Genomic DNA, 57,671 nt, shown 5'->3' on the forward strand with positions numbered 1-57,671 from the left:
TCAGAGGACAGCAAATGAGGGTCGACTTCGGAAAGATCGCGTTGCGTTTTTTGGGTATGGCATCGTTGGCAGCGGCAGCCGCTATCCCGGTTGCGGGCTCGGCAAGTGCTGGCGAGCAGATATTTGATGAATTGCGCTTCGGCGTCTCGACCTCGGTACAATCGGGCCATTCCAGGGAAGACGGCGTCTTTCCCGAAATTACCGCTCTCTTCGATCCTTTCGGCTACGACACGGCGGTCGGCTGGCAGCAACAGCTGCTGCACCCTCGTGTGCATCTCGGAACCTCGATCGGGACGTCGGGCGAAGCCACCCAGTTCTTCACCGGTTTCACCTGGACGGTCGATTTCAACGAGAAGCTCTTTGCCGAAGCCGGCTTCGGCGGCGTCATCCATACCGGCGATCTCGAAGGCGATGACGACGGCCCAGAACTCGGCTGTCGCGTCCTCTTCCACGAATATCTGGGTGCCGGCTATCGTTTCACCGCCCACTGGAACGTCATGGCTCAGATCGCTCACTCCTTGCATGCCAATCTCTGCGATGGGCCGAACGACGGCATGACACGCGCCGGTCTGCAGATCGGCTACAAATTCTAGCAGCGACCACTTTTCATCATCAGGAAGAAGTTGCCGGCCCGCTGTTGACGGCGGGCATTTTCCTGTCGCGCGTCGCCGCTACATAAGCTAAAGACAGCGCAAAACGCGCCAGGGATTTTCCGCTCATGACCATTCCAAACACCATCCCGATCACGCCCGAACTCATTGCGAGGCATGGCCTGAAGCCGGACGAGTACCAGCGTATTCTGGATCTGATCGGCCGCGAACCGACGTTTACCGAGCTCGGCATCTTTTCTGCCATGTGGAACGAGCACTGCTCCTACAAATCCTCGAAGAAGTGGCTGCGCACGCTGCCGACCAAAGGGCCGCGCGTCATCCAGGGCCCGGGCGAAAATGCTGGCGTGGTCGATATCGATGACGGCGATTGCGTCGTCTTCAAGATGGAGAGCCACAACCACCCCTCTTATATCGAGCCTTATCAGGGCGCCGCGACCGGCGTCGGTGGCATCCTGCGCGACGTTTTCACCATGGGCGCGCGCCCGATCGCCGCGATGAACGCGCTGCGCTTCGGCGAGCCGGATCACCCCAAGACCCGCCACCTCGTCTCCGGCGTCGTTTCCGGCGTCGGCGGCTACGGCAATTCCTTCGGCGTGCCGACGGTCGGCGGTGAGGTCGAGTTCGACGCCCGCTACAACGGCAACATCCTGGTTAACGCCTTTGCCGCCGGTATTGCGAAGTCGAACGCCATCTTCCTGTCCGAAGCCAAGGGCGTCGGTCTTCCGGTCGTCTATCTCGGCGCCAAGACCGGCCGTGACGGCGTCGGCGGCGCGACGATGGCATCGGCCGAATTCGACGAATCGATCGAAGAGAAGCGTCCGACCGTTCAGGTCGGCGACCCCTTCACCGAAAAGTGCCTGCTGGAAGCCTGCCTCGAGCTGATGCAGACCGGCGCAGTCATCGCCATCCAGGACATGGGTGCGGCCGGCCTCACCTGCTCTGCCGTCGAGATGGGCGCCAAGGGCGATCTCGGCATCCTGCTCGAACTCGACAAGGTGCCGGTGCGCGAAGAGAGAATGACGGCCTACGAAATGATGCTGTCGGAAAGCCAGGAGCGCATGCTCATGGTGCTGCAGCCGGAGAAGGAAGAGGAAGCCAAGGCGATCTTCGTCAAGTGGGGCCTCGACTTTGCCATCGTCGGCTGGACAACCGACGATCTGCGCTTCCGCGTCATGCACCAGGGTGAGGAAGTCGCCAACCTGCCGATCAAGGATCTGGGCGACCAGGCGCCGGAATATGATCGCCCATGGCGCGAGCCCGGCAAGCATGCCCCCCTGCCCGCCAATCTCGTCGCCGCTCCTCAGGATTACGGCCAGGCGCTGCTGCAGCTCGTCGGCTCCGCCAACCAATCGAGCCGCCGCTGGGTCTATGAGCAGTATGACACGCTGATCCAGGGCAATTCGCTGCAGCTTCCAGGCGGCGATGCCGGCGTCGTACGCGTCGACGGCCATCCCTCCAAGGCGCTCGCCTTCTCCTCCGACGTCACCCCGCGTTATGTCGAGGCGGATCCCTTCGAAGGCGGCAAGCAGGCGGTCGCCGAATGCTGGCGCAACATCACCGCGACAGGCGCCGAACCGCTCGCCGCCACCGACAATCTGAACTTCGGCAATCCCGAAAAGCCAGAAATCATGGGCCAGTTCGTTCAGGCGGTGAAAGGTATTGGCGAGGCCTGCCGGGCGCTGGATTTCCCGATCGTGTCAGGCAACGTTTCGCTCTACAACGAGACCAACGGCGTCGCCATCCTGCCGACCCCGACAATCGCAGGCGTCGGCCTGCTGCCGGACTGGCGCAAGATGGCTCGCATCGGCAGCGCCAACGACGGCGACAAGGTGATCATGATCGGCGTCGACGGCAGCCATCTCGGCCAGTCCGTCTATCTCCGCGACGTGCTTTCCAGCCGCGAAGGTCCGGCTCCTGAAGTGGATCTGTTCGCCGAAAGACGCAATGGCGATTTCGTCCGCTCCGTCATCCGCAACGGCCAGGCGACCGCCTGCCACGACATCTCCTCGGGCGGCCTTGCCGTGGCGCTCGCCGAAATGGCCATGGCCTCGGGCAAAGGCCTGACGATCGATCTGAGCGAAGGCAAGGGTGAAACGCATGCGCTGCTCTTCGGTGAGGATCAGGCCCGCTACGTCCTGACCTTGCCTGCCGATGTCGCCGATTTCGTCTGCGTCAATGCAGAAGGTGGCGGTGTTCCCTTCCGCCGTCTCGGCACGGTCGGAGGAACGGCGCTCGTCGTCGGCGATCTCATCTCGCTGCCGATTCAGCAATTGCGCGATGCCCATGAATCATGGTTCCCTGATTTCATGGAAGGCCGCGGCGAACTTGCCGCTGCGGAATGATGCGCAAGGAGTAACGATCATGGCCATGAAACCCGGCGATATCGAAGACATGATCAAGGCTGGGATTCCCGGTGCCAAGGTGACGATCCGCGATCTGGCGGGCGACGGCGATCATTACGCCGCCGAAGTCGTCGCCGAAGCCTTTCGCGGCAAGAGCCGCGTGCAACAGCACCAGATGGTCTACGAGGCGCTGAAGGGCAATATGGGCGGCGTGTTGCACGCTCTTGCCCTGCAGACCTCGGCGCCGGAATAGAGCCCGACGCAATCCGGCTGACGATGCCCGGCCCTCAGCCGGGCATTCTCTTTTCGTCGGGATCGGCAAAGACCGAGGCCGGCATCGGCCCGGATGTCAAAAGCGTAAAGTCGAAGGGCGCCTGCAGATCAGGCCCAAGCACATATTGCCGGTGAACGCGCAGCTGGTCCTTGCGGATCTTGCGATAGTGCTCGCGCGTCAGCATCTGCTTGACGCGGATCAGGATCATCTTCGCTTGAGGCGCATCCGCATGGCTGGAGACGGCAACGACCGGCACCTTGTAGAAATTGATCGAATCCGTCAGGCACTGCACATCGAGCCAGGAAATCTCGGGACAGCGGGCGATCAGCCCGACGCGGGCGCGCAGCAGCGTCGCCGATGACAGCAGCGCGCATTGCAGGATGGCGCTGCCGAGTGTGGCAAACACCACGCGCTTGCCCTTGAAGAGCTCCGGCTCCCTTTCCAGCAATATGCCGATGACATGGGCGGCGACGTTCGATCCCATGCTGTGCGAGGAGATCACATACTCGTCCGCCTCTTCGTCGAGCGCCTTGCGCACGGCAGTGGCTCGGTCTTCCAGCCAGTCGTTGAAATCCGCCCGGTCCATGCGGCCGAGCGCCACCGCCATCTCCCAATCGGCGAAGAGATGCAGCGTATGGAAGCGTTCGGAAAATGGCAGGAAGGCGAAGATGAAAAAACAGAGCGCCAGCGGCCCACTCCAGAGCATGTGCCACGGCGAAAAGCCGACAGCATAGGGTAGGATGGCGATTTGCGCGGTCAGCACGATCGCCAGCGCCGTCAGCAGGAACGGAAAGAGGAAGAACAGGCCGAAGCGCCAGGCGTGGCGGAAATATCCCCGCATCCCGCCATCCAGCATGATCTCGGCGCAGCTTCGGAAGCCCGCAATGATCTGGCTCAGCGTGTTGCCGGCACGCAGCTTGCGCACCAGTATATCGTGATCGACCATATGGATGCGGCTCTTCGTCTGCCAGCCGGGGGAACCGGTCCCTGCCTCGGGCGCCGCTACCCTCTCAGCCGTCGTGACCTCGAAACTGACCGGATCGCTCCCCGCATCCACTGGCCCCGTCTCAATCGAATAACTCCAGACGGCGGCACTCTGCCTGGCCGAACGCTCGTAGCGCGCCCTGTGGGCAACGCCGTCAAGCGGCTCGAAGCCCGGGAAATGCAGGACGACCCGCTTCTCGATCAGTTTCATTCCACTCTTCCGGCCGGGCGAATGGCCGGCATGTTGCTGCGATCCGGATGCTGCGCCGCTGATATGGGCAAAAAGCACCTATGGTCTCGAAGCCGTCTTGCTAACCGAACTCTTCCGGAATTCAATAGCAGCCATGTCGTTTCCATCACGAACGGAGGGGTTTTGTGGCCGACCTAGTCAAAGAATTGATATCAGGCGTCGTCGACAGCGTGCTGAAGGAGATCCTGAAGAAGACCACCGGCCGCATCACGACGAAGCGCAGGAGGCGTAAGACACGCCCCGCCACGACGACGAAGGTTGCGCGCAAGGCGACCTCGGCCAAGCCCAAGCCCGCCCGCAAACAGGTCAGCAAGCGCCGCACCGCCGCCGGCCGCAGCCGTCAGCGACGCAGCTAAGACACGATGAAAATATGAGCGGCTTTCGGATGAATTCCGCTCCGCTGCAGCGCCGCGCGTCTTTTAAGACGTGCAAAGGACGCTGTCGCACTTTGATGTGCAGTAGCGCGACGGCAACAGCCCCGGCAACGGCCTGCCCGAATTGGTATTTTTTTGGTTCGGGCAGCTGGAATTCCTGCTGTCGCATGCTATCTAAAGGCAACGATTGAAACGGTGGGCCTTTAACCCGCCTGTTGAAAGGATTAGGTCCATGAGCGGCATTCACGAATTCATCGGCAACGAAATCAAGAGCAACGACGTCGTCCTTTTCATGAAGGGCACGCCTCAGTTTCCGCAGTGCGGTTTCTCCGGCCAGGTCGTGCAGATTCTCGATTACATCGGCGTCGATTACAAGAGCGTCAACGTGCTCGCCGATTCGGAAATCCGCCAGGGCATCAAGGAATATTCCAACTGGCCGACGATCCCGCAGCTCTACGTAAAGGGCGAGTTCGTCGGCGGCTGCGACATCGTCCGGGAAATGTTCCAGGCTGGTGAACTGCAGCAGCATCTCCAGGAAAATGGCATCGCGGTGCGCGCCGCCTCCTGACCGGTCACCGGACGTCCGCCCGGTTTCCAAATCTGTTTCTTGAGTTCGAGGCGCTGCGGCTAGCAGCGCCTTGACCTGTTTATGGGAATTTCATTGTGACAGATTCTTCACAAGCCGTGTCCGCGGGCCGCCTGCCCATGGGCAAGCGAGAATTCATCGCGCTCGCAGCCTTCCTGATGGCCATCAACTCGCTGGCGATCGACATCATGCTCCCGGCCTTGCAGCAGATCGGCGCGAGCCTCGGCGTCGAGAGCGAGAACCACCGGCAATTCGTCGTCTCCTCCTATCTGCTCGGCTTCGGCTGCGCCCAGCTGTTCTACGGACCGCTTTCCGATCGCTTCGGCCGCCGTACGCCGCTGTTGTTCGGCCTCGTCGTCTATATCGTTTCGGCCATCGGCATCGTCTTCGTTCCCTCCTTCGCCGGCCTGCTGGTGCTGCGCTTCGTCCAGGGCATCGGCTCGGCGGCCACCCGCGTCATCACCATCTCCATCGTCCGCGATATCTATGGCGGACGACAGATGGCCGAAGTCATGTCGCTGATCATGATGGTCTTCATGATCGTGCCGGTGATTGCGCCCGGCGCGGGTCAGATCGTCATGTTCTTCGGCAATTGGCACCTGATCTTCTTGTTTATCGCCGCCATGGCGACTGGCATCGCCGTCTGGGCCTATCTACGCCTGCCGGAGACCCTGCATCCCGCCAATGTCAGACCCTTCACCGCCCGCTCGATCTTCGGCGCCTTCAAGCTGGTGCTGACCAATCGCGTCGCGCTCTGCTACACCATCGCCAGCACCTTCATCTTCGGCGCGCTGTTCGGCTTCATCAATTCGGCCCAGCAGGTCTATGTCGGCATCTACGATCTCGGCGCCTATTTCCCCGTCGCCTTTGCCGGCGTGGCGATCTTCATGTCGCTGTCGTCCTTCTTCAATTCGCGCTTCGTCGGCAAGCTCGGCATGCGCCGCCTGTCGCACGGCTCGCTCATCGGCTTCATCGCCATCAACACCGTCTGGCTGATCGTCCAGATGGCCAGCACCGAGCCGATGCCCTTCGCGCTGTTCATCTCCTTCTTCGGCCTTTCCATGTTCCAGTTCGGCTGGATCGGCTCGAACTTCAATTCGCTCGCCATGGAGCCGCTCGGCCACGTCGCCGGCACCGCCTCCTCCGTCCTCGGCTTCATGAGCACGGTCGGCGGCGCCATCATCGGCGCCGGCATCGGCCAGGCCTTCGACGGCACTGCGCTGCCGATGGTCGCCGGTTATTTCTTTGTGTCGATCATCGGGCTCGTCTTCGTGCTGATCGCCGAGAAGGGCCGCCTCTTCCAATCGCAAAACCCAGCCGTCTGAACGGCCGACCTCATTCGCATCCGGGATTTCACCACATGACGCCGCCACATAAACCGCACCAGGAAAACCAGGGCTCCCGCCGTATCGGCATGGGCTTTGGCGAATTCGTCGTTACCATCGCCATCATGACCGCCAGCGTTGCCATGGCGATCGACAGCATGCTGCCGGCATTACCCAATATCGGCCATTCCCTCGGCGTCACCAATACCAACGACGCGCAGTTGATCATCGGCGTGTTCTTCTTAGGATTCGGCGTCTCGCAGATCTTCTTCGGCAGCCTTTCGGATACGTTCGGCCGCCGCAACATCCTGCTCGGCGGCTTGGCCTGCTATATTGTCGGAATGTTTGCCGCCGCAGCGACCGGCAGCTTCGAAATGCTGCTCGTTATGCGTTTTGTCCAGGGTATTGGCGGTGCGGCCGTGCGCATTACCACCATGGCCATGGTGCGCGACTGCTTCGGTGGCCGCGAAATGGCCTGTGTTATGTCCTATGTGATGATCGTCTTTATGATCGTGCCGATCGTTGCCCCATCCGTCGGCCAGCTCATCATCCTTTATGCCAACTGGCACTGGATCTTCATCCTGCTCGGCATCATCGCCACCGTCCTGTTCGTCTGGGCTCTCCTGCGGCTGAAGGAATCGCTGCCGCCGGAAGAGCGGCTGCCGCTGTCGGTCGCCTCTGTCGTGGATGGCTTCAAGACCGTGCTCACCAACCGCATCACCTGCGGCTACATGATCGGCCTCACCATGTTCACCGGCGTCATCAGCGCCTATGTGATCTCGGTGCAGCAGGTCTTCGGCGAGGTCTATGGCCTTGGCGACTGGCTGCCGATCGCCTTTGCGGCGACCGCCGGCGGCATCGCCGTCGCCAATTTCGCCAACGGCTTCTTCGTGCGCAAGTTCGGCATGCGCCGTATCTCGCACGCCGCCCTGCTGATCTTCACGGCGCTATCGGCTGTCGGCTTTTTCTATTCGCTGACCGGCAAGCCGGATTTCGCCATCGCCTATGGCATCTTCACCATCGTGCTGATGATGTTTGCTCTGATCGCCACCAATTTCACCGCCATCAGCCTCGAGCCAATGGGTAATCTCGCAGGCACCGCGACCGCCATCACCGGCTTCGTCTCGACGACGGCCGGCGCCATCCTCGGCGGCCTGGTCGGCCAGATGTTCAACGGCACGGTGCAGCCGCTCTTCGGCGGCTTCGCCCTCTTCGGCGCGGTGACAATCGCGGCCACGCTCTGGGCGGAAAACGGCAAACTCTTCACCCACCCCGGCGACAGCCCGCAGCTCGATCCGGGTGCGGCCCACTTTTGAGATAAGACAGGACTGATTTTGCGGGTTGTGATGGAGGTTTCGATCTCCCGTTACATTAGGCCAGCTGGCTTTTTCATTCCAACTTCGCGCTCAAGATGCCTCCAAGTGGCATCCTCAAACCGTTGCGGCCATTCAATCTCCCACCTCTCAGCCATCCTGCGGGCGCGTGGCAGAAAGGCACTTGCGCAGGCAAGGTGAGCGTCGATGATTGACTGACGTGTTGGTGCTGCGGGAGGAATGGTTGCGAGGAGGTCAAGTTGCTCCTCGGACAGCCGACGGCTCCAGGCCAGCATGCCGCCTTTGTCTGCGCGTTCAACTTCTTCGCTCAGAAGTTTGAAGAGCATCATCCGAAGCAAGTCTACGCCTGCGACACTGAGGAGATATTCTCCCCGGCCGTTGGCGACGGCAAGGAGACCGAACACACGAATAAACTCGTTGATGAGATAGGTGAGATATTCCTTATTAGGACCGGACCACGGGATAGTCGCTGGCAAAGTGTCGTACAAGCCATGTCTGTCGATCAGCGGTTTAAGCGAATCTTGGCTTCTTTTCTTCAGGGCTCCCTCGTCGACTACTCCCAGATCTATTCGTTGCCATTGATCAGTTATGGCATTGAAGACGCGCTCCTCTTTGCCAAGCTCGTTCCAAAAGACAATGGGGGCAATTTTTTCGAGCTGTTGCCGCCATGCTCCACTGAACTCGGCCTGATCATCGCGCGCGACGACGGCGAGCAGATCAATGTCACTATACGTGTCAGCCTGCCCTTTTCCAAAGCTGCCAGCAAGAAACAGCCCGACAACCCTTGGGTCGCCGCTAACGACTTGACGGATTTTCTCGATGAATTGCTCTTGCCACACGGGATGATCTCCAACCGCATCGGCGCAATACTACCCTGCCGATGTTCAAACACGGAAGGTGGTCGAAGGCGGCTTTTTCACCTTCAGACCGTGAAAACCTCACGCCGCAACACATCCCACGAGGCTTTGTCCGGCGCAATCAGCAGCCCGCCGTCGAGATGATGCGGCAGGTAGGGTGAGCCGTCGAAACGCGCCGCATAGGCGCCCGCCTCCTGCGAGATCAGCGTGCCGGCAAGGTGATCCCAGGGCATCAGCTTGTTGTACATGAGGTAATGCACATGCCCGCCGGCAAAAGTGCGGTATTCGTGGGCGGCGCAGCGGTAATTGGTGAGGAAGCGCACCTTTGCGAGATTGGCGAGCACTTCGGCGCGCTTCTCCTTCGGCAGGTAGCCTGTCGAGGCCATGCCGACCATGTGTTCCAGTTCGACGGGAGCTGCGACCGAGAGACGCTCGGCGCCGCCATCCGGCCGCCGCAGCCAGGCGCCACCGCCCTTTTCGGCCATCACCCAATCGTCGCCCATCGGATCGTAGATGATGCCGGCAACCGTCTCGCCGCCGGAGATCACGGATGCCATGACCCCAAAGGCCGGAATGCCGGAGGCGAAATTGAAGGTGCCGTCGACCGGATCGACGACGATCGCGAGATCGGCATGTTCGAGCCTGCCGAGCAAATCAGGATCGGCCGCGACCGATTCCTCTCCAAGGAACAGTGCGCCCGGCCAGAGTTGCTGAGCTTCCGCTTTGATCATCCGTTCCGCCTGCTCATCGGCCTCGGTGACGAGATCGGTCGCCTCGCTCTTGGCGCGCACGTCGTGCTGACCAAGCCGGCGAAAGCGCGGCAGGATCTCCGCCTTCGCAGCGCGGCGCAGCAAATCAGCAAGAACGGTCACGTCGACAATCGAAGTCATCTCAAATCCTCACGCTTAGGTCTCTTAGGAAAACCTTGAATCAGATGCCGACGATCTCGCGCCGAATGAGCTGCCAGCTCTCCTTGTCGGGCGCGGAGATGATGCCGCCCACGGTCTCGCCGGGGCGATAGGGCGTGCCGTCGAATTTCGCCGTATGGCCGCCGGCCTCCTGATGCGCGAGCACGCCGGCCAGGTGATCCCAGGGCATCAGCTTCGCATGGCCGATGAAATGCATCTTGCCGGAGGCGACCATCCAATATTCGTAGGCCGAGCAGTTGAAGGCGAAAGTCATCCGGGCCTTCGCCATGTTGGCGCAGATGCGCGAGCGGTCGGGCTCATCCATATGCCCCCAGGACAGGCCGCCGACCATCTGGTTCAGGCTAGCAGGCTCAGCGACCTTCAGCTTTGTCGACTGCCCATCCCGCCGTGTCAGAAAGGCACCTGCCCCCCTGATCGCGGTCACCGTGTCACCGAGAACGGGATCATGAATGATGCCGGCGACCGTCTCGCCCCTGACTGTGACCGCCAACATGGTCCCGAAGACAGGAATCCCGGCGGCGAAATTGAACGTCCCATCGACAGGGTCGATGACGAAGGCGAGCTCGGCATCGGCAAGTGCCGGCACGACGGACCGGTCGGCGTCATAAGCCTCCTCGCCGACGACGAGTGCTGCGGGAAAGCGCTCTCTCAGCGCCGCGGTGATGCGGTGTTCGGCAAGCACGTCCGCCTGCGTCACCAGATCGATTGCCGAAGTCTTTTCCGAAACATCGGCAGCGCCGAGATTACGGAAACGCGGCATGATCTCGGCTTGCGCCGCCTCTCGGACGCAATCGCCGAGAAAGAGAATATCCTGATCTGAAATAGTCATGCGAAATCCTGTACTTGATGCAATGCCAGCCTGCATAGCCGGCCCTTCATGAAGGATCGGTGACACCAAGGGTGGAAAAGTCGAAGAGTTTCGGGTCGAGCAGATGCGACGGGTTCACATGCGAAAGCGCCCGCAGCATCGTATCCTTGCGTCCCGGCATGCGCCGCTCGATATCGGCGAGCATGTCCTTCATCGCATTGCGCTGCAGCCCGTCCTGCGAGCCGCAGAGATCGCAGGGGATGATCGGAAACTGCATGGCGGCCGCAAACTTCGCGAGGTCGTCCTCGGCAGCATAGGCGAGCGGCCGCAGCACCATCAGGTCGCCCTCGTCGTTCAGAAGCTTCGCCGGCATCGAGGCGAGCCGGCCGCCATGGAAGAAATTCATGAAGAAGGTTTCGAGAATGTCCTCGCGGTGGTGGCCGAGCACCAGCGCATCGCAACCCTCTTCCCGCGCGACGCGGTAGAGATTGCCGCGCCGCAGCCGCGAACAGAGTGAACAATAGGTGGCGCCTTCAGGCACCTTCTCCTTCACGATCGAATAGGTATTCCGATACTCGATCCGGTGCTGAACGCCCATCTTGGTGAGATAATCCGGCAGCACATGCTTCGGAAAATTCGGCTGGCCCTGATCGAGATTGCAGGCGATGAGTTCGACCGGCAGCAGGCCGCGCCATTTGAGATCGAGCAGCAGCGCCAGCAGCCCGTAGGAATCCTTGCCGCCGGAAAGGCCGACCAGCCAGCGCTTCTGGCCCTTCAGCATGTCGAAATCGTCGAAGGCCTGGCGCACTTGCCGCAGCAGGCGCTTGCGCAGCTTGTTGAAGGAGACCGAACGCGGCGCATCGGCAAACAGCGCATGGCCGCTGGTGTCGGCTTCGCCGGTTTCCAAATCATCGGCAATCTTGGCTGCGATATTCATTGCTTCGTCCTATCGAAGGTCCAGACCTGCCTTAGCAGAAAGCGTCCTGCCAACACAGCGTTCAATCGCCGAAAACCGACCAGCCGGTGCGTGCTGCGAGCATCTCCAGCGCCGCAGCGCCGAGCTGTGAATTGCCGACCTTGTTCAGTCCCGGCGACCACACGGCGATGGAGGCGATGCCCGGCGCCACGGCGAAGATGCCGCCGCCGACGCCGCTCTTGCCGGGCAGGCCGACATGATAGGCGAAGTCGCCCGAGCCGTCGTAATGGCCGCAGGTCAGCATCAGCGCATTGATGCGCCGCGCCCGCTTCGGCGAGACCACCGAATGGCCGGTCGTCGGATTGCTGCCGCGCGCCGCCAGGAACAGCCCGGCGCGGGCGAGCTGCTCGCAGCTCATCGACAGCGCGCATTGATGGAAATAGACGCCGAGCACATGGTCGACGGGATGGTCGAGATTGCGGTAGGCGCGCATGAAGTTGGCAAGCGCGAAATTGCGGTATCCGGTCTGCGTTTCCGAGCGCGCCACCTTGTCGTCGATGGTGATCGACTCGTCATCGGCGAGATAACGCACGAAGCGCAGCAGCTCGCCGATTGCCTCGCGCGGCGCATGGCCGGCCATGACGACGTCGCTGACGGCGATCGCGCCGGCATTGATGAAGGGATTGCGAGGAATGCCGCTCTCGTGCTCCAGCTGGACGATCGAGTTGAAAGCCGATCCGGAGGGTTCGCGCCCGACCCGCTTCCACAGCCCCTCGCCGACCTTGCCGAGCGCCAGCGTCAGCATGAAGACCTTCGATATGCTCTGGATCGAGAAGGCGATGTCGGCATCGCCGACGCGATAGACTTTGCCGTCGACGGTGACGATCGCCATGCCGAACTGCTTCGGGTGGACCTTGGCGAGTTCCGGAATGTAGTCCGCGACCTTGCCCTCGCCGATCCGCGGCTGGATATCGGCGTAGATGCTATCGAGGGTCGCCTGCAAATCTGCCATTGCTTCTCTCCAGATCGCAAAAAAGCCGCTCGAAAGAGCGGCTTTCCGTATATCGACGCATGCTGTTGTCTCGCAATCGGTTTCGACTGCGAGACGAATGCATTAACGCGAATAGAATTCGACGACCAGATGCGGTTCCATGACGACCGGGAACGGAACGTCGCTGAGCGTCGGGACGCGGCCGAAGGTTGCGACCATCTTGTTGTGATCGACTTCGATATAGTCGGGAACGTCGCGCTCTGCGAGGCTGACAGCTTCCAGAACGATCACCAACTGCTTCGACTTTTCGCGAACTTCGATGACGTCGCCGGCCTTGCAACGGTAGGAACCGATGTTGACGCGCACACCGTTGACCGAGACGTGGCCATGGTTGACGAACTGGCGGGCAGCAAAGACCGTCGGAACGAACTTGGCGCGATAGACGATTGCGTCGAGGCGCGATTCCAGGAGGCCGATCAGATTTTCAGAGGTGTCGCCCTTGCGGCGGTCGGCTTCGGCGAAGATCGCGCGGAACTGCTTTTCGCGCAGGTCACCGTAGTAGCCCTTGAGCTTCTGCTTGGCGCGCAGCTGCACACCGAAGTCCGAAAGCTTACCCTTGCGGCGCTGGCCGTGCTGGCCCGGGCCGTATTCGCGTCGGTTTACCGGGGACTTCGGACGGCCCCAGATGTTTTCGCCCATACGGCGGTCAATTTTGTACTTGGACGATTCGCGCTTGCTCATCGCATTTCCTTTTCAAAGGTTTATGACGGCTTGTTGCCAAACCGCACGAAGGAAACACGCCCTCCTCTGGTCTTTTCCGAGACCTGACAGGATGTTCCGGTTAGCGAACAGGAACGATCCACGGGACATGTCAAATGAAACACCGGACATTGCTGCCCGGTGCTTGCGGCGGTCTTTAGAGGGCCGTCATGAAAATGTCAACAGCGGCAGACCCCGAAAGCGCCACTATTCCGCCGCCAGCGGCTGGTAGCCGGTATCTGGTGCGTTGGCGTCGCCCGGCGCCGTCTGGCAGTCCATATCAGGGAAAGCGACGATACGCTTGCCGGAAAAATCGGCGTGCACGACGATGATGCCCTGCTCCTCGAAATAGCCAAGCAGGCGGCGAGCGCGACGGGCGGAATGGGTACCGTAGGCGCGGGCGATGCGGGCGTCCGAAGGGCAAGGCTCGCCGCAGACGGCGGCCTTGGCGAGCATCAGGAAGACTCCCTGCAGGTCGTCGGTGACACCTGAAGACAGCGACAGCGCCGTCGCCCAGGCATTGGTCGCAGCTGTCGTCACATCGACGCCGGAGCGCGAGATCGCCACCCGCCGGCGGAATTCCGGCAGCGCGATCGGCGGTCCCGGCACCCGGCGCATGCGCAGCCGGACGAGAAAGTCCTGATAGAGCACCGAATCGGTGCGAAAGGCGGAGGTCGGATCGTCGAGGATTTCGGCAAGCACGCCGGCAAGGCGCTCCTCCCGCTCTTCGGCGGAGACTTCCACCTGGCTCGCCCTCGCCTCGGCAGGCACGGCCGATGCCGCTGGCGTCGAGCGCGAGAGTTCGGCCAGAATATCGGTCGTCGGCCGCGGCGCCGGCGGGGCGCGGCGCACCAGCGGGCGCTGGAATTCCTCCGGATCGGGCGTAAAGATCAGGTCTTCCACATCCTGAGGCGCATCCGGCAGCGGCATCAGCTTCGGGCTGGAAGAGCGCGCCGAGGTCTCCACCGCACCGATCTGGATCGGCAGCGGCCGGCGCGACAGCGCCGGTCCGAGGGCGACGAAATTGCCGCGCTTCAGATCGCGGAACATCTCGGCCTGGCGCCGGTCCATGCCGAGCAGGTCGGCAGCGCGCGCCATGTCGATATCGAGGAAGGTTCGGCCCATCAGGAAGTTCGAGGCCTCGGCCGCGACGTTCTTGGCAAGCTTGGCAAGCCGCTGCGTCGCGATCACGCCGGCAAGACCGCGTTTACGCCCGCGGCACATCAGATTGGTCATCGCGCCGAGCGACATCTTGCGCGCATCTTCCGAGACATCGCCACCGATCGACGGCGCAAACATCTGCGCCTCGTCGACCACGACGAGAACCGGATACCAGTATTCGCGATCGGCATCGAACATGCCGTTGAGGAAGGCGGCGGCGGCGCGCATCTGGTCTTCGAGATCGAGGCCTTCGAGCGTCAGCACGCAGGAAACGCGATGCTGGCGAATGCGGTTGGCGATGCCGGCAAGCTCCGCCTCGGTCCGCTCACCGTCGACCACGACATGGCCGAACCTGTCGCTGAGGGTGACGAAATCACCCTCGGGATCGATGATGACCTGCTGCACCCATTGCGCCGATTGCTCTAGCAGGCGGCGCAGCAGATGTGACTTGCCCGATCCGGAATTGCCCTGCACGAGCAGACGTGTCGCCAGCAGCTCCTCGATATCGAGCGTCGCCGGAGCGCCGGACGCCAGTCCCATATCGATGCCAACCTGCACGTCCAATTCCCCTTAAAGATTCCCGGCCCGTCTCTAGCAGATTCGCAGGCACTGTTATCGTCAAACCTTTAAGAACCCACAGGAAAGCCAGCCCTGGGAAATAAGTTTCACACCGCCTCGCGCTCGACGAGGTCGCCCGCCATGTCCTTCTGCGTCGGAATCAGCAAACGTGCGCAGAGCAGGCTGACGAAAAGTGGTACCAACAAGACCGCAAGTCCCGCGCGCAAGCCCAGGAGTTCGCCGAGAAAGCCGATGATCGGCGGCCCGATGAGAAAACCGGTCAGGGCTGCGAAGGAGAGCGTCGCAACGCTTGAAGCGGGCGGGCGGTCAGTCAGCGAAGCGACGGCCGTCACCGCAAGCGGAAACCCGACCGAGACGCCGATACCGACTGCGGCAAAGCCGAGTAGCGCAAGCGGCGTCGCCGGTGCAAGGAGAACGACGAGCATGCCGGCAAGCGAGGCGATGCCGCAGCCACGGGCAATGGCAACCGCGCCGAAACGGCCTTTCATGTAATCACCGCTGAAGCGCCCCGCCGCGACCATGAAAGCGAAAACCGAATAACCGAGGCCGGTTTGCGCGCCTTCTGCATTCATGACATCGCGGAGATAGACCGCCGACCAATCGGCGATCGCACCTTCGGTCATCGTCACGCCGAAGACGAAGGCGCAGATCCCGAGCAGAGCAAGACTGGGCAGCTTGAAGCCGGTCATTACCTGCGAATTCTCCGCATGGTGACTTTCCGGCAATTTCGGCAGGCGCAGGCTGGCAATCAGCGCAGCCGGCAGGATGATGATCGCCGTGATCAGGATCGACCAGTGTGGCGAAAGCCCGATGGCTATGGCACCAACGCCGATCAGGCTGCCGGCCATAATGCCGAAGCTCCAGAAGCCGTGGCAGCGGCTCATGATGACCAGCCCCGTCGCCTTCTCCGTCACATCGGCCTCGACATTCATGCCGAGTTCCACCGTCGAAAGCGCGACCCCAACGACAATCAAGGCGAAGAATAGAAGCACGGCGCTGGGCGCGAAGGCTGGAAGCGAAACCACGGCAAGAAAGAAGATGAAACCATAGATGATCACCATGCGCCCGCCGATGCGCGAGACGAGGCGGCCGGCAAACGGCAGGGTGATCAGCGTGCCGATCGGCAATCCCAGAAGTGCGACGGCGAGATCGGCGGTGCCGAGTTCAAGCTTCGCCTGGACATCAGGAATACGCGGCAACCAGGCGCCAAAGGCTATCGGCTGCAGAAAGAAGATCAGCATGACAAGTCTTTGCAGCGGCACGGCGCATCCCTTTATGTCTTGAGCGGCAAACACGCGCCCGCGATTCCCCGCGGAGATCTTGCGCGATGGCATCGGTGAAATAAAGCGCGCAGTGCCTTATCGCGTGCTGAGACCGAACCCCTGCATCAGTCGGCGCGTCGCAAAATCGGGATTGCCGGATGTAAAGACGGCAAAGTCGAAATTATCGGGGTGAACGGCATCGGCGATCTGCGGAACGAGTGTGCGCGCCCGCCGGGCAATGGCTTCTGCCGGATCCAGCCAGTCCACCGGCCAAGGCGCAAGCCGGCGGAAAAGATTGGCCATGAAGGGATAATGCGTGCAGGCGAGCACGACGATATCGGTCCTCTGACTGTTCTTCTCGACGAAACATTGGTCGATTTCGGCAAGCACGGCGTCGTCGGAGACGGCATCACCGCGAATATAGGCCTCCGCCATGCGCGCAAGGTTCTCCGAGCCGACGAGGCGGACATGGCATTGCTGCGCGAAGGACTGGATGAGATCGCGCGTATAGGCGCGCTTGACTGTGCCCGGCGTCGCGAGCACCGAGACGAGGCCGGAGCGCGTACGCTCCGCCGCCGGTTTGATCGCCGGCACAGTGCCGACGAAGGTCATCTGGGGAAAAGCGGCGCGCAGATCGGCGCCAACCAGCGTGAAGGCGGTGTTGCAGGCAATGATGCAGACTTCGGGATCGTGCTCCTCGAGCAGCCGGCCGAAGAGACCGATCACCCGCTCTTTCAGCGCCTGCTCCTCCCAGCCGCCATAGGGAAAGCCGGCATCGTCGGCCACATAGATGAAGCCGCGTTCCGGCATCAGCACACGCGCCTCGCGCAAGACGGTCAGCCCGCCGATGCCGGAATCGAAGACGAGGACGGGTTTCAGCTCATGCGTCGGCGCTGTCATCGGGCGGTGTTTCCTTGGCCGCTGTCGGGAACCGGCCGCCGCGCGGGCTCTTGCGCGAGAAGCGGTCGAGGGAGGAGATGACGCCGCGCAACACGCTGATTTCCTGCTCCGTGAAAGCCCGGCGGGATAGAACGGCACGCAGATTGTCGACCATTTTCGGCTTTTTCCCGGCGGGATGGAAATAACCGCGCGCATCGAGCGCCTCTTCCAACTGGTCGAACAAGCCGAACAGCTGTTCCTTGGTCGAAGGCGTCTGCCCCATCGCCTGGAAGGGCACGGCGCCGAGATCCTCCATGCCGGACTTCATCCATTCATAGGACATCAGCAGCACCGCCTGAGCGATGTTCAGCGAGGCGAAGGCAGGATTGACGGGAAAGGTGACGATCTCGTCGGCAAGCGCCACCTCCTCGTTGGTCAGCCCCCATCGCTCGCGCCCGAAGAGAATGCCTGTGCCCTCGCCGGCGCGAAACCTCGCCCGAAGCGTCTCTGCGGCGATGACCGGCGAGCGGACCGGCTTATAGCCATCACGCTCGCGCGCCGTCGTCGCATAGACGAAATTGAGATCGGCGACCGCCTGTTCCAGCGTGTCGTAGACCTTGGTCGCCTCGATGACGTGATCGGCCTTGGAGGCGGTCGCCAGGGCTTTCTCGTTCGGCCAACCGTCGCGCGGATTGACGAGGCGGAGTTCAGCAAGGCCGAAATTCGCCATGGCACGCGCGACCATGCCGATATTCTCGCCCATCTGTGGCTCGACCAGAATGATGGCCGGCCCTTCGGCCAGAAGTTGACGCTCGCTGTTCGTGCCTGCCATGGTTCTATCCCTGTTTCGAGCGCGCAATAACCTCGCCCGGCGCAAACGGCAAGACATCAGCCTGCGGATAGAGCCTTTCCAGTGCCGAACCGATCATTTCGAGCCCGAGTCTGGCGCCCTCGCGCGACAGCGGCAGGTGCCGCCCTGTCGTCCGCGACGCCTTGCGCTCGATGAAGAAACAGGTCGAGCCGCGCGGGGCCGCATCCTTCATCAGCGCCAGATCCGACGCGATCAGCCTTTTCAGCTCATCGGCCTCGGCCGGCGCTGTGGAACTCTTCGCCAGGATGCGCGCCCAATAGGTGCAGGAGAGGAAGATCGCCAGCGTCTGGCGGATCTGGCCCGGCCGCGTCACCACCGACCAGGACGAGCCGAGCGGCTTTGCTGCCACCGTCACGTCGCGGTAACAGGCATCGATCTTCTGCGACAGCGCAATCAGCGCAAAACCGCTCTTGCCATCGCCGATCGCGCTCAACAACTCGTCCAGCGCCTGAAACCAGCGGGCGAGTGCCGCATCAAGCGCGCCGCGCGTGCGTGCCGGAAAGACTAGGAAGGCGACCGCCGTTCCGGCCACCGCGCCGATCAAGGTCTCCCCGATGCGCAGTTGCAGGAGATCGAGCGTCAGCACCCCGGTCATACCATAGACCAGGCAGAGCACGATCGAGATGAAGAAGGTCATCGTCGCGTAGGAGACCTGCAGGAAATAGAAAGCGAGGAAGATGCAGATGCCGGCGACCGGAATCGCGATGACAGGCTCACCCGAAATCAGCGTCGCCAGCAGAAGGCCGATGGCGATCCCGAACACCGTGCCGAGCGAGCGCGACAGCGCTTTCATTGCCGTGTCGCCACGCGAATTGGTGTTGGTGAAGACGAGGAAGGCGGCAAGCACCGCCCAGAACCAGCGGTCGCGCGACAGAAGCAGGCCGAAGCCCATGGCGAGCGCCGAGGCGAGCGTGATCTGCAGCGCCGAGCGCAACAGCGGATTGGCGAATGAAAAGTCGATCTTCTCGGGCTGTGCCGTGTCCTTGACGGCATCGATGCCGGCAAAGCCGGAAGCCTGCCCCTCGCCGATCGCCTGCGTCAATTGCTGCCGCGCCTCGCCGAGCCAGAGCAGCGCCCGCACGGTTTCGCCTTGCGGTTCCTCTTTGATGGCTTCCGCCATCCCCTCATAGGTGGCGAGCTCCGCCTTGTCGGCCTCGATCACGGCATGGATGAGCGCAAAGGGCGGCAGGCTCTGGAAGCTCACCACGATCGCGCTTTCGGCAGCGAGATGCGCATCGAAGAGCCGAATCGCCAATTCCGCGGCGGGATCGGAAGCACCGTCGAAGACGCCGGCCGGCGGGCGTGGAATGAAGGTCTCAGCCATCAGCACCACTTCCTTCAGCCGGTCTTCCAGCTGGCGCAGCTCCTGCCGGTCAGCCTCGCCGATATGACCGCTGCCGGCAAGGGTGGCGAGCTTGAAGAGGATCTGGTTGATCCGGCCGCGCACGCTTTCGAGCGAGCGCAGCAGGTCGCGCCGCCAATCATCCGGCAACAGCACTGCTCTCACCAGATGGCCGACGAGTACCGAGACGACGGGGCCGATCGCCACATCAGGCAGCTCGGCAAGGGAAGGCCGGAAATAAGACCCCATGAAATAAGAGGTGAAGGCGAACATGCCGATCGCAAAGCCACGCGGCCCGAACACCCGCCCGGCCGATGCGAGCGCGATCACCACCAGGAAGACGAGATCGGAGAGAAAACGGCGATCCTCGAGCCCCGCCGCAATGCCGACGACGGCAAGGCTCGCGACACAGCCGAAAAGCCGCGTCACCAGCTGGCGCGAATTGCCCTTGTCGCGCACCGCCACCCCGCCCTCGATCGACAGCACGATGCCGAGACCGAAGGCCGCCGTCGGCAGCGGCACGATCAACTTCTGGATGGCGAACAGGATGGCGAAGGAGAGAACGATCGTCAGCGTCACCCGCGAAGCCATGCGCAGGCGCGAAAGCGCCGGATCGTTGGCAAGCAGCCAGTCGCGGAACTGAAAACCGGAAAACAAGTGCAAGAGCCCCTCATGCCGCTCAGAGATAGAATCTCGATGCTCTTGAATGTCGCGCGCCTATTGGCCCTTGGCAATCAGCGCCATCGTTGTCTTCAGGGAATCGCGCGCCTGCGTTTCGATATTCTCGGTGACGATATCGTCGATGACGGGCTTGCCGCCTTCCTCGACCACCTCGAAATGAACGGTCGTATAGTCCTTGGCATCGGGCGCATCCGAGCAGGCGGATTTCTTGAAGCGCACGGTCACCTCGGCCACGCCGTCGACCACAGGCGCTGCCACCATCGTCAGATCCTCCAGCGGGCAGGCATCCTGGCCGTTGACGATGACGTCGTAGTCGAAGGGCGATATGCCGTCGTCGTCGACGGCGGGAAACTGCGCCGCCGCCTGGTATTTCGCGACGAAATCGCGGCTGTAGAGATGGTCAAGCCGGCTCGCGTCGAAGATGTCGATCCAGTCGCTGCTATTGTCGGCCCAGTTGCTCCTGGTCGCGTCCATGATCTCGTTCACCGGAGCGATGATTTCGGCGGCGTGGCTGATGCCTGAAAAGGCGATAAGGCTTGCGATAACAACGGCGATTGTCTTCATGGTCGAATGTCCGGCGTCGGCAGTTGAGGCGGACACTAGCCAAATTCCAGTACTTGGCAATGGCGGCAAAAACGCATTGTCGAACCCCTTGCAGCTTTGCGTTCCCGGTTCACAATGCTATAGCGCTCCTCATCACATCACCCACCCGGGACCCCGTCCCCATTCAAGCTCGAACGAGGCAGATACATGAACAAGATCAAGGTCGCCAATCCCGTCGCCGATCTCGACGGCGATGAAATGACGCGCATCATCTGGCAGCTCATCAAGGATAAGCTGATCCATCCGTATCTTGACCTCGACATCGACTATTTCGACCTCTCGGTCGAAAACCGCGACGCCACCAACGACCAGGTCACTGTCGACGCCGCCAACGCCATCAAGAAGTACGGCGTCGGCATCAAGTGCGCAACGATCACGCCGGATGAAGCCCGCGTCAAGGAATTCAACCTCAAGGAAATGTGGAAGAGCCCGAACGGCACGATCCGCAACATCCTCGGCGGCGTCATCTTCCGCGAGCCGATCATCTGCAAGAACGTGCCGCGCCTCGTTCCCGGCTGGACCAAGCCGATCGTCGTCGGCCGCCACGCCTTCGGCGACCAGTACCGCGCCACCGATTTCAAGTTCCCCGGCAAGGGCAAGCTGACGATCAAGTTCGTCGGCGAAGACGGCACCGTCATCGAGAAGGAAGTCTTCAACGCACCGGGCGCCGGCGTTGCCATGGCGATGTACAACCTCGATGAATCGATCCGCGAATTTGCCCGCGCCTCGATGATGTATGGCCTGATGCGCAAGTGGCCGGTCTACCTGTCGACCAAAAACACCATCCTCAAGGCCTATGACGGCCGCTTCAAGGACATCTTCGAGGAAGTCTACGAGACCGAATTCAAGGATCAGTTCAAGGAAGCAAACATCACCTACGAACACCGTCTGATCGACGACATGGTCGCCTCGGCGCTCAAATGGTCTGGCGGCTACGTCTGGGCCTGCAAGAACTATGACGGCGACGTCCAGTCCGATACCGTTGCCCAGGGCTTCGGCTCGCTCGGCCTGATGACCTCGGTTTTGCTCACGCCCGACGGCAAGACGGTCGAAGCCGAAGCCGCGCACGGCACGGTCACCCGCCACTACCGTCAGCATCAGAAGGGCCAGGAAACCTCGACGAACTCGATCGCCTCTATCTTCGCCTGGACGCGCGGCCTGGCGCATCGCGCCAAGCTCGACGACAATGCCGAGCTTGCCCGCTTCGCCGCAATGCTCGAAAAGGTCTGCGTCGACACCGTCGAATCCGGTTTCATGACCAAGGACCTGGCGCTGCTGATCGGCCCCGACCAGCCGTGGCTCTCGACCACCGCATTCCTCGACAAGATCGACCAGAACCTGCAGAAGGCCATGGCGTAAGCCGGTCTTTCCAAGATAACATCGAAGCGGCGGGGATTTCCCCGCCGTTTTATTTTGGGAGAATGAACCGATGACGGCCATCCTGCGACCGCTTGAACCCTCGGACCGCGCCGTTTGGGAACCCCTATGGGAGGCCTATCAGCGCTTCTACGAAGTGGTCATCCCGCCCGAAACTACAGATCTCACCTGGGCTCGCTTCCACGATCCTGACGAACCGATGCACGCGCTCGGCGCCTTCGACGAAGACGGCCGTCTCGTCGGCATCGTCCATGCCATCTTTCACCGTTCCTGCTGGCTGCCGCAATGGACCTGCTATCTGCAGGATCTCTATGTCGACAACAGCCAGCGCGGGCTCGGCACCGGGGCCGCTTTGATCGAGGCCGTCGCCGACCTCGCCCGCGCCAACGGCGCAGGCAGGCTCTACTGGATGACCCACGAGACCAATGCAACGGCCCGGCGGCTCTATGACAGGATCGCCGAGCGCTCGGGCTTCATCCAATATCGCAAGGCGCTCTAGCGGCGGGGACTTGCAGGCGGCCATCGCTGCGCTATTGATTCCGTGGGATCAATAACGGCAACACGAGGAGGACGTCATGACCGAAGAATTGGTATTCTATACGAACCCGATGTCGCGCGGCCGCATCGCGCGCTGGATGCTGGAGGAGATCGGCCAGCCCTATCGCACCGAATTCCTGACCTTCGGCGAAACCATGAAGGCGCCGGAATATCTCGCCGTCAATCCGATGGGCAAGGTGCCGGCAATCCGCCACGGCGACACCATCGTCACCGAATGCGCGGCGATCTGCGCCTATCTGGCCGAGACCTTTCCCGAAAAAGCGCTGGCGCCGAGGCCGGAGGAGCGCGCCCGCTATTACCGCTGGATGTTTTTTGCCGCCGGTCCGCTCGAATCGGCGGTGACGATGAAGGCTCTCGGCTTCGAAATTCCGAAGGAACGCCTGCGCATGGCCGGCTGCGGCAGTTTCGGCGACGTCATGAACACACTCGAGAAAGCCGTCTCCGCTTCGACCTACATCACCGGCGAGCGTTTCACCGCCGCCGACGTCTATGTCGGCTCCCATATCGGCTGGGGCATCGGCTTCGGCGGCATCGAAAGACGCCAGGCATTCCTCGACTATGTCGGCCGCATCAGCGAACGCGAGGCTTACAAACGGGCGAACGCCCTTGATGACGAAGCCATCAAGACCATGCAGGCCGCTTGAAAATTCCAGGACGCGGAAGGTCGCCTGACCGTCCAGGGACGCGGCAGATCCGCCGCGCCCCGATCGACGACTTTAGACAAGCGGCATGTGAATATCCGTCAGAAGCTCGGTCGGCGGCACCTCGCGCGGATTATTGAGATATTCCTCGAACATGACCCTGTCCTTCAGCTGCCGGCCGGATTTCGGCAGCCATTCGGCAAAGAGCCACTGATAGGACTTGGACATGTCGGCATAGGGCCCCCTGTGGCGCAGCACCGCATAATCGCCGGTCGATCGTGCGCCGCTCGAAGGGTGACGCCGCCGGCACTTCGGCAGCGCCGGTGACGCAGGCTATCGAGCGCAGCTTTTCCTCCGGCACAAGATCGGGATCGTCGAGATAGACGCCGATCATTCGTATGTCGGGCTTGGCGAGGCCGCGGGCATAAAGCGTGCCGAACAGCGTCTCGAAGGCCTTGTCGATCTGCATGTAGGAACCGGTATGGGCAACGCCGATCAACTCGATGGGCCCGATCTCGCGTATGGTAACGTCTAACATGGCTTTGGTCTTTCCGTCAGGTGAGGGTTCGAAGGCTGTGTGGCTTCCCTCTTTCCGATAGCGGGCCGGCGGCATGCCGTAGACCGACTTGAAGATACGATTGAAAGATTGGAGATTGGGGATAGCCTGATCGCTTCGCAATTTCGCTGACGGCAAGCTCCGTGCGGACGATCTCGCCCGCCGCGCGATGCAGCCTGAGCCGCTTGACGGTGGCCGCCAGCGTCTCGCCGTAAATCGCCCGGTAGATCCTGTGCCAGTGATAGGTCGACATGCAGGCGATCTCGGCAAGGCGCTCCATATCCAGCTCCTCGTCGAGGTGGTCGTGAATATAGGCCGAAACCCGTCTCAGACGGTTTTCATAAAGTGCCCATGCCGTGTCGCCATTCATGTCGGAACCTCGTGCAAATCGATCGGCTTGAGAGAACCATAGTCCGATTTGACAAATCCTGCGGAAATTGGCTCTGGGCTTTGAACCTGCGAAACAAAAAAGGCGGAAGCCAAGCCTCCGCCTTTCGAAAATCGTTGATGAACCGGCAGTTCAGCCGGCAAGTGCCACGGCTACCGCCTCGATCGCCTCGTCAGCCTTCGATCCGTCGGGGCCGCCGGCCTGCGCCATGTCGGGGCGGCCGCCGCCGCCCTTGCCGCCGAGGGCGGCAGATGCGATGCGGACGAGATCGACGGCGCTGTAACGCTGCACGAGATCCGGTGTCACCGCCACGACAGCACTTGCCTTGCCGTCGTCGGAAATGCCGACGAGGGCAACGACGCCCGACCCGATGCTGGTCTTGCCGTCATCGGCAAGCCCCTTCAAATCCTTGGGATCGACGCCCGAAATCGCCTTGCCGAGGAATTTGACGCCGGCGACTTCGCGCACGGCATCGACCGAGCCGCCCTGCCCGCCGCCCATGGCGAGTTTGCGCTTGGCATCAGCCAGTTCCTTTTCGAGCTTGCGGCGCTCATCCATCAGCGCTTCAACACGCGACAGCACTTCGCCCGGCTGCACCTTCAGCGAGGCAGCAAGCGTCTTCACGCGTTCGTCCTGTTCGGCCAGATATTCGCGCGCCGATTCCCCGGTGACGGCCTCGATACGGCGAACGCCGGCGCCGACGGCACTTTCGCCGAGAACGCGGATCAGGCCGATCTGGCCGGTGGCCCCGACATGCGTGCCGCCGCAGAGTTCGATCGAATAGGGCTTGCCGGCCTTGGCGCCACGCACGCCCTCGCCCATCGCCACGACCCGGACTTCATCGCCGTATTTTTCGCCGAACAGCGCCATCGCGCCTTCGGCGATCGCATCGTCCACGCTCATCAGCCGCGTAGTAACCGGCGAATTCTGCAGCACGATCTCGTTTGCCATATCTTCGACGATCTTGAGCTCCTCGGCCGACATCGGCTTCGGATGCGAGACGTCGAAACGCAGGCGCTCGGGCGCAACCAGCGAACCCTTCTGGGCCACATGGGTGCCGAGCACTTCGCGCAAAGCCTCGTGCAGCAGGTGGGTCGCAGAGTGGTTGGCGCGCAGCCGCGAACGGCGGGCATGATCGACCGTCAGCACGACCGCATCGCCGTCCTTGACGACGCCGTCGACGACAGTACCCTGATGCACGAACAGGCCTTCGCCCCTCTTCTGCGTATCAGAAATCTCGATCTTGCCATGATCGGACGAGATCACGCCGGTATCGCCCATCTGGCCGCCGGATTCGCCGTAGAACGGCGTCTGGCTGACGACGATCTGCACCTTGTCGCCGGCCTTGGCCTCGGTCGAAACCGCGCCCTCTTTGACGATCGCCTGCACGACGCCTTCAGCCGTTTCGGTGTCGTAGCCCAGGAATTCGGTCGCACCGTGTTTTTCCCTAAGCTCGAACCAGACGGTTTCCGTCGCCTTCTCGCCGGAACCGGCCCAATGCGAACGAGCTTCGGACTTCTGGCGCTGCATTGCATCGGTGAAGCCGGAAATGTCGACGCCGATCTCGCGGGCACGCAGCGCATCCTGCGTCAGATCGAGCGGGAATCCGTAGGTGTCGTAGAGCTTGAAGGCGGTCTCACCATCCAGCATATCGCCCTTGGAAAGATCCGTCGTCGCGTCCGACAAAAGCGACAGGCCGCGTTCCAGCGTCTTGCGGAAACGGTTTTCCTCCAGCTTCAGCGTTTCCGAGATCAGCGCCTCGGCGCGCACCAGTTCCGGATAGGCGCGGCCCATCTGCTGCACCAGCGTCGGCAGCAGCTTGTAGACCAGCGGCTCCTTGGCGCCGAGCAGCTGTGCATGGCGCATCGCGCGGCGCATGATACGGCGCAGCACATAACCGCGGCCCTCATTCGACGGAAGCACGCCGTCAGCGATCAGGAAGGCCGAGGAGCGCAGGTGGTCGGCGATGACGCGGTGGCTGGCGCTGCCTTCCGCCTTGACGCCCATCGTATCCTCGATGGTGCCGATCAGCGTGCGGAAGAGATCAGTGTCGAACACGCTGGGAACGCCCTGCAGAATGCAGGCCATGCGCTCCAGCCCCATCCCGGTATCGATCGACGGGCGAGGCAGCGGGTTGCGAACGCCAGGCTCGGTCTGCTCGAACTGCATGAAGACGAGGTTCCAGAACTCCAGGAACCGGTCGCCATCTTCCTCCGGTGAGCCCGGAGGCCCCCCCCAAACATTCTCACCCTGGTCGATGAAGATTTCCGAGCACGGGCCGCAAGGGCCGGTATCGCCCATCTGCCAGAAATTGTCAGAGGTCGGGATGCGGATGATCTTGTCGTCAGAAAAGCCGGCGATCTTCTTCCACAGCGTCGCAGCTTCTTCATCCTCGGAATAGACGGTCACCAGCAGGCGGTTCTTCGGAAGGTCGAAGCCTTCGGTAACGAGCTTCCAGGCAAGCTCGATCGCATTCTCCTTGAAATAGTCGCCGAAGGAGAAGTTGCCGAGCATCTCGAAGAAGGTCAGGTGGCGTGCAGTATAGCCGACATTGTCGAGGTCGTTGTGCTTGCCACCGGCTCGCACGCATTTCTGCGACGTCGTCGCCGTCGAATAGGGACGCTTTTCGAGGCCGGTGAAGACGTTCTTGAACTGCACCATGCCGGCATTGGTGAACATCAGCGTCGGGTCGTTGCGCGGCACGAGCGGGCTCGACGGAACGATCTCATGGCCGTTCTTCTTGAAATAGTCGAGGAAGGTCGACCGGATATCGTTCACACCGCTCATGCTATGCCCTTCAATGCTGCCGGAGGCAGGTAAATTTAAATTCATCGGCTTTTAACGTTCACCCCCGCCACTGTCCAGCAGACAAACAAAACCGGCCGCATTCTCATCAGGAATGCGGCCGGTTGGAACTGTCCGATGAGTTTAAGCGCGAAAATTACATTTCCGCAGTGGCATCGCCATCGCCGTCATCGGGGTCCGGTCCGCCATTCTGCAGGAAGCGGTCGGCGATCAGGCCGGCATTCTGGCGCAGCGACAGTTCGATCTCGCGGGCGAGATCCGGATTGTCGCGCAGGAAAGTCTTGGCGTTTTCACGGCCCTGGCCGAGACGCTGGCTGTTATAGGAAAACCAGGCGCCCGACTTTTCGACGATGCCGGCCTTGACGCCGAGATCGACCAGTTCGCCGGTCTTGGAAACACCCTCGCCATACATGATGTCGAACTCGACCTGCTTGAAGGGCGGCGCCATCTTGTTCTTGACGACCTTGACGCGGGTCTGGTTGCCGATCACCTCTTCGCGCTCCTTGACCGCGCCGATGCGGCGGATGTCGAGGCGCACGGAGGCGTAGAATTTCAGCGCATTACCGCCCGTCGTCGTTTCCGGCGAACCAAACATGACGCCGATCTTCATGCGGATCTGGTTGATGAAGATAACCATGGTGTTCGACTTGGAGATCGAAGCGGTGAGCTTGCGCAGCGCCTGGCTCATCAGTCGTGCCTGCAGGCCGGGAAGGCTGTCGCCCATCTCGCCTTCTATTTCGGCGCGCGGCGTCAGTGCTGCGACGGAGTCGACGACGAGAACGTCGACGGCGCCGGAACGCACCAGCGTATCGGTGATTTCAAGCGCTTGTTCGCCGGTATCGGGCTGCGAGATCAGAAGATTCTGCAGGTCGACGCCAAGCTTGCGGGCATAGACGGGATCGAGCGCATGTTCGGCATCGACGAAGGCGCAAATGCCACCCTTCTTCTGCGCTTCGGCAATCGTCTGCAGTGCAAGCGTCGTTTTACCGGAGCTTTCCGGCCCGTAGATCTCGATGATGCGGCCCCTCGGCAGGCCACCAACGCCGAGTGCAATATCGAGGCCAAGCGAGCCGGTCGAGATCGTCTCGATCTCGACAACATTCTCGTTGGAGCCGAGTTTCATGATCGAGCCCTTGCCGAACGACCGCTCTATCTGTGAGAGTGCCGCTTCAAGCGCCTTGCTTTTGTCCACCGATTTGTCCTCTACCAGCCGCAATGAATTCTGAGACATCCGATCCACCTTTAGGTTATTGAAGCCGCTCAAGCAATGTCGAGTTTGTACCCTATTTGTTCCATTCTCGCAATAGGCGATCAAACAGTTGAAAGAAAAAGGTAAAACGGCACGTGTTCTGTATTTGTTTTATCGATGAAAAGCAACGACTTAAGCCAAAGGTGCCGACTCAACCGCGACGTGGCGCACCATATCGATTCGTCCTTCGGGCATCGGGAGAGCGGATCGGATGACGAAAAAGATTCTTGTTCTCGGCGGTGCCCATATCGATCGGCGCGGCCGCATCTCCGGCGAGACGGCGCCTGGCGCCAGCAATCCCGGCACATGGTTCGAGGAGCCCGGCGGCGGTGGCTTCAATGCGGCTCGCAACCTGGCAAGGCTCGGTTTTCAGGTGACGATGATCTCGCCGCGCGGCGGCGATCCGATGGGCGAGACGGTCGGAGAAGCTGCCGATTTCGCCGGCATCGACGACCGGCCCTTCGTCTTCCTCGACCGCAAGACGCCGAGCTACACGGCGATCATCGAGAAGGACGGCAATCTGGTGATCGCCCTCGCCGACATGGATCTCTATCGCTTCTTCGTGCCGCGGCGTCTCTCTATCCGCTGGGTGCGGGAGGCTTTCGCCGCGCATGATTTCATCCTCTTCGACGCCAACCTGCCGGAAGAGACGATCGCGGCGATCGTCGCAAAGGCACGGTCGCTAGGCAAGCCCGTTGCGGCAATCGCCATCTCGCCGGCTAAGGTCGTCAGGCTGAAGCCTTGCATCGGGGATATCGACTATCTGTTCCTGAATGAGGCTGAAGCTGCCGCCCTTGCCGGTGAGCGGCCGGAAGACGCCGCCGGCTGGCTACCTTTGCTGAACCAGATCGGCATCCGGAACGCCGTCGTCACCCGCGGCCGGCGTGAGCTCGTCGTGCTTTGCGAGGGCCGCGCCGTGACGCTGCAGCCGCCGATTGCCGACACCGTCACCGACGTTACGGGTGCCGGCGATTCACTTGCGGCCGGCACGCTCGCCGCATTGATATCAGGCCTGCCGCTCGAAGAAGCGGTCCGCCACGGCACTGCGGCCGCCATACTAACCGTGCAATCACGGCACGCCGTCAATGAAAATCTGACGCCCGATCTGCTGAATGAGGCGCTTGCCCTTGTTCCCAAGGTCAGAATTCTGCATTGAAGCGGCCAATTGCATAGTTGAGCATGATGTCGTCCGAAAACCGCTCACACTTTTCGGCATCATGCTCTGTCGATCACAGGACAAGACCATGACCAAGCCCATCTCCCCTCTTCTGCCGATCGCCTATTCGAAGGAAGTCGCCAGCGCCAAGCAGCGCGGCGCGCCGCTGGTGGCACTGGAATCGACCATCATCACCCACGGCATGCCCTATCCCGGCAATATCGAGATGGCCCGCAGCGTCGAGGCAATCATTCGCGAACAGGGTGCGGTGCCGGCCACGATCGCCGTCATTCACGGCACGCTGCATATCGGCCTTGAAGCTGCGGAACTGGAGCAACTCGCCAAGGCGACCGAAGTGATGAAGGTGTCGCGCGCCGATCTCGCCTTCGCCATCTCCGAGCGCCGCAACGGCGCCACCACGGTCGCTGCGACGATGATCGCGGCGGCGCGCGCCGGCATCCGTGTCTTTGCCACAGGCGGCATCGGCGGTGTGCATCGTGGCGCCGAGGAAAGCTTCGATATATCAGCCGATCTCGAAGAATTGGCCCACACCGGCGTCATCGTCGTCTGCGCCGGCGCCAAGGCGATCCTGGACATTCCGAAGACGCTGGAAGTGCTGGAAACCCGCGGCGTGCCTGTCGTCACCTATGAGAGCGAGGAATTCCCCGCCTTCTGGTCGCGCTCCTCGGGCATCCGCAGCCCGCTGTCGCTGAACAGCCCGGCCGCCATCGCCAATTTTCAGACAGTGCGCGAGCAGCTCGGCGTCGCCGGCGGCATGCTCGTCGCCAACCCCGTGCCCGAGGCCGACGAGATCGCGCGCGAGGAGATGGAAATCTATATCGAGCGGGCGCTCGACAGCGCAGAACGCGACGAAGTCACCGGCAAGGCGGTAACACCTTATCTCCTGTCGACCATTTTCGACCTGACGGATGGCCAGAGCCTGAAGACCAATATCGCGCTCGTTGAAAACAATGCGCGGCTTGCTGCTGAGATCGCTGTGGCGCTGGGTGAATGAAACTACGGGCTGCCGGTTATGCCGAGCAAGCCCCCCTCTGCCCTGCCGGGCCTCTCCCCCACGGATGGGGAGATCGGCTGGAAGCACCGGCTTTCTGAACAAATGTCCCTTTCAACTCGGTGAAGCGTTGATGTGATGGGAAGCGTTCGCCCTTGTGATCTCCCCACCTGTCTGTGGGGGAGATGCCCAGCAGGGCGGAGGGGGCCTACACGGCACGACCTCTCCGTCAAACCTCCCTCACCCGTCCAACGTCTCCTTCACCACAACGGCAAGCTGCTTCAGCGAAAACGGCTTCGGCAGGAAGCCGAATTTCGCTTCCGGCGGCAGGTTGCGGGCAAAGGCATCTTCGGCATAACCCGAGACGAAGATGAACTTCATGTCGGGATAGGTCTTGCGCAGCTCGCGCAGCAGCGTCGGGCCGTCCATTTCGGGCATGACGACGTCGGAGACGACGATGTCGACCTTGCCGTCGAGTTCTTCCAAGATGGCCAGCGCCTCGACGCCCGAGCCCGCCTCGTGCACGGTGTAGCCGCGCGTTTCCAGCATGCGCTTGCCACCGCGGCGCACCGCCTCCTCGTCTTCGACGAGAAGGATGACGGCAGATCCCGTCAGGTCCTCCGGTTGCTGCGGCGATACCGGCAGCGGCACCACTTCGGCCCCGGCGATGGCGCCGTCGATCGAACCTGCTTCGGCGGCCACCGCCGGCTCCGGGATGTGGCGCGGCAGGAAGACGCGGAAGGTCGTGCCTTTGCCGACTTCAGATTCCGGCTGAATATAGCCGCCCGACTGTTTGACGATACCGTAGACCATGGCGAGGCCGAGCCCCGTGCCCTTGCCGACATCCTTGGTGGTGAAGAACGGCTCGAAGATCTTGTCCATGATCTCCGGTGCGATACCGGTGCCGTTATCGGCGACTTCGACCAGCACCATGTCCTCGGCCGGCATGTAGGAGTAGTTGAAGGCCGAGACCTCGGCGGCAGTCAGATTGCGGGTGCGCAGCGTCAGCGTGCCACCCTCGGGCATCGCGTCGCGCGCATTGACGCAGAGATTGATCAACACCTGCTCGAACTGCGAAAGGTCGGTTTTGACAGGCCAGAGGTCGCGGCCATATTGCACGTCGAGCTTGACATTGGTGCCTGAGAGCAGCCGGTCGACCAGCATGCGCAGGTCGCCGACGACATCGGTCAGGTTCAGCACCGAGGGCCGCATCGTCTGCTTGCGTGAGAAGGCGAGCAGCTGGCGCACCAGCACTGCGGCGCGGTTAGCGTTGCGCTTGATCTCTATCAGGTCGGCAAAGCTGGCATCGGCCGGCCGCGCCTGCAGCAGCAGATGGTCGGAGGAAAGCAGGATCGCCGTCAGCACATTGTTGAAATCATGCGCGATGCCGCCGGCGAGCGTTCCCACAGCATTCATCTTCTGCGTCTGCGCCATCTGCGCTTCCAGCGCCTTCTGCTCGGTCACCTCGACGGCATAGACGATCGCCGCCTCCTCGGGCGCCTCGTCGCTCTGGTCAATGACGGCATTGACATAGAAGCGGAAATAACGCGCCTCGTCGGTCGGCGTGCGGGTGTCGAGGGGCGCGATGTCGCCCTGCCGGTCCTTGGCCGCCGCCAGCGCCGCGGCCAGCTGTGGCCGGTCGCTCTCCTGCACGATGGTTTCAAGATGCGGCGCCTTTTCGAGATCGTCGCGCGAGACGACGCCGGAGAACATCTTCAGGAACGGCGCGTTGGTCCGCAAGATGCGCCCGTTGCCGTCGACCGAGGCGATCGCCATCGGCGTATTGTTGAAGAAGCGGGTGAAGCGCATGGCGGCGGCCGAAGCGGACTGGCCGCCGGCATCGCTCTTTTCACGCGCCAGCACGATCGTCCGGCTTTCGCCGGGTGCGCCGTCGCGCATCGAGGTGACACTATGAATGATCTGCACCGGCAGGCTCTGGCCGTTGCTCTTGCGTAGGTCGAGATCGAGCGTCACGGTCTTCTTCAGGCCCGGTTCGGCCTGCACCGACTGGATCAGCGCCAGTCCCTCGCCTGCCACGACGTCGCCGATGGTCATCGAGCCCGGCACGAACTTGGTGAGGTCGAGGCCCAGCCATTCGGCAAGCGTCGCATTCAGGTAGAAGATCTCGCCCTTCCTGCCGGCGGAAAAGAAGCCGGCCGGCGCATGGTCGAGATAGTCGATCGCGTTCTGCAATTCCTTGAAGAAGCGCTCCTGGTCGTCGCGCTCGGTCGTGATATCGGTGATCTGCCAGATCTGCAGCGGCTTGCCGCCGTTTTCCTCCGGCTGCAGCAGCCGCGCCTTCAGCCGGTACCAATGCGCGCCGGAGCTGTTGCTGCCAGGCCCGACGGCGCGCAGCAGGCGAAATTCCTCCCGACCTTCCTTGCCCTCGCGCAGGCCGTTGACCAGCCTGTAGAGCGCCTCGTTGGATTCGCGGTGGCGCGACAGCAGCGTTTCCAGCGTCTGCACCTCGGTCGCCTTGCGCGCGCCGGTCAGCGCGCCATAGGCGGCATTGGCATAGATGATTCGGCCTTTTTCGTCGGTGATCAGCGTACCGTCGGGATGGCTGTTGAGGAAGGCGCGCGCCAGGCTGTCGGACTGGTGCTGCGGCATCACCTCGATGAAGCCGATGACCGAAGACACCAGGAAGAAGATGCCGACCATGGCGAGCACGCCGAGACCGCCAAGCACCACCTCGTTGTCGAGCGATTTTTTGAAGAAGACGAAAGCGCCGGCAGCCGCGATCAGCACGAGCGCCAGCAGAAGAATGCGCAAGACCGTGCCAGAACGCCCCCCACGATCCACAAGCGGTGCGTTATAGTCGTCGGCCTGACGCGGTTTCGTCATGTATTCCTCACATAAGCCCTACCGCTTCGTAGCACGAACACGAAGCGGGAATCAGGCACTCTTTCCTTCTTAGCAATTTGCCGCGTCGGCAAAAACACCGCTAGCCGGCAAGACTGCTTGAATTCACAGGCAACAGCGCCATCTGCCCCAGAAGCCCACCGCTGCCACCCGCGCGCAAGGTCGCCGGGTGCCAAGCAGCGGAACACGAAATCGCGTTCTCCCGTGACTGGACAGCACCAGCGGCCCTTGCCTAAGGAACGGAAAAGACGTCAATATGTGCCGAATGCGAAATGGAGTAAGTGACTATGTTGGATGATGTTGTCGGAGCTTATGGCAGCCGTTTCCTGCTTGCAGCCGGTGGCGTCGGCCTGGCGCTTCTCCTGCTCATCATCGTGCTCTGGGTGATCCGCAGCCGTGCGCCCTCGCCCTTCGTGCGCGGCGGCCGCAACCGCCAGCCCCGCCTGCAGGTGCTGGATGCCGCAGCCGTCGATGCCCGTCGCCGGCTGGTGCTGGTGCGCCGCGACGACGTCGAGCACCTGATCATGATCGGTGGCCCGAGCGATATCGTCATCGAAAGCCGCATCCTGCCCGCGGCGGCCGAACAGCCGGACAGCGCCATCCACCCGCAGCCCGTCGAGCAGCGTCCGATATCCGTCGCGCGGCCTGAAACGCCGCCGGTCTCGCCACCGCGCCCGCCGGTCGCAGCCCGTGTTGAGCCGGCCGCCGAGCCCTCTTTCTCCGCGCCGGTTTCGCCGGAGCCGCGCCCGCGCCCAGAACCGCCGGCCCAACCGCCAGCTCAGCCGGCCGTGGCACCGCCGGTGGTCACGAGCCCTCTTCCAGCAGAGCCAGTGACTGCTCCGCTGTCGGCCGAACGGGACAATCCTCTGCGTGCCGTCCCACCCCAGCCGCGTCCGCTGGAGCGTCCCGTCGCACCCCCGGCCGCGCAGCTCGCACCGTTCCACGATACCTCAAGTGCCGCCGAGATCCTCGATGCCGCCCGCCAGCGCGTGCTGCCGCAGCAGCGCATCGAACCCGAAGTCTCCGCCCCGCCTGTCAAGGACATGCCGGCGGCCGCACGTGCCGCACCGGGTAGCGCCGAAGACGATTCGGCTGCGCAGTCGGCAGCAGCGAGCCGTCTTGATTTCCAGCGGGTGTTGGAACAGGAAATGTCGAACAATCTGACGGCCGAACGCATCGTGCCGACGCCGGCAAACCAGGCGCCTCGGCCCGGAGCACAGCAACCCGGAAACCTGCCGCGCCGCGATCCGGAAATGGCCCCGATCACCGGCGCCGATACCGATCTGCAAAAGGAAGTCGCCCGCATCTTCGGCGAGATGAGCGTCAACCGCGACAAGTAACCGGGCGCGACAAGTGACCGGGGCACGACAAGTGAGCGGAAACGCACGTCCGACCTTCCTTCATCACCAAGTTGCATAAAAGCCGCAATGCGGGGACTTTCAGTTCCCGATGCGCCAGGGGACTCCATCTTGTGCCGATAATTTGTTATCGCTCCGGTTGAAGAGCGTTGGCGCATCGAGGTCATACTTTGCCTAAGTAAATACCGGTCTCACTCCAGTTTCACCCGTACTGCCGGACAGCGACACGCTGACGGCGTATGAACATGTTCATCGGGTGGTGGCGAGAGACCGGTTTGGCATTGTTGACATGTGCCATGTGCAGCTCCGCTGTCTCAGCTCTTCCGCCGCCCAGAACATCGCCACGCCGCGCCCGCAAGGGCTTTCTCACGCACCATCCTGGTGGACTTCCGAACGGAAGACCAACACGATATGTGCAATACCCTACGGGTCCGATGGACCATTCTGCCGAAAACAGCGCCCCAGCCCTGGATTGTATGCAGCGGCTGCGGGGGCTTCAGAGCTTTCCGATGCAGCGACAAGATCCGGCTCAACGCCAATGGCCGCAAGCTCGATGCCTGGCTTATCTACAAATGCTCGACCTGCGAAAAGACGTGGAACCGTCCGATCTTCGAGCGTCGGAATGTTCGCGACATCGATCCCGCAGTCCTCGAGGCGTTGCAGTCCAACGATCCGGTTTGGATCCGGGCAAAAGCGTTCAACCTCGAAGCTCTCAGGCGCAAGTCGCAGCGTGTCGACGAGTTTGCCGAATTTGAAATCGCAAAAGAGATGCAGCAGGACATTGCCAATTGGACGAGACTGGAAATCGAACTGATGGTCCCGTTTCCATCCAGCACGCGCCTCGACCGCCTGCTGGCGTCCGAGTTGCAAGTTTCGCGCACCCGGCTACAGGCTCTTCACGATGGTGGTTTGCTGCGGACGGATTCGAATCGAGCAGACGTTTTGCGGCGGCGGATCAAGAACGGCACCAGGGTTGCAGTCGACCTCACCGCCGAGACCGGCCGGGAGCAATGGTGGAGGTCTGTGGCGACCGGAAGCTCACCGTAATTGTAAAAGGCGCCGCGATCGGATCGCGGCGCCTATTCTGCTCTCATGCCTGCATGAAAACTCTCATTCGTCGCGATAGACTTTTTCGCGGCGTTCGTGACGCTCCTGCGCCTCGATCGACAGTGTCGCGATCGGGCGGGCGTCGAGGCGCTTGAGGCCGATCGGTTCGCCGGTTTCCTCGCAATAGCCGTAGGTGCCGTCTTCGATGCGCTGCAGTGCCGCATCGATTTTGGAAATCAGCTTTCTCTGCCGGTCACGGGCGCGAAGTTCGATCGCCCGATCTGTTTCCGACGACGCTCGGTCAGCGAGATCAGGATGGTTTGCGCTTTCCTCGGCCAGATGGTCGAGTGTCTCACGCGCTTCTCTAAGGATATCATTTCTCCATGCAACCAGCTTGGACCTGAAATAGGCACGCTGGTTTACGTTCATGAACTCTTCCTCTTCCGAGGGAACGTAATTGCTAAGATCGATCTTCTCACTCAACGCGATTCTCCTGAAGAACATCTCATCTGGCGGGGTGTATATCCCAAGCGCTAGCCGCGATTCAAGCCAAATACGACAGGTAAACAGATTTTTAAATCTGTCACAATTTTCGGCTAACAGACTATTTTCTCATCATTATTCGGGCTTGCGTTTTTTGCTTCGCCTTCAAAACGCCGTGTTATCAGCCGCGTTTTGGGCAGCTGGAGCAGCGCTGACGGTTGACGCCGGCCGATTGCAACCGCTACTGAAAAGGCCCGCTGGATCTTGGATTTGCCCATGACCGTACCCTTGCCTCCGCCCAACCGCATCTATCTCCTGCGTCACGCCGAGGCCGCCTGGGCCGAACCCGGACAGCGCGATTTCGACCGCCCGCTCAACGAAAAGGGCTTTGGCGATGCCGAGATCATCGCCGATAAGGCCGCCGACAAGGGCTACCGTCCTGATCTTCTGATCAGCTCTACGGCGCTGCGCTGCCGCGATACCGCCGATGCGGTGTACCGGGCGATGGGCCTTACGCTCGATGTTCGTTATGTCGACGCGCTCTATAACGCTACGGTCGACAACTATCTCGAGATCATAGATGCGCAGGACCAAGCTGCTGTCATGCTGGTCGGCCACAATCCGACCATGGAGCAGGCATTGGAGGCGCTGATCGGCCATGAGGCAATGGCAGGCTCTCTTGCCGGCGGCTTCCCGACGGCTGGCCTTGCCGTGCTCGATTTCGATGCTTCGGCCACCGCCTGGCGCCTCACCGATTTCGTCGTCGTCTGAAGACTAGAGCAATTCCAGCAAAACTGTGCCGCGGTTTTGCCAGGCAAAGCGCGAAGCGCTTTTGCCGGGAATTGCGTGAAAACAACGAAATAGAGCATTTCCGTGATTCGAAGAAAAACGGAAATGCTCTAGCCTCGCTTCTTTTGCGGGCGGCGCGCCCTCCCTATATTGCGGGGCAGTCACCAACCGGAATCGCGCCTTGCCGCCACGCCTGACATCCCTCGCCGACGATGCCCGCATCGCGTTCGATAATCTCGCCGACCGGGCGAGCGGCCTCGTCAATCCAACCGTGCGGCTCGGTGTCACCGGCCTTTCTCGCTCCGGCAAGACGGTCTTCATCTCCTCGCTCGTCCACAATCTCCTGCATGGCGGCCGCCTGCCGCTGTTCGAACCGGTCCAATCAGGCCGCGTCTCGGCGGTGCGGCTGGAGCCGCAGCCCGACGATGCCGTGCCGCGCTTTCAGTACGAGGACCATATCCGTGCGCTGGTGAAGGACCGTATCTGGCCGGATTCGACCCGCGCCATCTCCGAGCTGCGCATCACGCTGGATTATCAGAGCGCCAGCGGCTGGAACCGGTTGTTTTCGCCCGGCCGCCTGTCGATCGATATCGTCGATTATCCCGGCGAATGGCTGCTCGACCTGCCGCTGCTCGGCAAGGATTATCGCACGTTCAGCGAGGAGACGATCGCGCTTGCCGAAACTGGCGTCCGCTTCGAGCTGTCGCGCCAATGGCTGGCGCTGACGCGCGCCGCCGATATCCATGCCGGCGCCGACGAGATGGTCGCCCGCGACCTCGCCACCGCCTTTGCCGATTATCTCAAAGCCTGCAAAGCCGACGAACGCTCGCTTTCCACCCTGCCGCCTGGCCGCCTGCTCCTGCCCGGCGATCTCGACGGCTCGCCGGCGTTGACCTTCGCGCCGCTGGCTCTGCCGCCGGACGGCCGTCCCGGCCGCGGCTCGCTCTGGACGATGATGGAGCGGCGCTACGAGGCCTACAAATCGGTCGTCGTCAAACCTTTCTTCCGCGAGCATTTCGCCCGGCTTGATCGCCAGATTGTCCTCGTCGATGCGCTGCAGGCGATGAACCGCGGCCCCGAAGCAGTGCAGGATCTGGAACGCGCGTTGACCGATGTGCTCGCCTGTTTCCGCCCCGGCACCAATTCGCTGCTCTCCTCCCTGCTCGGGCGCCGCATCGACCGCGTGCTGGTCGCCGCCACCAAGGCCGATCATCTCCACCATGAAAGCCACGACCGCCTCGATGCGCTGACCCGCCGCCTGGTGGACCGCGCCATCGACCGCATCGGCATGGCAGGCGCCGGCATCGACGTCATGGCGCTTGCCTCCGTGCGCGCCACCCGCGAGGCGACCGTCAAACGTGACGGCCATGAACTGCCGGTCATCGTCGGCACGCCGATGGAGGGCGAAACCATCGCCGGCGAACGCTTCGACGGCCAGAGAAAGACCGCAATCTTCCCCGGTGACCTGCCGGAGGATCCGGAAAGCCTGTTCGACCGCATCGCCGCGGGCGAAACCGGCCTGCAGCTGCCCGATGTCAATGTCGTCAGGTTCCGCCCGCCGCATCTCGAGGAAACCGGCGGCGGCATCAAGCTGTCGGTGCCGCATATCCGCCTCGACCGCGCCATGCAGTTCCTGTTCGGAGATCGTCTCGCATGAGCAAGCCCCCGTCCGATCCGCCGCGCCGCGCACCCGCCGCCTTCACCTACGAGGACAAGGCTGCCGATCCGCGCGACAACGGCGGGCAAGGAGGCGAGCGGCGCAAGCCGGAAAGCTTCTCCGAAAATATCGTCGTGACGCCTGACGAGGACGATCCTTTCCTCAATCCCGAGAAGGATCTGAGCGCGGTCCCCATTGCAGCGCCGCGCAGGCGGCGAACCTCCTTCGGCAAGATCGCCGCCGGCGCCTTCGGCATCCTGCTGTCGCTCGCCATCGGCCTCTGGACCGACAGCCTGATCCGCGATCTCTTCACCCGCGCCGACTGGTTGGGATATGCAGCCCTTGCCGTGCTGGCAGTCGGCATCCTCGCCGTGCTGGCCCTCGTCATCCGCGAAACCGTCGGCATGATGCGCCTTGCCGCCGTCCAGAAGATCAAGGCCGAAGCCGAGGCGGCGATCCTCGAAACCCGCCCAGTCAAGGCGCGCGCCGTCGTCGCGCAGCTGACTGCGCTGCTCTCGGCAAATCCCGAGACATCAAAGGGCCGGGCGACGCTGAAGGCGACCGAGGGCGAGGTCATCGATCCCCCGCATCTGATCGCGCTCGCCGAACGGGAACTGCTCGCTCCGCTCGACCGCAAGGCCCGCGCCCTGATCGTCAACGCCTCGAAGCGCGTGTCGATCGTTACTGCCGTCAGCCCGCGCGCCGTGGTCGACCTGCTCTACGTGCTTTACGAGGCCGTGCGCCTCATCCGCGCCATGGCCGAGCTTTACGGCGGCCGGCCCGGCACGCTCGGCATGTTCCGTCTGTTGCGTGACGTGCTGGCGCATCTGGCCGTCACGGGCTCGATCGCCGTTGGCGACAGCCTCGTCCAGCAGGTGCTCGGCCACGGGCTGGCCTCGAAGCTCTCGGCCCGACTGGGCGAAGGCGTCATCAACGGCCTGATGACCGCCCGCATTGGAATCGCAGCGATGGATCTCTGCCGCCCGCTCGCCTTCCACGCCCTGAAGCGGCCGGGAATCGGTGATTTCATCGGCGATCTCACCCCCTCCATGTCGCCGCGCGGCAACAATCCTTGAACGAAGCAGCAATTCTGCAGTTTTTACCTCCCCTAGCGTAATGCCGCAGAAATTTCAGTGGATTCAATGCCCTAGTGGCAGAATTTTAAAATCGTCGCCGCGCGAAAATCCTGTATTGCCTCGCATTTCGGCACAATCGAAAGGAAGGATTAACCATTCTTCGGCAAAACTTGCAGCCAGTTCGTGAGTGGTGTTTGCCAAGGAAAATCCATGTATTCGCGCAAGTTTCTCATCGTATGCGGCTTGGCCGCCGCGGCATTGTCTCCCGTCGCAGATGTCGCACCGGCAGCCACCGCTGCAACCCGTGACAAGGCCTTCTTCGATTCCGTCGCCGGCTCCTGGAAGGGCCCCGGCGAAATCGTCGCCGGCAAGTACAAGGGCACGAAATTCACCTGCAACCTGATCGGTGAGCCCACAGGCGACAGCAGCGCCGGCATCAAGCTCGACGGCACCTGCCGCGTCGGCGTCTTCAAGCAGCCAATGACCGCCGTCATCTCGCAGTCGGGCTCCAGCTACAAGGGCAAATTCCTCGACGGCGCCGCCGGCAAGGGCCTTGACGTCGTCTCCGGCGCCGTCAGCGAGGATACCGTCGTTGTCGGCATCAACCGTGCCAAGCTGAATGGTGCGATGATTGCCCGCGTGCGCGACGACAAGACGATGAACGTCACTGTTTCGGTCAAGGTCGAAAGCCAGATGATCCCGGTCATCGGCCTGACGCTGACCCGCCAGGTCGACGAGATGGCCGTCGGTTCCATCCAGTAGACAAATCGCACAGCGGATTTTCCTGAAGCGGCGGGTTTCCCGCCGTTTTCCGTTTCAGTTTCCCTGCTTCAGGCGCTCAGCCACCAGTCGCGACTGTCGTCGGCGATCTCGATGCCGGTCACCTCGGCATTCGACAGCCAGTCACTGACCATCCTGCCCCTGACCCGAAGATCCGGCGCGATATCGGCAAGCGGCATCAGCACGAAACCGCGATCGGTCATGCGCGGGTGCGGCAGTTCCAGCCGCGGCGCGTCCTGGATCACGTCGCCATAGGTCAGCACGTCGATATCGAGCGTGCGCGGACCCCAGCGTTCGATGCGCTCGCGTTTCATCTCCCGTTCGATCGACAGGCAGACATCGAGCAAAGCCTCGGGCTCCAGCCTGGTCTCGACGGCAGCGCAGGCGTTGAAGAAGAACGATTGGTCGGTCTTGCCCCAGGGCGGCGTGCGATAGAGCCGTGAGACCGCCGTAACCCGGCAGTCGTCTCGTCCGTTGAGCCTCCGCAGTGCCGCAGCCATCGCCTTCACTGGGTCGCCGATATTGCCACCGAGACCAAGTGTGGCGGATTGCGATGCGGCCTCAGGCAAAGTGTTCAATGCTCACCTGCACGAAATCTAGCACGCCGGGCACCGGCGCGTTCGGCTTGCGCACCGTGATCTTCGCTCGCCGGATCTGTGGGAATGTCTCGCAGAGCCCCTTGGCGATATCGAGCGCCAAGGCCTCGATCAGGTAGCGCCGCTTGCCGGTGACGATCTGCTCGATCACGGTAAAGGCGATGCCGTAGTTGACGGTATCGTTGATCGAATCGCTTTCCAGCGCCTCGCCCGCGACGACATCGAGCTCGGCATCGACGAAGAAGCGCTGGCCGAGAAATTCCTCCTCGTCATGCACGCCATGGCGCGCGAAGAAGGCGCAGTTCTGCAGCGTGATCGTGTAGGTGGTCATGTCGGCCGCTTCCTCTCGATTTCCTGGCGCGCATTAAGCATAGCATCGGCGATATCGAGCGCATCCCTGTTGATTGCGACATTGTGCACCCGGAAAACCGCAGCCCCTTGAAGCCTGAGCAGCGCGCTGGTCGCAGCCGTCGCCGCATCCCTGTCCTGCGCCTCACGCCCCGTCACGGCGCCGAGGAAGCGCTTGCGCGACGTGCCGGCGAGCAGCGGCAGGCCGAAGCGGGAAAGTTCGGAAAACCGCGCCATCAGTTCCAGGTTCTCCTCCGGCGTCTCCTTGGCGAAGCCGAAGCCCGGATCGAGCACGATGCGGTCGCGGTTGACGCCTGATGCAGCGGCGATATCAAGCGATCGTTCGAGGAAATGCACCTGATCGGCAATCACATCGACAAGTTTTACCCTGTCGCGACCGGTGTGCATGATACAGAGTCCGGCTCCGGTCACCGCGGCGATATCAGCGATATCGGGCTCCTTCTGCAGCCCGAAGACGTCGTTGACGATATGGGCGCCGGCACTGATTGCAAGCCGCGCCGTTTCGGCGCGATAGGTGTCGATGGAAATCAGCGCCTGGGTGCGGCCGCGCAGCGCCTCGATGACGGGCAGCACGCGCGCCTGCTCCTCAGAAGGGCTGACGATTGCTGCGTTCGGCCGGGTCGATTCGCCGCCGATATCGATAATGCCGGCACCCTCGCTCACCGCCCGCAACGCCTGTTCGACCGCCGCATCGACGGTTTCAAAGCGTCCGCCATCGGAAAAGGAGTCCGGCGTCACGTTGATGATCGCCATGATCACCGAACGACGCCCGAGTTCGATCTCCCGGCCATGGCCGACACGCCATATGCTGCCTTCGAGCCCTGTCACCAGACTTATCCCATTGATGACGAAAAAAGCGCCATCTGATATTGCGCTTGGGGTGGCTATGCCCCAAGCTCCTGCCGATTTCAACACGGGTTGCGTTCAGAATGCCGCTTGAAGTGCGTTATATGGTCGTTCCTATCGCCTTTTCCATTGCTCTTTCCCTCTGCAGCCCGTCGGCAGCCGAAGTGATCGCATCGAAAAGCTATTCCTATTTCGACATTCGCGGCAAAACCGCGGATGAGCTCGACCGCGAACTCAGCCGGCGCGGCCCGACGGCGAGTGGTTCCTCGGCGCGCCATCCCGGCGCTACGAAGATCCGCTTCGGCGGCGAGGCAACCTATATTCAGAATAACGGGCGCTGCCGCGTCGGCAACGTCAAGGTCACGGTCCACACCCAGATCATCCTGCCGCGCTGGAGCAGCCGCAAGGGCGCCAGCAAGGAGCTGTCGATGATCTGGGACGCGCTGTCGAGCGATATCAAGCGCCACGAGGAGCGCCATGCCGAGATCGCCCGCGACCAGGCCCGCGCCATGGAGCGCGCCATCCGCGCGCTGCCGCAGCAGCGCAGCTGCGAAGCCATGCAGGAACTCGTCTCCAACGAATCAGCTCGCGGTATAGAGGAGCACGACCGGCAGCAGGCGCGATTCGACCGGGTCGAGGCGGTCAATTTCCAGAAGCGGATGCTGAGGTTGCTGAACAATCGAATCAATGGTCGAGCCGGCGCAAAATAAGGCTCTTTCAGTCTGGTTGCGAGCGGAAAACCTTAGCTGCATAACGAAACTTGTGCGAAACTTGCACCCTCCCCAGCGATTGAATGGTCATTTTTCATCCTGGCAGACTCAACCGGAACGCGTTAATATGAACACATTCGAAAGTTCAGGTACGGCATCTGCACTTTCATCGCTGGGTTCTCCTGGCGCGTTCCGAAGCCGCGGATGTTCCTCCCTCATCCGTAGGTAATGCGCCCGCCTCGCCTCGCTCGCTCTAGCGCGCGAGGCGTCTTTTTTGGTATCGAGTTTTTTCGGCGACGTTTGAAACGCAGTACGCGTCAGGCCTGGCGTTCCGGCACATGCACCACCAGCCCGTCATAGACAGCCTTCATCCGGATCTGACAGGACAGCCGCGAGGTCGGGCGCACATCGAAGGCGAAGTCGAGCATGTCCTCTTCCATCGCTTCCGGCTGGCCGACCTTCTCCGTCCACTCCTCGTCGACATAGACATGACAGGTCGCGCAGGCGCAGGCGCCGCCGCATTCGGCCTCGATGCCGGGGACCGAATTGCGCACGGCATTCTCCATCACGGTGGAGCCTTGGTCGACGTCGAGGTCGAAGCGCGTGCCGTCGAAGGCGACGATGGTAAGTTTGGGCATCAGGACTATTTCCGGTCTTCAAGTGGGTGGGCGGATTTTCTTCCGACAATTCGACGCATCAGTCAATATTGGAGAAATTTGCCACAGCCTCGCAGATCGGGCCTTCGCCCGCCGTCTTCAAAGCGTCATAAGGGACGTCGCAAAAAGACCCGTGGTCCCGCAATGAAACAACGGGCCTCGTTCGAACGCTATCCTATGCACGTCGCCCAAAAGTACGCAGCGGTTTTGGGACAACGACATGCGTCAGATAAAAACCTCGAGATCAGCCGCGGCAGAGCTTCAGGATGAAATTCTCAGCGTCGATGACGGCGGCCCCGAGCGCTGCCGTCGCGCCGGCATCGCCGCCGTTTTCCTCGACGGCTTCCGCCGTCTGCGACACGCGGAACGCGCCGACCGAGCTTGCCGCGCCCTTCAGCCGATGCGCGGCTGCGCCGATACGGATGGTTTCGCCGCTGGCAATGTCCTGGAGGCATGCGCGGGCCTGGCGCGCAAACATCTGAAGGACTTCGAGTTCCAGCGTCTTGTCGCCCATCGTCTGCTTTGCGAGATGCACCAGATCGATCGGCCGGACCTTGGAGGGACACGGTCCCTTTGCATTATCCGGCGCCTCGAATACGATGTTCAATGCTGCCATCTGGGCTGCCATTGCCAATTCTCCGTCTCTGTCGTCTGCAGTTGCAACAGTTCTGCGACAGGAGGGTGGCCATCACGTTAAATTCCGGCACATTCCGGGTGGAAATCTCGCCATATGGTTAACGTCCGTTAAATATCCCTAAATTATTGGTTTTTAAGCCGTAGCTAGGATTCAAAGGTGTTAACAACGAGTTAACGAGCCATGAATCTCAAGCCTTCATTAATTGTGTGAAGAGCCCAGATGTGTCACTACGATACTGGTGGAGCGGGTTTATGGTACGCGCCTTTGCCGAGCGAGTGGATAATGGTAGTGTTTTGATACCTTCCGTTTGAAAAAGCGGCTATCTACTCTGAAATGACATGCTTATCCGTCCTTCGTTGGGATGGAGGGCTGGAACGGCAAAGTTGTTCCCGGGTGAGGCGGAAGCCCAGGATGCGCTGTCGGACTGGCTGACAGTAACGAGGCATAACCGAATGGCGAACAACAAATATAATGAGTCAATTGAGGACAAGGCGTTCAAGGCATTGGACGAGGCGCTCCAGATCGACTTTAGCAAGGATAACGTACCGTCTCGCCGCGGCGACGCGCCCCAGGCCCCGGAGGCTAATGTGTCTGATCCAGTAAATGCGCGTAACCAGCAGGCCCAGGAAGAAGCGCAGCGCCGCAGCCGCCGCGGTGCCGCTGGCGAGCAGGCTTCCAGGGGTCCGGCTTTCGCGCCCGCCAACGATGCCAGCCGCAATACGCCCGCCTCTATCCTGAAATCCTTTGACGGCGCCTCCAGCCGCTCGGCGGTGCGTACCGCCACCCTGTTTTCCGTGCTTTGGGTCATGGCCGGCCTCGGCCTGATGTCGCTGCTTTATGCTCCGCAGATCTGGCAGATCCGTTCGCTCGCCGATCTAGTCGCCCTGCCTGGCGTCATCGCCGGCCTCGTCGGCATCATCATTCCCGTGATGATGTTCTATGCCTTCGCCATCATGATCTCCCGCGCCCAGGACATGCGCAACGCCGCCCGCTCCATGGCAGAGGTGGCGTTGCGCCTGGCAGAGCCGGAAACCATCGCCTCCGAGCGCATCATGACCGTCGGCCAGGCCGTGCGCCGTGAGGTCTCGGCCATGAATGAAGGCATCGAGCGCACCATCGCGCGTGCCTCCGAGCTGGAAACGCTCGTCCATTCCGAAGTCAATGCGCTTGAACGTTCTTATGCCGACAACGAGTTGCGCGTTCGCGGCCTCGTCCACGAACTCGGCTCCGAGCGCGAGGCGATCGTCAACCATGCCGACCGTATCCGCACCTCGATCGGCAGCGTGCACGACCAGTTGAAGGAAGAGCTGTCGCTTGCGACCGAAGAGATCGCGGTGCGGCTTGCCACATCGGGCGAAGCCTTCGCCTCGCTGATCGATACACGCGCCGCGACGATCCTGGAAAAATCGGACAGCGCCCTGCAGTCGATGGGCAGCCTGCTCGCCGCCAAGACCGATACCCTGCTGCAGACACTGAACGCTTCGGGTTTCGCGCTGGCCACCGAATTCGACAACCGCCTCGAAGCCCTCTCCGTCAATCTCAACGATCATGGCGAAAGGCTGCTCAGCCAGTTCGAGACGCGCGCCTCGACCATGGATAGCAGCACCGAAAAGCTGAATGCGGCGCTGAACGAGCGTACGCACCAGCTCAACGAGATACTGATTGCGCGCACCCGCGAGATCAATGAGAGCCTGACGTCAGGCGAACGCACCATCGGCGGCACGCTCGACGACGTGCTGTCGAAGCTGAACAGCGCGCTCGACGAAAAGGGCGCAAGCTTCCGCCAGAGCCTGCAGACCACCGCCGATGACGCCGTCATGGATCTCGACGTGCGCTCCGGCTTCTTCGAGGAGCGGCTGCAGACGACCGTCGCCCAGCTGTCGACTGCCTTCGACGAACGCGTCTCCGAATTCACCAGCGCCTTCGACAAACGCACCGGTTCACTCGACACCAAGCTGATGGAGAGCCTCGCCCGTATCAACGAGACGCTGACCGGCGGCTCGGATTCGATCGACGGCATTCTGAGCTCCGGCATCGACCGGCTCGGTTCGTCGATATCAGACCAGTCGCTGGCGCTCGCCACCGCGCTCGCCACCGGCCACGAAGTGCTGGAAAGCACGCTCGGCAGCCGCGCGGACGAAATCACCAGCGCGCTCACCAGCCGCACCGGCGAGCTGACCTCTGCGCTGCAGAGCGCGACCTCGGAAATCGCGCTGGCGCTTGCGACCGGCACCTCTGAGCTGCAGAACAACCTTCAGACACGCTCGGCCGAATTCCGCGACACGCTGCGCACCACCACCACCGATCTGACGACTGCCGTCGCCGCTGGCACCGAGCAGGTGACCACTGCCTTCGGCGGTCGCGCCGAGGAATTGAGCAGCGTGCTTACCGCCCGTGCGGCCGAAATCAGCGAGGCGCTCGGCACGGCCCACGGCCGTATCGACAGCGTCATGGCAGAGCGCGGCGGCGCATTGATCGAGGCGCTGACCACCCATCACGGCCGCTTCGAGGAAGCGCTGACGACCCGCTCCGACGCCATCATCAATGCCGTCTCCGGCACCCATGACCGTCTTGCCGAGACGCTTGACGAAAAGGCGATGGCCCTTGCCATTTCCCTGAATGAAAGCCAGGCCCGCATCGAGGACACGCTCGAAACTCGGTCCGCTGCCCTGATGAACGCCGTCTCCGGCACCCATGACCGCCTTTCGGAAACACTCGACGAAAAGGCGATGGCGCTCGCCATTTCGCTCAACGAAAGTCAGAGCCGCATCGAGGATACGCTCGAGACCCGCTCCACCGCTTTCCTCAACGCCGTGTCGGGCACGCATGAGCGACTGTCGGAAACGCTGGATACGAAGGCGGCCGCCCTTACTACCTCGCTCGACGAGCGCCATGCCCGCATCGAGGACGCGCTTGGAACGCGCGCCGAGGCACTGCTGAACACTGTATCCGGCACGCGCGACCGTCTTGCCGAGACGCTTGACGAAAAGGCGATGGCGCTCGCCATGTCCTTGAACGAGAGCCAGGCCCGTATCGAGGAGACACTTGAAACCCGCTCCGCCGCTCTGCTGAACGCCGTCTCCGGCACCCATGATCGCCTCTCCGACACGCTGGACGGCAAGGCGGCAGCTTTTGCCACCTCGCTGAGCGAAGGCCATGCCCGTATCGAGAATACGCTCGAAACCCGCTCCGCAGCCCTGCTGAACGCCGTCTCGGGCACCCATGATCGCCTCTCCGACACGCTGGACGAAAAGGCGATGGCACTCGCCATCTCGCTCAACGAAACCCAGACGCGTATCGAAGACACGCTGGAAACCCGCTCGGCGGCCCTGCTGAATGCGGTCTCCGGCACGCATGACCGTCTGTCCGAGACGCTGGACGAGAAGGCGATGACGCTCGCCATCTCGCTCAATGAGAGCCAGTCGCGGATCGAAGACACGCTGGAAGCACGTTCCGAAGCCTTCCTCAAGGCTGTGTCCGGCACGCACGACCGTCTCTCGGAAACGCTCGACGAAAAGGCGACGGCGATCGCCGCCTCACTGAACGAGGGTCAGAGCCGCCTGCAGGATACGCTGGAGAGCCGCTCGGAATCCTTCCTGAATGCAGTCTCCGCCACCCACGACCGCTTGTCCGAGACACTCGACGATCGGGCGATGGCGCTTGCCATCTCGCTGAACGAGAGCCAGAGCCGTCTGGAGGAAACGCTGACAACAGGCGCCGATGCGATCACCAATGCGGTTTCCGGCACGCATGTTGGCCTGAACGGTGTACTCGACCAGAAGGCTGCCGCCCTCGCCGCCTCGCTGAGCGAAGGCCAGACCCGCCTCGAGGAAGCCTTGGGCCACCGTACCGCCGCGATCATCGGCGCCGTGACGGCAACCCACGATCGGCTCACCGATACGCTCGACGAAAAGACCATGGCGCTTGCCATTTCGCTCGATGATAACCAGAGCCGCTTCGACAGCGTGCTCGAAGCCCGCAGCAACGCCATCATGGAGGCCGTCTCCGGTGCCGAGGCACGAGTCGCCGGTGCCTTCTCCGACAAGACCGATGCGATCCGCACCGCCTATACCGACAATCAGCAGCGGCTCGAAAATGCGCTTTCCGAGCATAGCGCTGCCCTCTCGGGCGTTCTCGATGCCGGCGGCGCCCGCTTCGAGGATCTCGTCGGCGGCTTGACCGGCCGCATCGAAGGCCGCCTGACCGATGCACATACGCGGCTCGGAGGCCTCGCCAACGAGGCCGCGGCGCGCATCGAGGGCGGACTCGCCTCTGCCCATGAGCGCATCCGCACGACGCTCGAAGACCGCGCCAACGCCATCGACCTATCGCTGAACCAGGCCCATGCGCTGATCAGCGATACGCTTGCCGAACAGGCGACCAGCATCGGCACCTCGGTGGCGACGAGTGTCGGCATGCTCGAATTGTCGCTGGAGCACCGTGAGGCCGCGATCCGCCAGGCGATCGATGCCGGCGCCCAGACATTGGAAGATCGCATGCATGCAGGCGCCGGCCAGATCGCCGGCCGCTTCCAGGAGGCGGCAAGTGCGATTTCGAGCTCCACCCAGGATTTGTCCACCCATCTCGATCGGTCGGTAGAAAGCCTGACGGGCCGTTTTGAAGAAACCGGAGCGCGTGTGGAAGCCGGTCTTGCGGCGATCGAGACCCGCATCCGCGACGGCGTCGGCGGCGTTGCCGAAAAGGTCGAAGCGGCCAGCGGCCAGCTCTCCGGCGTGCTTGCCGACGGCGTCTCTCGTCTCGGCGCGCTCAGCAACGACGCCACGCAGCGCATCTCGGCGACGCTCGAAGGCAGTGCCGCAAACCTCACTCAGGCGATCGACAGCCGCACCGCCAATCTGGCCGAGACGCTGGACAGCCGAACCACCAGCCTGACCGGCGCCATCGATGGCCGCACCGCGAGCCTCGCCGAAACGCTCGACCGCGGCAATGAACGCATCGAGGAACGCCTCTCTACGATGGACCGTGCATTGACCGTCGGCCTCGAGGCCGTCAACCGCACCATCGAAGGCAAGGCCGCTGGTCTCGCCTCGACGCTGCGCAGCGCAGTTGCCGACGCGGCCCAGGGAATGGAAGGCGAAGCGACGAGAACCACCGAACTGCTTGGCAAGACCGGCCAGCAATTCGCCGAGGATCTCAATGTGAAAAGCGACGAATTCACCCGCACCATGGATGAGCGCTCGTCGCAGATCGTCACTCGCGTCGCCGAAGCTCAGAACCGGCTGGCAAGCCAGGCCGCTGCCGTCGCCCAGACTTTCTCGGAAGCCGGCAACGCCATCGTCAACAAGGTCGCCGAGGCCGAGACCATCGTTGGCACGCAAGTCAATGCCATCTCCAAGGTGCTGTCGGATGCCGGCCAGTCTCTGGAGTCACGCGGTAACGCCATCCGCTCGACACTGTCGGGCGCCGGCAGCGAGATTACGGCCACCATGGCGGACGTCGACCGCGCGCTCGAAGCTCGCAGCAGCGCCATTCGCACCAATCTCGAGGAGCGTGCCCGCGAGATCGATACGACGTTCTCCGACATCGACCGGGCGCTCGAAGCGCGCGGCAACTCGATCCGCTCCACGCTCGAAGAGCGTACCCGCGACCTTAACTCGATGCTATCAGGCCGTTCGGTCGAATTGACGCGCATCCTCGACGAAACGGCCCGTCCGATCATCGACCGGTACACCGATGCCGGCGAGCAGGCCGCCGCCCGCATCACCGCTGCGGCCAACCTCAGCGCCGATCGTCTGCGCGCCGAAAACGAAGCGCTCGCCAGCGCCGTTGCCGCCCGAACCGAGAATGTCGCCAATGCCGTCAGCGCGATCGAGAATAGCTTGGTCGGCAATGTCAACGGCCTCGTCGAGCGCATGTCGGAAAGCAGTGCGGCGATGGCGATGATGATGAACCGCGCCGCTGAGCAGCTGGCCAGCGTCGACGGCCGTCTCGGAGATACCACCACGCGCTTTGCCGACTCGGCCACCAAGGCCGCCGAAATGGTCTCCGCCTCGACCAGGCTTCTCGAAGGCAAGGTCGATCGCCTCTCCGACATCTCGGGCCAGACGTTGGCACAGGTCGGCGGCATCATCGGCCGCTTCGACGAACACTCCAAGGTTCTGACCCAGGCCTCGCAGCTTCTCGGCGCCGCCCAGTCCAACCTCGCCTCGACGCTCGAGGAGCGCGAGAGCGCTCTGCAGACGCTCTCGGTCGGCCTCGTCTCGCGCTCTGCGGAGATCGAAAAGACCATGCAAGGCCTCGGGAGCATGATCGAGACCGTGTTCGAACGGGCAGAGCAACGCTCCAGCCAGGTTACCGGCAATTTGCGCGAGGGCGTGCAATCCTCCTTCGCCGATATTGGCCGCATTCTCACCGATACCGAGAAGCGCGCCCAGGAAGCGGCAGAGACGATGCGCGAGGCAATCGCCCGCGCCGGCGACGAGGCCAATACGACGATCGACGGCACCTTTGCCAATGTCGAGCGCCGTTCCGGCGATCTCTCCAATCGCATTCGCGGCGGTCTCACGGCCTCGCTGTCGGAAGTCGAGCGCATGCTCGGCGAAGCCGGCCGCGCCTCCGACGGCGCCGCCCAGCACCTGCGCGAAGCGCTACGCGAAGCGATCGATGATGCCGTCGGCCGCTTCTCCGGAGCCACAGAGGATATCCGCCGCTCCGCCGCCGACATCCGCAGCGAACTCGACGCCACCCGCGCCGAACTGAAGCGCGGCGCCTTCGATCTTCCCGAGGAAGCCAAGGAAAGCGCCTCGGCCATGCGCCGGGCCGTCGCCGAGCAGATCAAGGCGCTGCAGGATATCTCCCAGCTCGTCGGCCGCTCCAGCCAGCAGCTTGAAATCTCCGAGCCCGTCGCCCGCACGCTCGCTCAGGTGCAGCCGGCCCCGCGTCCCGCCCAGCCGGTCGCAGCCCAGCCGGCAGCACCCCCGCCGATCGAAGCGACAGGTCTGCGCGGAACGATCGCACCGTCTGCGCCGGCCGCCGCCCCCCAGCGCGCCGCGCCGCCGCCTGCCCCCGCTCGCCCGGAAACAGGCCGCCCGGAAACAGGTCGCCCGGGAACAGATCGCCAAGAGCCGACTCGTCCGGAAAGCGGCGGCTGGATCAGCGATCTCCTGCGTGGCGCATCGCGTGAGGACGCCGCCGACGAGGCCGCGGCCGCCCGTGTTCCTGCCCGCCCGGCGGAAACTGCCGCACCGGCCGCGCGCAGCAATGACAGCCGTAATCCACGCCACGTCGTCGAATCACTGAACTCGCTCTCGGTCGATATCGCCCGCGCCATCGACCATGACGCCTCGGTCGATCTCTGGCGCCGCTATCAGCGCGGCGAGCGCGACGTCTTCACCCGCCGCCTCTACACGCTGAAGGGCCAGCAGACCTTCGACGAGATCAAGCGCAAATATGACCGCGAACCGGAGTTCCGCACCGCCGTCGACCGCTACATCGGTGATTTCGAAAAGCTGCTCGCTGACGTCGCTCGCACCGACCCGAACCGGACGGTAACGCAGTCCTACCTTACCTCGGATACGGGCAAGGTCTACACCATGCTCGCTCATGCCGCAGGCAGGCTCGGCTGATCCTGACTGGTACCCGCGATTGGAAAGCCGCCTGAACACGTGTCAGGCGGCTTTCGTTCTATAATGCGGGTGTGATTAGGCCTCTCTGCGGAGAAACGAAACAGGTATTCCCAAACGAAACCATCCGCCGTCCAGCTACGGAAACCTCCCAGAAATGACCAAGGCCCTTCTGATCATCGACGTGCAGAATGCGATCCTTAGCGACAAAGCCTCGCCGGAGCGACAACCTCATATTGATGCCGCACTTGATGAGACCATCGCGCGGCTGGCAGCACTACAGGAAAAAGCTCGGCAGGCGGGCGCGCCGATCGTACTCGTTCAGCATGACGGCGATAGCGGCCATCGATTGGCTGTCGGCACGCCAGGTTGGGCGCTGCGCGACGAGGTCGCGCCGAGGCAGGCCGAGGTCGTTGTGCGCAAGAAAAGCGCCGACTCCTTCTTCGAGACCGACCTTGCCGAACGCCTGGACGAACGATCGGTCACCCACCTCGTCATCGGTGGATGCATGTCGCAATTTTGCGTCGACACGACAGTCAGGCGTGCCGTGTCGCTGGGATATGACGTGACGTTGATTGCCGATGGTCACACGACCGGTGACACGGCGACCTTGACCTTTTCCGAGATCATTGCCCATCACAACGAAACACTCGATGGTTTCGATGCGGGCAAGGCGACGGTAGAAATCCGTCCCGCCGCCGAGATAGCCTTTTCATAAATTTTCGGGCTGCAGGAGAACCGGGACTGCTTGGCAGCCCCGGCTTCCGATATCTCATCGATCGGCCGCTATGTTCCAGTTGTAGAGGCACCGATCGAGACCGATGGCGATCTCAAGCACCAGCACGTCATGGTCGACCGCCGCTCCCTTTTTGGGCTGCGACTGGTAGCGCTGCGGAAAGTCCGTGCGTCGGGAGATCGAGCAGACCTCCATCCACTTGTCGGCATTGTCGACCTCGATATCGACAGTCACCTCGGAATAGGCCGGAAGCCGGTCGGAGGGTACGATCCGCGTCGGCAGATGGATCAGCGATGCGATCATCCGGCGGACCGGCTCAAGGCAGGCGGCGTGATAGTCGTTGCCGCTGTCGGCCGTGTAGGCGCATTGAAATTCGAGCTGCCAGAATTCCTTCAGCCGCATGTGTTTGCTCGGCTGTTCCTGCTCGCGGCGATAGGATCTGCCGGCCTGCCAGACGCAGAGCGGCAGCCGTGTCTTCGAGTGATTGCCGAGAATATGCTGCATGTAGAGGTAGGTCGACGGCGTGGTCTCCGGTCTCAGCACCAGCGCGATATCGCTGGTGGAGAGCTGTTCCTGGATCCAGATATCGGCGTTCGAATAGGCACTTGAAACCAGCGACCGCGGCATCAGCGCCGGCGCCTCGACCCTCCTGACATCCCAGGCCGGATTGACGGATCTGAGGAAGCTGCGGACCTCTTGCGAGAAGAAGCCGATCATATGATCGCGCAAATGGATCTCGCGCTCCTCCCAATGGACGAGCGAATTGACATGATAAATATTGAGCACGGTGCCTGTCTCCCTGGCAACCTTGATTGACGTGGTGAGGGGCTTTACGTCCAGCAGCGCGCCGGGCGCCTAGCGCCCTGACGTCACAGCAGGACGCGAAGACCTCGTCCGCGAAGAGCGCGCACAATCGCGACCTGCGGGCAGGTGCTGATATGACGGGAGAAGGTCACGCGCTTCATGCTCATGGTGCATTTTCTACGTGCCGTACGCATCATTGTCAAAACCGAAGAGGGTGAGACAAAAGGAATGAGCTGTGGAAGATCCTTTTTTATTGCCCGCTGTCCTTCATTCCGTCACAAACTTTTCTGATCCGCTCATATTCAAACAGAACGGCTCACTCCGCCATCCAAACGACAGAGACAGCAACATTGATGACCAAGACGACATCCCGGCTCCTCGCTACCGCGCTCTCTTCCTTTTTCCTGATGGGCGCTTTCACTCAGGTTCAGGCAGGCCAGGCAAGCTTCGTCGTGGATGCCCAGTCCGGCCAGGTCCTCGAAGGTTCCAATCAGGACGATCTGAACTATCCGGCGTCGCTGACCAAGATGATGACGCTCTACCTCGCCTTCGAGGCCCTGCATGACGGACGCCTCAACTGGGACCAGAAGCTCACCATGTCGGAAAATGCCGAGAGCAAGGAGCCTTTCAAGCTCGCTGTCGGCGCCGGCCGCAAGGTGACGCTGCGCGAAGCGGTCGAAGGAATCGTCGTGCTCTCCGCCAATGATGCGGCTGTGGCGATTGCCGAACAGCTCGGTGGCACCGAACAGGCCTTCGCCAAGACGATGACCGACAAGGCGCGCCAGCTCGGTATGAAGGATACGGTCTTCAAGAACCCGTCGGGCCTTCCCGATCCGGAGCAGGTCACCACGGCGCGGGACATGGCGACGCTCGGCGTTTCGCTGATGCGGGACTTCCCTGAGGAGTTCAAGCTCTTCTCCATGCGCGGCTTCCAGTTCCGCGGCATGAAGCTGCGCGGCCACAACAACCTCATGTATCGCTATGATGGCGTCGACGGCATCAAGACAGGCTACACCGATGCATCGGGCTACAACGTCGTGACCTCGGCCCTGAAGGATGGCCGCCGCGTGGTCGGCGTCGTCATGGGCGAAAAGACCGCGAGCATACGCGACGATAAGATGGCAAGCCTGCTGGACAGCACCCTGTCGCCGTCATCAAACGCCACAGCTTCCACCATACCGGGTAATCAGCCGGGAGCGACGATGACGGATTCGCAACCGACGAAGTAGATCGATGAGCGGAGACCTGCCGACAGGTTACCTGAAAGCCACTTCCAGATGCTGCCGGTCTTGCGCGATCACCCTGCAATTCGTTTCGAATCCTTCGCCTCTGATAGGCAGAATGAATTCCGAAGGAATGCCTGATGTATTCGAGACTGAAATGCCGGCGCTCTCCGAGCCGATGGCTTTGACGGTGCAGTCGATCGTCAAAGCAAGGCGCGGATCGAGGCGCCGTCGTGCAAACGCCGGTCAGATCAAGGGTAGCGTCCAGCTGACGATCTCGGAGGCTACCGCGGAGAAGGCGCGGTCGAGGCCCTTGACGAAACCTTCATTGTCACCGCCGGCCGGCGCCATGGCGCGGAACACCTTCTGGGCGCGCACCGAGCCGTTGCGGTCGTTGAGGATCTTGGCGGAAATTTCGACCACCGCCTGATTGCCGTTCGAAGCATCTATTTCGAAGGAGCGGATATCGGTGACGACCTGATAGTCGATCGCCAGCCCCTGCCCCGGCATGCCGACGCCGCCGAGCTTGCCGGAGTTCTCAAAGGCTTCCACCAGCTTCGACTGCACTATGCGCGGCAGCTTGTCGCCCCACTGCGCCTTTGAGAGATACTGGATTTCCGACGGCGAAACACGGATCACGATCTGCTCGCTGTCGAGCGACCTTAGCGCCGTGGGGCTGGCAATCAGGATCTGGCGGGATTTTGCCGCGGGTCCGCTGCCGTCGACGGCAGCGGAAAGATCATAAGTATCGTTCTTGGCCGCGGTGCCGCACCCGGAAAGGATCAGCGCCGTCAGCGGCAGCGCGATCACCGTTCCCCTGATCCAAGAACGGCGCGACAACAGATGCGATGCGACCATATTAGGCTACCCCTGACTTCCCAAGTTTAACGCCGCGTCCGGCCGTCATATTGCTTGACCGTGTCCCCGCCGAAGATCAGGCGTTGCGGATTGCGGTCGAAGTTGCTGATCGTATCGTTCAGATTGCCCACGGTTCCGCGCATGTCATTGATCAGAGTCTGCACGTCGCGCAAGCCACCGCTCGAGAATTTCTGCAGATTGTCGGCGATCGGCCCGATCCGCGAATTCAGGTTGTCGGCCACCTTCTTGAAGGATTCCAGCGTATTGCGCGCCTCGGCAAACAGTGATTGCGTATTGTCGGTTCCGAGCAGCGCATCGACCTTGATGAGGATGCCGTCGATTCGGGTCGACGCCGAATTCAGCTTGTTGGCAAGCTGAGAGACGTCCTGGATCGTCTGGTCGATGTCCTTCTGGCGCAGCGAAACGGTGTTGGCGACATCACGGATCGAGGCGACGGCCGTACGCGCATCCTTGGTTGCCTGCGCGATGTCGTCGACAGAGCCCTTCACCTTCGCAGGATCGATCTGGGCAACGAGCGTATCGACGCGATCGAGCGTCGCCTGCGCCTGCTTGCCGAAATCGTTGAAGGTGGTGGCCGTCTGGTCGAACTTCTGGATCGCCCCTTTGAGGTCGCCTGAGGCATCGGCGACATTGGCGGTGATCTTCTCGGCATTGGAGACGATGTTGTCGATCTTCTGCGCATCGACCGCCTTGACCAGCGATTCGACGGCCTGAAGCGTCGAATCGACACGGCCGGACACGGCCTTCACCGTATTGGAGAGCTCACCCACACTCTGCAGGAAGGCGTCGATATTGCCGGAATTCTTCGCAAGCGCATCCGAGAACGTCTCGGCATTCTTGAAAGTCTCGGTCAGCGGCCCGCGCGAATCTTCGATGAAACCCTGAAGTTCACCGACCGCGTCGTTGGCCCGATCGAGGATCTTGTCGGCCGTCGCCAGAAGATTGGTGACGCTCGACTGGTCGGCGACGATGACGGCGCGTTTGTTATTGTCGATCGCATGCTGGAGGATGCTTTCCTCGCCCTTGCGGCCGCCCGAGAGTTCGATATAGGCAGCCCCGGTCAAACCCTGGATTTCAAGGGCTGCCTTGGTGGAGGGGTAGATCGGCGCATCGGTACGGACCTGGGTGAAGGCCAGCGAATATTGCGGATCGTCGGCATCGATCGACAGCGTCTGCACCGAGCCGATCTGGATGCCGTTGAAGCGCACCGGCGAACCGACGCTGAGGCCGTTGGCCGAGCCCGGAATACGAACGATCAACTCCGTCATCGGGCCGCCTCGGCCATATTCGGCCATCCAGTAGACGAAGCCGAAGGCCGCCGCGATCACCAGCACCGTGAAAAAACCGACAATCGTGTAATTGGCTTTGGTTTCCATCTTATCCGGTCACTTCCCGCTGCTGCCGTGCCGCGCGCCATCGTCCTGCGGCACGATCGACCGCGCCCGTTTGCCCTTGAAATAGGCCTGCACCCACGGATCGTCATAGGCCAGCATATCGTCGATCGTGCCTTCCACCATTACCCGCTTCTTTCCGAGCACGGCAATACGGTCGCAGACCGAAAACAGGCTGTCGAGGTCGTGCGTGACCATATACACGGTCAGTCCCAGACTATCGCGCAGGTTGGCGATCAGTTCGTCGAATTCAGCCGCGCCGATCGGGTCGAGACCCGAAGTCGGTTCGTCCAGGAAGACGAGCTCCGGATCGAGCGCCAGCGCGCGGGCAAGGGCGGCACGCTTGATCATGCCGCCTGACAGTTCGGACGGGTATTTGTCGGCGGCGTCGGCCGCAAGCCCGACCATGCGGATCTTCAGATGCGCCAGTTCGTCCATCAGCGAGCGCGGCAGGTCGAGATATTCGCGCATCGGCACCTGGATGTTCTCCTTGACCGTCAGCGACGAGAACAGTGCTCCCTGCTGGAACAGCACGCCGAGCCGCATGTCGAGCGCGTTGCGCTGCGGCTCGTCGAGCTCGTCGAAATCCTGGCCGAGGATCTTGATCGTGCCGGAGCGGCGCGGCAGCAGCCTGAGCACGGTGCGCATCAACACCGATTTGCCGGTGCCAGACGCGCCGACGAAACCGAGGATCTCGCCGCGGTAGATATTGAGGTTCAGATTGTCGAG

50 protein-coding genes and 2 pseudogenes (1 of these 52 cut by a window edge) are annotated in these 57,671 nt (G+C 62.1%); 22 read left to right on the top strand and 30 right to left on the bottom strand.

All coding sequences use genetic code 11. The features are described from left to right. The first annotated feature begins 14 nt into the window (after positions 1-14). The 3 genes from BS630_RS16600 to BS630_RS16610 all read left to right on the top strand — a co-directional run bounded on the left by BS630_RS16600 (position 15) and on the right by BS630_RS16610 (position 3,206). Positions 15-593: an acyloxyacyl hydrolase gene (locus tag BS630_RS16600; RefSeq protein WP_077978279.1), complete on the top strand. Its 579-nt coding sequence runs from the start codon at positions 15-17 to the stop codon at positions 591-593. A 125-nt stretch (positions 594-718) separates the two neighbouring features. Then, positions 719-2,953, top strand: a complete 2,235-nt coding sequence (purL, locus tag BS630_RS16605; protein WP_077978280.1) for a phosphoribosylformylglycinamidine synthase subunit PurL — start codon at positions 719-721, stop codon at positions 2,951-2,953. A 19-nt stretch (positions 2,954-2,972) separates the two neighbouring features. Further along, on the top strand, positions 2,973-3,206 hold the full coding sequence (locus BS630_RS16610) for a BolA/IbaG family iron-sulfur metabolism protein (RefSeq protein WP_003540079.1): 234 nt from the start codon (positions 2,973-2,975) through the stop codon (positions 3,204-3,206). Positions 3,207-3,240: 34 nt separating this feature from the next. Here the strand turns inward: BS630_RS16610 and BS630_RS16615 are convergent, their stop codons facing one another. Next, positions 3,241-4,422, bottom strand: coding sequence for a hypothetical protein (locus BS630_RS16615; RefSeq protein WP_077979198.1), 1,182 nt, complete (start codon positions 4,420-4,422; stop codon positions 3,241-3,243). Between the two features lie 164 nt (positions 4,423-4,586). On the opposite strand from BS630_RS16615, the gene BS630_RS16620 reads away from it, so the two are divergent. The 4 genes from BS630_RS16620 to BS630_RS16635 all read left to right on the top strand — a co-directional run bounded on the left by BS630_RS16620 (position 4,587) and on the right by BS630_RS16635 (position 8,062). Next, positions 4,587-4,817 (top strand): hypothetical protein, encoded by a 231-nt coding sequence (locus BS630_RS16620; protein ID WP_077978281.1) that lies wholly within the window; start codon positions 4,587-4,589, stop codon positions 4,815-4,817. Positions 4,818-5,067: 250 nt separating this feature from the next. Then, on the top strand, positions 5,068-5,403 hold the full coding sequence (gene grxD, locus BS630_RS16625; protein ID WP_012757638.1) for a Grx4 family monothiol glutaredoxin: 336 nt from the start codon (positions 5,068-5,070) through the stop codon (positions 5,401-5,403). A gap of 137 nt (positions 5,404-5,540) precedes the next feature. Then, positions 5,541-6,746 (top strand): multidrug effflux MFS transporter, encoded by a 1,206-nt coding sequence (locus BS630_RS16630; RefSeq protein WP_077979199.1) that lies wholly within the window; start codon positions 5,541-5,543, stop codon positions 6,744-6,746. 35 nt (positions 6,747-6,781) lie between these two features. Further along, a complete protein-coding gene (locus BS630_RS16635; RefSeq protein WP_077978282.1) occupies positions 6,782-8,062 on the top strand; it encodes a multidrug effflux MFS transporter in 1,281 nt (426 codons plus the stop codon). A 50-nt stretch (positions 8,063-8,112) separates the two neighbouring features. Here the strand turns inward: BS630_RS16635 and BS630_RS16640 are convergent, their stop codons facing one another. The 12 genes from BS630_RS16640 to BS630_RS16695 form a co-directional block, all read right to left on the bottom strand. Continuing rightward, entirely contained in the window at positions 8,113-8,919 is an 807-nt protein-coding gene (locus BS630_RS16640; protein WP_077978283.1) for an aminoglycoside 6-adenylyltransferase, read from the bottom strand. 83 nt (positions 8,920-9,002) lie between these two features. Then, entirely contained in the window at positions 9,003-9,827 is an 825-nt protein-coding gene (locus BS630_RS16645; RefSeq protein WP_025394747.1) for an inositol monophosphatase family protein, read from the bottom strand. A gap of 40 nt (positions 9,828-9,867) precedes the next feature. After that, positions 9,868-10,695, bottom strand: coding sequence for an inositol monophosphatase family protein (locus tag BS630_RS16650; protein ID WP_025394748.1), 828 nt, complete (start codon positions 10,693-10,695; stop codon positions 9,868-9,870). 46 nt (positions 10,696-10,741) lie between these two features. Beyond that, positions 10,742-11,611: a tRNA 2-thiocytidine(32) synthetase TtcA gene (ttcA, locus tag BS630_RS16655; protein ID WP_077978284.1), complete on the bottom strand. Its 870-nt coding sequence runs from the start codon at positions 11,609-11,611 to the stop codon at positions 10,742-10,744. Between the two features lie 61 nt (positions 11,612-11,672). Continuing rightward, a complete protein-coding gene (locus tag BS630_RS16660) occupies positions 11,673-12,602 on the bottom strand; it encodes a glutaminase (protein WP_077978285.1) in 930 nt (309 codons plus the stop codon). 102 nt (positions 12,603-12,704) lie between these two features. Next, on the bottom strand, positions 12,705-13,322 hold the full coding sequence (gene rpsD, locus BS630_RS16665; RefSeq protein WP_003540107.1) for a 30S ribosomal protein S4: 618 nt from the start codon (positions 13,320-13,322) through the stop codon (positions 12,705-12,707). 225 nt (positions 13,323-13,547) lie between these two features. Further along, positions 13,548-15,059, bottom strand: a complete 1,512-nt coding sequence (locus tag BS630_RS16670; protein ID WP_077978286.1) for a helicase HerA domain-containing protein — start codon at positions 15,057-15,059, stop codon at positions 13,548-13,550. A 107-nt stretch (positions 15,060-15,166) separates the two neighbouring features. Then, the gene (locus BS630_RS16675) at positions 15,167-16,414 is read right to left on the bottom strand and encodes an MFS transporter (RefSeq protein ID WP_183594392.1); all 1,248 of its coding nucleotides are present in this window, start codon (positions 16,412-16,414) and stop codon (positions 15,167-15,169) included. A 24-nt stretch (positions 16,415-16,438) separates the two neighbouring features. Next, entirely contained in the window at positions 16,439-17,242 is an 804-nt protein-coding gene (gene murI / locus BS630_RS16680; protein ID WP_025394753.1) for a glutamate racemase, read from the bottom strand. Continuing rightward, positions 17,223-18,053 (bottom strand): RNA methyltransferase, encoded by an 831-nt coding sequence (locus BS630_RS16685; RefSeq protein WP_018483700.1) that lies wholly within the window; start codon positions 18,051-18,053, stop codon positions 17,223-17,225. The genes murI and BS630_RS16685 overlap by 20 nt, the downstream gene beginning before the upstream one ends. A gap of 4 nt (positions 18,054-18,057) precedes the next feature. Next, positions 18,058-20,097, bottom strand: coding sequence for an FUSC family protein (locus tag BS630_RS16690; protein WP_077978287.1), 2,040 nt, complete (start codon positions 20,095-20,097; stop codon positions 18,058-18,060). 54 nt (positions 20,098-20,151) lie between these two features. After that, positions 20,152-20,679, bottom strand: a complete 528-nt coding sequence (locus BS630_RS16695; RefSeq protein ID WP_077979201.1) for a hypothetical protein — start codon at positions 20,677-20,679, stop codon at positions 20,152-20,154. A gap of 186 nt (positions 20,680-20,865) precedes the next feature. Here BS630_RS16695 and BS630_RS16700 point away from each other — a divergent pair, with 186 nt between their 5' ends. The 3 genes from BS630_RS16700 (at position 20,866) to BS630_RS16710 (ending at position 23,297) form a co-directional block, all read left to right on the top strand. Next, positions 20,866-22,077 carry an NADP-dependent isocitrate dehydrogenase gene (locus BS630_RS16700; protein WP_077978288.1) on the top strand — a complete coding sequence of 404 codons (1,212 nt, stop codon included), beginning with the start codon at positions 20,866-20,868 and terminating at the stop codon, positions 22,075-22,077. 70 nt (positions 22,078-22,147) lie between these two features. Continuing rightward, on the top strand, positions 22,148-22,594 hold the full coding sequence (locus BS630_RS16705; protein WP_025394756.1) for a GNAT family N-acetyltransferase: 447 nt from the start codon (positions 22,148-22,150) through the stop codon (positions 22,592-22,594). A 76-nt stretch (positions 22,595-22,670) separates the two neighbouring features. Next, positions 22,671-23,297, top strand: a complete 627-nt coding sequence (locus BS630_RS16710) for a glutathione S-transferase family protein (protein WP_077978289.1) — start codon at positions 22,671-22,673, stop codon at positions 23,295-23,297. 72 nt (positions 23,298-23,369) lie between these two features. Here the strand turns inward: BS630_RS16710 and BS630_RS16715 are convergent. The 3 genes and pseudogenes from BS630_RS16715 to recA form a co-directional block, all read right to left on the bottom strand. After that, a pseudogene (locus BS630_RS16715) lies at positions 23,370-24,220 on the bottom strand (AraC family transcriptional regulator). 150 nt (positions 24,221-24,370) lie between these two features. Further along, the gene (gene alaS, locus BS630_RS16720; protein WP_077978290.1) at positions 24,371-27,025 is read right to left on the bottom strand and encodes an alanine--tRNA ligase; all 2,655 of its coding nucleotides are present in this window, start codon (positions 27,023-27,025) and stop codon (positions 24,371-24,373) included. 154 nt (positions 27,026-27,179) lie between these two features. Continuing rightward, entirely contained in the window at positions 27,180-28,274 is a 1,095-nt protein-coding gene (recA, locus tag BS630_RS16725; RefSeq protein WP_003540131.1) for a recombinase RecA, read from the bottom strand. Positions 28,275-28,503: 229 nt separating this feature from the next. Between recA and BS630_RS16730 the strand changes: the two genes are divergently transcribed. Next, positions 28,504-29,448 (top strand): carbohydrate kinase family protein, encoded by a 945-nt coding sequence (locus BS630_RS16730; RefSeq protein ID WP_077978291.1) that lies wholly within the window; start codon positions 28,504-28,506, stop codon positions 29,446-29,448. An 88-nt stretch (positions 29,449-29,536) separates the two neighbouring features. Then, entirely contained in the window at positions 29,537-30,463 is a 927-nt protein-coding gene (locus BS630_RS16735) for a pseudouridine-5'-phosphate glycosidase (RefSeq protein WP_077978292.1), read from the top strand. 237 nt (positions 30,464-30,700) lie between these two features. On the opposite strand, the gene cckA is transcribed toward BS630_RS16735, so the two are convergent. After that, positions 30,701-33,304, bottom strand: coding sequence for a cell cycle histidine kinase CckA (cckA, locus tag BS630_RS16740; RefSeq protein ID WP_077978293.1), 2,604 nt, complete (start codon positions 33,302-33,304; stop codon positions 30,701-30,703). Positions 33,305-33,603: 299 nt separating this feature from the next. Between cckA and BS630_RS16745 the strand changes: the two genes are divergently transcribed. Both BS630_RS16745 and BS630_RS16750 read left to right on the top strand, forming a co-directional pair. After that, on the top strand, positions 33,604-34,662 hold the full coding sequence (locus tag BS630_RS16745) for a flagellar biosynthetic protein FliO (protein WP_077978294.1): 1,059 nt from the start codon (positions 33,604-33,606) through the stop codon (positions 34,660-34,662). Positions 34,663-35,091: 429 nt separating this feature from the next. Next, positions 35,092-35,727: a DUF1062 domain-containing protein gene (locus BS630_RS16750; RefSeq protein WP_165503816.1), complete on the top strand. Its 636-nt coding sequence runs from the start codon at positions 35,092-35,094 to the stop codon at positions 35,725-35,727. A gap of 63 nt (positions 35,728-35,790) precedes the next feature. On the opposite strand, the gene dksA is transcribed toward BS630_RS16750, so the two are convergent. Together dksA and BS630_RS37035 are read right to left on the bottom strand one after the other, a co-directional pair. Further along, on the bottom strand, positions 35,791-36,210 hold the full coding sequence (dksA, locus tag BS630_RS16755; protein WP_003540142.1) for an RNA polymerase-binding protein DksA: 420 nt from the start codon (positions 36,208-36,210) through the stop codon (positions 35,791-35,793). Positions 36,211-36,323: 113 nt separating this feature from the next. Next, the gene (locus tag BS630_RS37035; protein WP_158081412.1) at positions 36,324-36,488 is read right to left on the bottom strand and encodes a hypothetical protein; all 165 of its coding nucleotides are present in this window, start codon (positions 36,486-36,488) and stop codon (positions 36,324-36,326) included. On the opposite strand from BS630_RS37035, the gene BS630_RS16760 reads away from it, so the two are divergent. From BS630_RS16760 to BS630_RS16770, 3 genes are all read left to right on the top strand, one after another. Beyond that, complete coding sequence (locus BS630_RS16760) at positions 36,487-36,981, top strand: SixA phosphatase family protein (protein ID WP_077978296.1); 495 nt, start codon at positions 36,487-36,489, stop codon at positions 36,979-36,981. The genes BS630_RS37035 and BS630_RS16760 overlap by 2 nt on opposite strands. Before the next feature lie 199 nt (positions 36,982-37,180). Beyond that, on the top strand, positions 37,181-38,656 hold the full coding sequence (locus BS630_RS16765) for a YcjX family GTP-binding protein (RefSeq protein ID WP_077978297.1): 1,476 nt from the start codon (positions 37,181-37,183) through the stop codon (positions 38,654-38,656). Beyond that, on the top strand, positions 38,653-39,732 hold the full coding sequence (locus tag BS630_RS16770) for a YcjF family protein (protein ID WP_077978298.1): 1,080 nt from the start codon (positions 38,653-38,655) through the stop codon (positions 39,730-39,732). The genes BS630_RS16765 and BS630_RS16770 overlap by 4 nt, the downstream gene beginning before the upstream one ends. Positions 39,733-39,795: 63 nt before the next feature. On the opposite strand, the gene BS630_RS37040 is transcribed toward BS630_RS16770, so the two are convergent. Next, positions 39,796-39,933: a hypothetical protein gene (locus BS630_RS37040; RefSeq protein ID WP_158081413.1), complete on the bottom strand. Its 138-nt coding sequence runs from the start codon at positions 39,931-39,933 to the stop codon at positions 39,796-39,798. A 9-nt stretch (positions 39,934-39,942) separates the two neighbouring features. Here BS630_RS37040 and BS630_RS16775 point away from each other — a divergent pair, with 9 nt between their 5' ends. After that, positions 39,943-40,494 carry a hypothetical protein gene (locus BS630_RS16775; protein WP_003540146.1) on the top strand — a complete coding sequence of 184 codons (552 nt, stop codon included), beginning with the start codon at positions 39,943-39,945 and terminating at the stop codon, positions 40,492-40,494. 68 nt (positions 40,495-40,562) lie between these two features. Here BS630_RS16775 and folK read toward each other — a convergent pair whose 3' ends face one another. Genes folK through folP form a run of 3 tightly spaced genes read right to left on the bottom strand, consistent with a single transcriptional unit; the run spans position 40,563 to position 42,305 of the window. Continuing rightward, positions 40,563-41,081: a 2-amino-4-hydroxy-6-hydroxymethyldihydropteridine diphosphokinase gene (gene folK / locus BS630_RS16780; RefSeq protein ID WP_020050164.1), complete on the bottom strand. Its 519-nt coding sequence runs from the start codon at positions 41,079-41,081 to the stop codon at positions 40,563-40,565. Further along, positions 41,074-41,439, bottom strand: coding sequence for a dihydroneopterin aldolase (gene folB / locus BS630_RS16785; protein ID WP_020050165.1), 366 nt, complete (start codon positions 41,437-41,439; stop codon positions 41,074-41,076). Before folB ends, folK begins: the two co-directional genes overlap by 8 nt. Continuing rightward, positions 41,436-42,305: a dihydropteroate synthase gene (gene folP, locus BS630_RS16790; protein WP_077978299.1), complete on the bottom strand. Its 870-nt coding sequence runs from the start codon at positions 42,303-42,305 to the stop codon at positions 41,436-41,438. Before folP ends, folB begins: the two co-directional genes overlap by 4 nt. 101 nt (positions 42,306-42,406) lie before the next feature. On the opposite strand from folP, the gene BS630_RS16795 reads away from it, so the two are divergent. Then, the gene (locus BS630_RS16795) at positions 42,407-43,033 is read left to right on the top strand and encodes a DUF922 domain-containing Zn-dependent protease (protein WP_077978300.1); all 627 of its coding nucleotides are present in this window, start codon (positions 42,407-42,409) and stop codon (positions 43,031-43,033) included. Between the two features lie 317 nt (positions 43,034-43,350). Here the strand turns inward: BS630_RS16795 and BS630_RS16800 are convergent, their stop codons facing one another. Next, positions 43,351-43,671 carry a 2Fe-2S iron-sulfur cluster-binding protein gene (locus BS630_RS16800; protein ID WP_003540151.1) on the bottom strand — a complete coding sequence of 107 codons (321 nt, stop codon included), beginning with the start codon at positions 43,669-43,671 and terminating at the stop codon, positions 43,351-43,353. 262 nt (positions 43,672-43,933) lie between these two features. Next, a complete protein-coding gene (locus BS630_RS16805) occupies positions 43,934-44,317 on the bottom strand; it encodes an Hpt domain-containing protein (RefSeq protein ID WP_003540152.1) in 384 nt (127 codons plus the stop codon). A gap of 461 nt (positions 44,318-44,778) precedes the next feature. On the opposite strand from BS630_RS16805, the gene BS630_RS16810 reads away from it, so the two are divergent. Continuing rightward, entirely contained in the window at positions 44,779-51,912 is a 7,134-nt protein-coding gene (locus tag BS630_RS16810; RefSeq protein ID WP_077978301.1) for an apolipoprotein A-IV repeat region-like domain-containing protein, read from the top strand. Positions 51,913-52,066: 154 nt separating this feature from the next. Further along, complete coding sequence (locus BS630_RS16815) at positions 52,067-52,627, top strand: cysteine hydrolase family protein (protein WP_077978302.1); 561 nt, start codon at positions 52,067-52,069, stop codon at positions 52,625-52,627. 54 nt (positions 52,628-52,681) lie between these two features. On the opposite strand, the gene BS630_RS16820 is transcribed toward BS630_RS16815, so the two are convergent. Then, positions 52,682-53,431 carry an aminoacyl--tRNA ligase-related protein gene (locus BS630_RS16820; RefSeq protein WP_077978303.1) on the bottom strand — a complete coding sequence of 250 codons (750 nt, stop codon included), beginning with the start codon at positions 53,429-53,431 and terminating at the stop codon, positions 52,682-52,684. 371 nt (positions 53,432-53,802) lie between these two features. Between BS630_RS16820 and BS630_RS16825 the strand changes: the two genes are divergently transcribed. Beyond that, the gene (locus BS630_RS16825; protein WP_077978304.1) at positions 53,803-54,678 is read left to right on the top strand and encodes a D-alanyl-D-alanine carboxypeptidase family protein; all 876 of its coding nucleotides are present in this window, start codon (positions 53,803-53,805) and stop codon (positions 54,676-54,678) included. 27 nt (positions 54,679-54,705) lie between these two features. Here BS630_RS16825 and BS630_RS36560 read toward each other — a convergent pair. From BS630_RS36560 to BS630_RS16840, 4 genes and pseudogenes are all read right to left on the bottom strand, one after another. Further along, positions 54,706-54,876, bottom strand: a pseudogene (locus BS630_RS36560) (sensor domain-containing diguanylate cyclase); the annotation flags it as partial. 42 nt (positions 54,877-54,918) lie between these two features. Next, complete coding sequence (locus BS630_RS16830) at positions 54,919-55,530, bottom strand: ABC-type transport auxiliary lipoprotein family protein (protein ID WP_077978305.1); 612 nt, start codon at positions 55,528-55,530, stop codon at positions 54,919-54,921. Between the two features lie 26 nt (positions 55,531-55,556). Continuing rightward, positions 55,557-56,927, bottom strand: coding sequence for an MlaD family protein (locus BS630_RS16835; RefSeq protein ID WP_077978306.1), 1,371 nt, complete (start codon positions 56,925-56,927; stop codon positions 55,557-55,559). A gap of 9 nt (positions 56,928-56,936) precedes the next feature. Then, on the bottom strand, positions 56,937-57,671 hold the 3' portion of the coding sequence (locus BS630_RS16840) for an ABC transporter ATP-binding protein (protein WP_020050174.1). 108 nt of this gene lie beyond the right edge of the window; 735 of the gene's 843 nt are visible here — the last part of the coding sequence; the start codon falls outside the window, past its right edge — the gene reads right to left on this strand; its stop codon occupies positions 56,937-56,939.

The sequence above is a fragment of the Rhizobium laguerreae genome (genome assembly GCF_002008165.1).
Lineage (GTDB): Bacteria > Pseudomonadota > Alphaproteobacteria > Rhizobiales > Rhizobiaceae > Rhizobium > Rhizobium laguerreae.

Coding starts and splice junctions, on each gene's coding strand:
- BS630_RS16760 (WP_077978296.1), top strand. CDS start 36,487: ATGACCGTACCCTTGCCTCCGCCCAACCGCATCTATCTCCTGCGTCAC.
- folB (WP_020050165.1), bottom strand. CDS start 41,439: ATGACCACCTACACGATCACGCTGCAGAACTGCGCCTTCTTCGCGCGC.
- BS630_RS16805 (WP_003540152.1), bottom strand. CDS start 44,317: ATGGCAGCCCAGATGGCAGCATTGAACATCGTATTCGAGGCGCCGGAT.
- BS630_RS16610 (WP_003540079.1), top strand. CDS start 2,973: ATGGCCATGAAACCCGGCGATATCGAAGACATGATCAAGGCTGGGATT.
- murI (WP_025394753.1), bottom strand. CDS start 17,242: ATGACAGCGCCGACGCATGAGCTGAAACCCGTCCTCGTCTTCGATTCC.
- BS630_RS16830 (WP_077978305.1), bottom strand. CDS start 55,530: ATGGTCGCATCGCATCTGTTGTCGCGCCGTTCTTGGATCAGGGGAACG.
- BS630_RS16695 (WP_077979201.1), bottom strand. CDS start 20,679: ATGAAGACAATCGCCGTTGTTATCGCAAGCCTTATCGCCTTTTCAGGC.
- BS630_RS16700 (WP_077978288.1), top strand. CDS start 20,866: ATGAACAAGATCAAGGTCGCCAATCCCGTCGCCGATCTCGACGGCGAT.
- grxD (WP_012757638.1), top strand. CDS start 5,068: ATGAGCGGCATTCACGAATTCATCGGCAACGAAATCAAGAGCAACGAC.
- BS630_RS16730 (WP_077978291.1), top strand. CDS start 28,504: ATGACGAAAAAGATTCTTGTTCTCGGCGGTGCCCATATCGATCGGCGC.
- BS630_RS16675 (WP_183594392.1), bottom strand. CDS start 16,414: ATGCCATCGCGCAAGATCTCCGCGGGGAATCGCGGGCGCGTGTTTGCC.
- BS630_RS16775 (WP_003540146.1), top strand. CDS start 39,943: ATGTATTCGCGCAAGTTTCTCATCGTATGCGGCTTGGCCGCCGCGGCA.
- rpsD (WP_003540107.1), bottom strand. CDS start 13,322: ATGAGCAAGCGCGAATCGTCCAAGTACAAAATTGACCGCCGTATGGGC.
- BS630_RS16810 (WP_077978301.1), top strand. CDS start 44,779: ATGGCGAACAACAAATATAATGAGTCAATTGAGGACAAGGCGTTCAAG.
- alaS (WP_077978290.1), bottom strand. CDS start 27,025: ATGAGCGGTGTGAACGATATCCGGTCGACCTTCCTCGACTATTTCAAG.
- BS630_RS16815 (WP_077978302.1), top strand. CDS start 52,067: ATGACCAAGGCCCTTCTGATCATCGACGTGCAGAATGCGATCCTTAGC.
- ttcA (WP_077978284.1), bottom strand. CDS start 11,611: ATGAATATCGCAGCCAAGATTGCCGATGATTTGGAAACCGGCGAAGCC.
- recA (WP_003540131.1), bottom strand. CDS start 28,274: ATGTCTCAGAATTCATTGCGGCTGGTAGAGGACAAATCGGTGGACAAA.
- cckA (WP_077978293.1), bottom strand. CDS start 33,304: ATGACGAAACCGCGTCAGGCCGACGACTATAACGCACCGCTTGTGGAT.
- BS630_RS16615 (WP_077979198.1), bottom strand. CDS start 4,422: ATGAAACTGATCGAGAAGCGGGTCGTCCTGCATTTCCCGGGCTTCGAG.
- BS630_RS16710 (WP_077978289.1), top strand. CDS start 22,671: ATGACCGAAGAATTGGTATTCTATACGAACCCGATGTCGCGCGGCCGC.
- BS630_RS16685 (WP_018483700.1), bottom strand. CDS start 18,053: ATGGCAGGCACGAACAGCGAGCGTCAACTTCTGGCCGAAGGGCCGGCC.
- purL (WP_077978280.1), top strand. CDS start 719: ATGACCATTCCAAACACCATCCCGATCACGCCCGAACTCATTGCGAGG.
- BS630_RS16750 (WP_165503816.1), top strand. CDS start 35,092: ATGTGCAATACCCTACGGGTCCGATGGACCATTCTGCCGAAAACAGCG.
- BS630_RS16650 (WP_025394748.1), bottom strand. CDS start 10,695: ATGACTATTTCAGATCAGGATATTCTCTTTCTCGGCGATTGCGTCCGA.
- BS630_RS16660 (WP_077978285.1), bottom strand. CDS start 12,602: ATGGCAGATTTGCAGGCGACCCTCGATAGCATCTACGCCGATATCCAG.
- BS630_RS16800 (WP_003540151.1), bottom strand. CDS start 43,671: ATGCCCAAACTTACCATCGTCGCCTTCGACGGCACGCGCTTCGACCTC.
- BS630_RS16770 (WP_077978298.1), top strand. CDS start 38,653: ATGAGCAAGCCCCCGTCCGATCCGCCGCGCCGCGCACCCGCCGCCTTC.
- BS630_RS16600 (WP_077978279.1), top strand. CDS start 15: ATGAGGGTCGACTTCGGAAAGATCGCGTTGCGTTTTTTGGGTATGGCA.
- BS630_RS16835 (WP_077978306.1), bottom strand. CDS start 56,927: ATGGAAACCAAAGCCAATTACACGATTGTCGGTTTTTTCACGGTGCTG.
- BS630_RS16635 (WP_077978282.1), top strand. CDS start 6,782: ATGACGCCGCCACATAAACCGCACCAGGAAAACCAGGGCTCCCGCCGT.
- BS630_RS16705 (WP_025394756.1), top strand. CDS start 22,148: ATGACGGCCATCCTGCGACCGCTTGAACCCTCGGACCGCGCCGTTTGG.
- BS630_RS16645 (WP_025394747.1), bottom strand. CDS start 9,827: ATGACTTCGATTGTCGACGTGACCGTTCTTGCTGATTTGCTGCGCCGC.
- BS630_RS16735 (WP_077978292.1), top strand. CDS start 29,537: ATGACCAAGCCCATCTCCCCTCTTCTGCCGATCGCCTATTCGAAGGAA.
- BS630_RS16630 (WP_077979199.1), top strand. CDS start 5,541: ATGGGCAAGCGAGAATTCATCGCGCTCGCAGCCTTCCTGATGGCCATC.
- BS630_RS16795 (WP_077978300.1), top strand. CDS start 42,407: ATGCCGCTTGAAGTGCGTTATATGGTCGTTCCTATCGCCTTTTCCATT.
- BS630_RS16825 (WP_077978304.1), top strand. CDS start 53,803: ATGACCAAGACGACATCCCGGCTCCTCGCTACCGCGCTCTCTTCCTTT.
- BS630_RS37035 (WP_158081412.1), bottom strand. CDS start 36,488: ATGGGCAAATCCAAGATCCAGCGGGCCTTTTCAGTAGCGGTTGCAATC.